The organism is Staphylococcus sp. HL28, from assembly GCF_021117155.1.
In the GTDB taxonomy this organism is placed as follows: domain Bacteria; phylum Bacillota; class Bacilli; order Staphylococcales; family Staphylococcaceae; genus Staphylococcus; species Staphylococcus warneri.
The window spans coordinates 288358-346028 of the sequence record NZ_CP088218.1 but is presented as its reverse complement, the minus strand read 5'-3'; the positions used below and the strand labels follow the sequence as shown (position 1 = coordinate 346028).

The 57671-nt window shown below is 33.8% G+C and carries 46 protein-coding genes and 1 pseudogene (2 of these 47 only partly in view); 7 read left to right on the top strand and 40 right to left on the bottom strand.

Annotated elements, in window-relative coordinates; translation table 11 throughout:
* From alsS to LPC11_RS01515, 4 genes are all read right to left on the bottom strand, one after another.
* Nucleotides 1-1051, bottom strand: the 5' portion of a protein-coding gene (gene alsS / locus LPC11_RS01530) for an acetolactate synthase AlsS (protein WP_104681519.1). Its footprint begins 614 nt before the window's first position; 1051 of the gene's 1665 nt are visible here — the first part of the coding sequence; it begins with the start codon at nucleotides 1049-1051; its stop codon lies off the left edge, out of view.
* Between the two features lie 109 nt (nucleotides 1052-1160).
* Nucleotides 1161-2117, bottom strand: coding sequence for an L-lactate dehydrogenase (locus LPC11_RS01525; protein ID WP_002465932.1), 957 nt, complete (start codon nucleotides 2115-2117; stop codon nucleotides 1161-1163).
* A 354-nt stretch (nucleotides 2118-2471) separates the two neighbouring features.
* Nucleotides 2472-3353 carry a cidABC operon transcriptional activator CidR gene (cidR, locus tag LPC11_RS01520; RefSeq protein ID WP_023374181.1) on the bottom strand — a complete coding sequence of 294 codons (882 nt, stop codon included), beginning with the start codon at nucleotides 3351-3353 and terminating at the stop codon, nucleotides 2472-2474.
* Between the two features lie 38 nt (nucleotides 3354-3391).
* The gene (locus LPC11_RS01515) at nucleotides 3392-4030 is read right to left on the bottom strand and encodes a YoaK family protein (protein WP_226956359.1); all 639 of its coding nucleotides are present in this window, start codon (nucleotides 4028-4030) and stop codon (nucleotides 3392-3394) included.
* Between the two features lie 511 nt (nucleotides 4031-4541).
* On the opposite strand from LPC11_RS01515, the gene LPC11_RS01510 reads away from it, so the two are divergent.
* Nucleotides 4542-5996, top strand: coding sequence for an APC family permease (locus LPC11_RS01510; protein WP_023374183.1), 1455 nt, complete (start codon nucleotides 4542-4544; stop codon nucleotides 5994-5996).
* A gap of 76 nt (nucleotides 5997-6072) precedes the next feature.
* Here LPC11_RS01510 and LPC11_RS01505 read toward each other — a convergent pair whose 3' ends face one another.
* A complete protein-coding gene (locus tag LPC11_RS01505; protein WP_023374184.1) occupies nucleotides 6073-7410 on the bottom strand; it encodes an aspartate aminotransferase family protein in 1338 nt (445 codons plus the stop codon).
* 238 nt (nucleotides 7411-7648) lie between these two features.
* Here LPC11_RS01505 and LPC11_RS01500 point away from each other — a divergent pair, with 238 nt between their 5' ends.
* A complete protein-coding gene (locus tag LPC11_RS01500) occupies nucleotides 7649-8077 on the top strand; it encodes a hypothetical protein (protein WP_081698185.1) in 429 nt (142 codons plus the stop codon).
* 238 nt (nucleotides 8078-8315) lie between these two features.
* Here LPC11_RS01500 and LPC11_RS01495 read toward each other — a convergent pair whose 3' ends face one another.
* Nucleotides 8316-9230: a hypothetical protein gene (locus LPC11_RS01495; RefSeq protein WP_023374186.1), complete on the bottom strand. Its 915-nt coding sequence runs from the start codon at nucleotides 9228-9230 to the stop codon at nucleotides 8316-8318.
* Nucleotides 9231-9536: 306 nt separating this feature from the next.
* Here LPC11_RS01495 and LPC11_RS01490 point away from each other — a divergent pair, with 306 nt between their 5' ends.
* Both LPC11_RS01490 and LPC11_RS01485 read left to right on the top strand, forming a co-directional pair.
* On the top strand, nucleotides 9537-10094 hold the full coding sequence (locus tag LPC11_RS01490; protein WP_023374187.1) for a hypothetical protein: 558 nt from the start codon (nucleotides 9537-9539) through the stop codon (nucleotides 10092-10094).
* 457 nt (nucleotides 10095-10551) lie between these two features.
* Nucleotides 10552-11913 (top strand): FAD-dependent oxidoreductase, encoded by a 1362-nt coding sequence (locus LPC11_RS01485; protein WP_023374188.1) that lies wholly within the window; start codon nucleotides 10552-10554, stop codon nucleotides 11911-11913.
* 59 nt (nucleotides 11914-11972) lie between these two features.
* Here the strand turns inward: LPC11_RS01485 and LPC11_RS01480 are convergent, their stop codons facing one another.
* On the bottom strand, nucleotides 11973-13181 hold the full coding sequence (locus tag LPC11_RS01480) for a putative glycoside hydrolase (protein WP_231307316.1): 1209 nt from the start codon (nucleotides 13179-13181) through the stop codon (nucleotides 11973-11975).
* 143 nt (nucleotides 13182-13324) lie between these two features.
* A complete protein-coding gene (locus LPC11_RS01475) occupies nucleotides 13325-13783 on the bottom strand; it encodes a P-loop NTPase family protein (RefSeq protein WP_023374190.1) in 459 nt (152 codons plus the stop codon).
* A gap of 154 nt (nucleotides 13784-13937) precedes the next feature.
* Here LPC11_RS01475 and LPC11_RS01470 point away from each other — a divergent pair, with 154 nt between their 5' ends.
* Entirely contained in the window at nucleotides 13938-14828 is an 891-nt protein-coding gene (locus LPC11_RS01470; protein ID WP_002451238.1) for a fructose bisphosphate aldolase, read from the top strand.
* 203 nt (nucleotides 14829-15031) lie between these two features.
* Here LPC11_RS01470 and LPC11_RS01465 read toward each other — a convergent pair whose 3' ends face one another.
* The 4 genes and pseudogenes from LPC11_RS01465 to LPC11_RS01450 form a co-directional block, all read right to left on the bottom strand.
* Nucleotides 15032-15610: a PadR family transcriptional regulator gene (locus tag LPC11_RS01465; RefSeq protein WP_002465926.1), complete on the bottom strand. Its 579-nt coding sequence runs from the start codon at nucleotides 15608-15610 to the stop codon at nucleotides 15032-15034.
* 136 nt (nucleotides 15611-15746) lie between these two features.
* A pseudogene (locus LPC11_RS01460) lies at nucleotides 15747-15938 on the bottom strand (YciI family protein); the annotation flags it as partial.
* A gap of 165 nt (nucleotides 15939-16103) precedes the next feature.
* Nucleotides 16104-17543: a 6-phospho-beta-glucosidase gene (locus tag LPC11_RS01455; RefSeq protein ID WP_023374191.1), complete on the bottom strand. Its 1440-nt coding sequence runs from the start codon at nucleotides 17541-17543 to the stop codon at nucleotides 16104-16106.
* A gap of 14 nt (nucleotides 17544-17557) precedes the next feature.
* A complete protein-coding gene (locus LPC11_RS01450) occupies nucleotides 17558-19444 on the bottom strand; it encodes a beta-glucoside-specific PTS transporter subunit IIABC (RefSeq protein WP_443028894.1) in 1887 nt (628 codons plus the stop codon).
* 155 nt (nucleotides 19445-19599) lie between these two features.
* On the opposite strand from LPC11_RS01450, the gene LPC11_RS01445 reads away from it, so the two are divergent.
* On the top strand, nucleotides 19600-20301 hold the full coding sequence (locus tag LPC11_RS01445) for a GntR family transcriptional regulator (RefSeq protein ID WP_023374193.1): 702 nt from the start codon (nucleotides 19600-19602) through the stop codon (nucleotides 20299-20301).
* 72 nt (nucleotides 20302-20373) lie between these two features.
* Here LPC11_RS01445 and lqo read toward each other — a convergent pair whose 3' ends face one another.
* From lqo to betB, 10 genes are all read right to left on the bottom strand, one after another.
* The gene (gene lqo, locus LPC11_RS01440) at nucleotides 20374-21873 is read right to left on the bottom strand and encodes an L-lactate dehydrogenase (quinone) (protein WP_023374194.1); all 1500 of its coding nucleotides are present in this window, start codon (nucleotides 21871-21873) and stop codon (nucleotides 20374-20376) included.
* Between the two features lie 272 nt (nucleotides 21874-22145).
* A complete protein-coding gene (locus LPC11_RS01435; protein ID WP_041613754.1) occupies nucleotides 22146-22970 on the bottom strand; it encodes a pyruvate, water dikinase regulatory protein in 825 nt (274 codons plus the stop codon).
* 1 nt (nucleotide 22971) lies between these two features.
* Nucleotides 22972-25602, bottom strand: a complete 2631-nt coding sequence (ppdK, locus tag LPC11_RS01430) for a pyruvate, phosphate dikinase (RefSeq protein ID WP_231307314.1) — start codon at nucleotides 25600-25602, stop codon at nucleotides 22972-22974.
* A 238-nt stretch (nucleotides 25603-25840) separates the two neighbouring features.
* Nucleotides 25841-27430, bottom strand: a complete 1590-nt coding sequence (gene mbcS / locus LPC11_RS01425) for an acyl-CoA synthetase MbcS (protein WP_023374197.1) — start codon at nucleotides 27428-27430, stop codon at nucleotides 25841-25843.
* 158 nt (nucleotides 27431-27588) lie between these two features.
* Nucleotides 27589-28062: an antibiotic biosynthesis monooxygenase family protein gene (locus LPC11_RS01420; RefSeq protein ID WP_023374198.1), complete on the bottom strand. Its 474-nt coding sequence runs from the start codon at nucleotides 28060-28062 to the stop codon at nucleotides 27589-27591.
* Between the two features lie 35 nt (nucleotides 28063-28097).
* Entirely contained in the window at nucleotides 28098-28307 is a 210-nt protein-coding gene (locus LPC11_RS01415) for a sterile alpha motif-like domain-containing protein (RefSeq protein WP_023374199.1), read from the bottom strand.
* Nucleotides 28308-28447: 140 nt separating this feature from the next.
* The gene (locus tag LPC11_RS01410) at nucleotides 28448-29836 is read right to left on the bottom strand and encodes an MFS transporter (RefSeq protein WP_023374200.1); all 1389 of its coding nucleotides are present in this window, start codon (nucleotides 29834-29836) and stop codon (nucleotides 28448-28450) included.
* A 17-nt stretch (nucleotides 29837-29853) separates the two neighbouring features.
* Entirely contained in the window at nucleotides 29854-31029 is a 1176-nt protein-coding gene (locus tag LPC11_RS01405; RefSeq protein ID WP_023374201.1) for a M20 family metallopeptidase, read from the bottom strand.
* A 146-nt stretch (nucleotides 31030-31175) separates the two neighbouring features.
* Nucleotides 31176-32885, bottom strand: a complete 1710-nt coding sequence (gene betA / locus LPC11_RS01400) for a choline dehydrogenase (RefSeq protein ID WP_023374202.1) — start codon at nucleotides 32883-32885, stop codon at nucleotides 31176-31178.
* A 135-nt stretch (nucleotides 32886-33020) separates the two neighbouring features.
* Nucleotides 33021-34511 carry a betaine-aldehyde dehydrogenase gene (gene betB, locus LPC11_RS01395; protein WP_104681516.1) on the bottom strand — a complete coding sequence of 497 codons (1491 nt, stop codon included), beginning with the start codon at nucleotides 34509-34511 and terminating at the stop codon, nucleotides 33021-33023.
* 352 nt (nucleotides 34512-34863) lie between these two features.
* Here betB and cudC point away from each other — a divergent pair, with 352 nt between their 5' ends.
* Complete coding sequence (cudC, locus tag LPC11_RS01390) at nucleotides 34864-35418, top strand: choline uptake/conversion transcriptional regulator CudC (RefSeq protein WP_023374204.1); 555 nt, start codon at nucleotides 34864-34866, stop codon at nucleotides 35416-35418.
* Nucleotides 35419-35457: 39 nt separating this feature from the next.
* On the opposite strand, the gene LPC11_RS01385 is transcribed toward cudC, so the two are convergent.
* The 18 genes from LPC11_RS01385 to LPC11_RS01300 form a co-directional block, all read right to left on the bottom strand.
* Nucleotides 35458-37080 (bottom strand): BCCT family transporter, encoded by a 1623-nt coding sequence (locus LPC11_RS01385; protein WP_041613756.1) that lies wholly within the window; start codon nucleotides 37078-37080, stop codon nucleotides 35458-35460.
* 373 nt (nucleotides 37081-37453) lie between these two features.
* The gene (locus tag LPC11_RS01380) at nucleotides 37454-38746 is read right to left on the bottom strand and encodes an anaerobic C4-dicarboxylate transporter family protein (protein ID WP_041613758.1); all 1293 of its coding nucleotides are present in this window, start codon (nucleotides 38744-38746) and stop codon (nucleotides 37454-37456) included.
* A 447-nt stretch (nucleotides 38747-39193) separates the two neighbouring features.
* Nucleotides 39194-39757 carry an anaerobic ribonucleoside-triphosphate reductase activating protein gene (gene nrdG, locus LPC11_RS01375; protein ID WP_023374207.1) on the bottom strand — a complete coding sequence of 188 codons (564 nt, stop codon included), beginning with the start codon at nucleotides 39755-39757 and terminating at the stop codon, nucleotides 39194-39196.
* A gap of 2 nt (nucleotides 39758-39759) precedes the next feature.
* Entirely contained in the window at nucleotides 39760-41604 is a 1845-nt protein-coding gene (gene nrdD / locus LPC11_RS01370; protein ID WP_231307313.1) for an anaerobic ribonucleoside-triphosphate reductase, read from the bottom strand.
* Between the two features lie 320 nt (nucleotides 41605-41924).
* Nucleotides 41925-42674 (bottom strand): CHAP domain-containing protein, encoded by a 750-nt coding sequence (locus LPC11_RS01365; protein ID WP_023374209.1) that lies wholly within the window; start codon nucleotides 42672-42674, stop codon nucleotides 41925-41927.
* A 359-nt stretch (nucleotides 42675-43033) separates the two neighbouring features.
* Nucleotides 43034-44254 carry an ArgE/DapE family deacylase gene (locus tag LPC11_RS01360; protein WP_023374210.1) on the bottom strand — a complete coding sequence of 407 codons (1221 nt, stop codon included), beginning with the start codon at nucleotides 44252-44254 and terminating at the stop codon, nucleotides 43034-43036.
* Nucleotides 44255-44431: 177 nt separating this feature from the next.
* Nucleotides 44432-45031 carry an adenylyl-sulfate kinase gene (gene cysC, locus LPC11_RS01355; RefSeq protein WP_023374211.1) on the bottom strand — a complete coding sequence of 200 codons (600 nt, stop codon included), beginning with the start codon at nucleotides 45029-45031 and terminating at the stop codon, nucleotides 44432-44434.
* 16 nt (nucleotides 45032-45047) lie between these two features.
* On the bottom strand, nucleotides 45048-46226 hold the full coding sequence (gene sat, locus LPC11_RS01350; protein ID WP_023374212.1) for a sulfate adenylyltransferase: 1179 nt from the start codon (nucleotides 46224-46226) through the stop codon (nucleotides 45048-45050).
* Between the two features lie 20 nt (nucleotides 46227-46246).
* Nucleotides 46247-47146 carry a sulfite exporter TauE/SafE family protein gene (locus LPC11_RS01345; protein ID WP_023374213.1) on the bottom strand — a complete coding sequence of 300 codons (900 nt, stop codon included), beginning with the start codon at nucleotides 47144-47146 and terminating at the stop codon, nucleotides 46247-46249.
* Nucleotides 47147-47161: 15 nt separating this feature from the next.
* Nucleotides 47162-47779 (bottom strand): NAD(P)-binding protein, encoded by a 618-nt coding sequence (locus LPC11_RS01340; protein ID WP_023374214.1) that lies wholly within the window; start codon nucleotides 47777-47779, stop codon nucleotides 47162-47164.
* A 61-nt stretch (nucleotides 47780-47840) separates the two neighbouring features.
* Nucleotides 47841-48608 (bottom strand): uroporphyrinogen-III C-methyltransferase, encoded by a 768-nt coding sequence (cobA, locus tag LPC11_RS01335; RefSeq protein WP_023374215.1) that lies wholly within the window; start codon nucleotides 48606-48608, stop codon nucleotides 47841-47843.
* A gap of 31 nt (nucleotides 48609-48639) precedes the next feature.
* On the bottom strand, nucleotides 48640-50358 hold the full coding sequence (locus LPC11_RS01330; RefSeq protein WP_023374216.1) for an NADPH-dependent assimilatory sulfite reductase hemoprotein subunit: 1719 nt from the start codon (nucleotides 50356-50358) through the stop codon (nucleotides 48640-48642).
* Between the two features lie 18 nt (nucleotides 50359-50376).
* Nucleotides 50377-52227 carry an assimilatory sulfite reductase (NADPH) flavoprotein subunit gene (locus LPC11_RS01325; RefSeq protein ID WP_041613763.1) on the bottom strand — a complete coding sequence of 617 codons (1851 nt, stop codon included), beginning with the start codon at nucleotides 52225-52227 and terminating at the stop codon, nucleotides 50377-50379.
* A 281-nt stretch (nucleotides 52228-52508) separates the two neighbouring features.
* A complete protein-coding gene (locus LPC11_RS01320; RefSeq protein WP_023374218.1) occupies nucleotides 52509-53240 on the bottom strand; it encodes a phosphoadenylyl-sulfate reductase in 732 nt (243 codons plus the stop codon).
* A gap of 235 nt (nucleotides 53241-53475) precedes the next feature.
* Nucleotides 53476-54270, bottom strand: a complete 795-nt coding sequence (locus tag LPC11_RS01315; protein ID WP_107566261.1) for a zinc ribbon domain-containing protein — start codon at nucleotides 54268-54270, stop codon at nucleotides 53476-53478.
* A 253-nt stretch (nucleotides 54271-54523) separates the two neighbouring features.
* Entirely contained in the window at nucleotides 54524-55639 is a 1116-nt protein-coding gene (locus LPC11_RS01310; RefSeq protein WP_023374220.1) for an MFS transporter, read from the bottom strand.
* Nucleotides 55639-56823, bottom strand: coding sequence for a 5,10-methylene-tetrahydrofolate dehydrogenase (locus tag LPC11_RS01305; protein WP_231307312.1), 1185 nt, complete (start codon nucleotides 56821-56823; stop codon nucleotides 55639-55641). Before LPC11_RS01305 ends, LPC11_RS01310 begins: the two co-directional genes overlap by 1 nt.
* 336 nt (nucleotides 56824-57159) lie before the next feature.
* Nucleotides 57160-57671, bottom strand: partial view of a DUF4064 domain-containing protein gene (locus LPC11_RS01300; protein WP_023374222.1) — the 3' portion only. The gene runs 331 nt beyond the window's last position; 512 of the gene's 843 nt are visible here — the last part of the coding sequence; its start codon lies beyond the right edge, outside the window; its stop codon occupies nucleotides 57160-57162.

Below are 57671 nucleotides of genomic sequence, written 5' to 3'. Positions count from 1 at the left end.
TATGTGCTCTTAACTGCTCTAATTCATCTAAATGTTGTTGGTTAATAAATGGTTCATCTACTTTGTCAGATATCATTTCAATAGTTCCTGCAATATTACCAATTAATTCTTTAGTAGGTTGCATATAATTTGTTATTTCTGCTGGAACTTCATCAATATTGATCACTTTCGTGTCTAATTCCTTATTCCAATTGCTTGCTTCATACTCAATTGGATCATAACCAATTGTGACAACTAAATCACTTTTACGAAGTAATTCGTCACCAACTTGGTTACGGAACAATCCTACACGGCCAAAGAAGTGATTTTCTAATTCGCGACTAATGACACCAGCACCTTGGAATGTTTCAACTACTGGTAAGTTTGTTCTTTCAACTAATTTACGAATAGCATTTGTTTCATTCGCGCTTGAACTTCTCATACCAGCAAGTAAAACAGGGAATGCTGCGTTTTTAATTGCATCAATCACATCATTAATATCTTGCCCACTAGGAACACCTAAATTAGGCTTTTGACATAGTGCTATAGCTTTTGATTCTACTGGTGCTGAAATCACATCTTGTGGAATACTAATAAAGCTTGCACCATTTTTACCTGATGTTGCTGTTCTCATAGCATTTGTCATTACTTCTGATAAAGATTCAGGATCTTGTACTTCTTCACTGTATTTTGTTGAGTATTTTAATAAAGCCGCGTTATCTATACTTTGATGTGTTAAACGTAATAAATCATTACGCTTAACTTGTCCTCCTAAAGCTAATACGGGATCTCCTTCAGATGTTGCTGTTAATAGTCCAGTCGTTAAGTTACTTACACCTGGGCCACTCGTTACAAGTGCGACACCAGGTTTACCAGTTAGTCGTCCTATACCTTGGGCCATCATTGCTGCGTTTTGCTCGTGACGCGTAACAATAAGTTCAGGTCCATCGTCTTCAAGTGCGTTAAATAAATAGTCAATTTTTGCACCTGGAATACCAAATACGTACTCTACACCATTATTTTTTAACGTGTCTATGACCATGTCGGCTGCAGTATATTTTTTGTCTGCCATTATATTCATTTCCTTCCAATGCTCACATTTTATTTTATCTTGACGATAACATCAGTGTGAAAACAATTCCCCGTTGCTCATTTAAACATTAAAGATTATTATTCATGTTCTATTGATCTAAAAGATGTTTAACGGAATCATATGAAGCTTCTAATGCCTCAACAGATTGTTTAAACAATTCTTTTTCGTGATCGCTTAATGGTGTTTCATAAATTTTACTTGCACCATTTTCGTTAATTAATGTTGGTACACCAATGTATACATCTTTAAATCCATATTCTCCATTTAATTGTGAAGAAACTGTTAAAATTGTGTTTTCGTTGTTTAATAAAGCTTTTGAAATTCTTAATAAGGCTAATGCAATACCGTAGTATGTTGAACCTTTAGCTTGAATAATTTCATAAGCAGCGTCTCTAGTTTTTTCATAAATTTCTTGTGCTTTTGCTTCACTACCTGTTTGCTCTTTAAGCGTATCGAATACTGAAATACCAGCGATATTTGCTTTAGACCATACTGCTAATTCTGAGTCACCGTGTTCACCAATGATTGCAGCATGCACACTTGCAGGAGCTACATTTAACTCATTACTGATTAAATATCTAAGTCTTGCAGAGTCTAATACTGTACCTGAACCGATAACACGTTCAGCTGGTAAACCAGTTAATTCTTTAACATAACGTGTTAAGATATCTACTGGATTTGCCGCAATTAGGAAGTAACCATCAAAACCACTATCCATAATACTTGTCACAATGCTATGCATAATTTTTGTATTTTTCTCTACTAATTGTAAACGTGTTTCACCTGGTTTTTGTGGTGCTCCAGCAGTAATAACTACTAAATCAGCATCTTTACAATCGCTATATTCTCCAGCTTTGACAACAACTGGTGAATCGCTGTGAAGTGCACCGTGGTTTAAATCTTGAACGTCTGCATTCACTTTATCTTTAGCAATATCAATAATTACAAATTCATCTGCAATACCTTGTGTTACCATTGCAAAAGCATAACTAGAACCTACTGAGCCGTCCCCAACTAAAACAACTTTTTTACCAAATTTTTTCATATTGAAAAACTCCTTCACTTTGAAGAGATAAAGATTAAAGTTTACGTTTTTATCTCATTCATTTATAATAAATTACAATTAAATACGACTTCATTTTAAATATACTTTATTAAATTTTATGTGTAAACATACAAGGGGTTAAATGATGTTAACGTCACCAATTTGTTGGTTTTTAAGTGCCTTACAACACTCATTATAGTCTCTCTTAATGTATTAATAAAATACATATTTTCGATTAATAACATTCCTAAAAGGAATACATTATATATAGAAAAACGTAATGAAAATACTTTGATGCACTATGACACCAAAGTATTTATAAATTCAAATATTCATTTTGATATTAAAGGATTATTACTTCTCTCTTAAGTCCCTTATAAATTGTATCCATTCCCGCGTTACAAAATTAAGATATGCATCTCTTCTCCAGATTAAACCTAAATGCCATGATAACTCTGCATTTTCTAGTTTCAATGCTTTCACATTATCTCCCATTAAATGTACTAAACTTTCTGGTACGACACTAATACCAATGCCTTGACTAATCATATTCGCGATAAAACTAATTTGAGATATATTCGCTACAGTTTTCGGATAAAACCCTAATCGTTTACAGTTCTCGATAATTTGATCTTTCAAGTAATAATCATCGTGAAATAGCACAAACTCTTCTTGTTTTAGTTCAGCTAAATCTACTTTTTCTTGTTGTGCCAATGCATGGTCTTTACTCACAACAAGTAATAGCTCTTCATTATACAATGGTACCGAATGAAATAAAGTCGCATCAACTGGTAACGTCGTGATACCTATATCTACTTCATCTGTTTCTGTGAGGTTTTCTACTATTTTACCTCCACCCTCCATTACCTCATACGTGACTTTCGGATAGAGTTGATGAAATTGATTTAAACTATCTGTAAATAATTGAACATTCATCATCGGCGATAGGGCTATTCTAATGTGACCTTTTTGTACATTCATCACATCATTCATTTCTAATGATAGTTTCTCGAACAATGCTAAAAATTCTAAGCTATTATCATAAAATGTCTGACCAATGTCTGTTAGTTTAATTTGCTTTTGTGAACGGTCAAATAATGTAATATCATATTCGTTTTCTATACTTTTGATTGCTTTACTGATTGTTGACTGTGCAATATATAAATGTTCAGAAGCCTGTGTCATACCACCACGTCGAACAGTTTCAACAAAATATTTTATCTGTTTTATTTCCATAGTGTTAACCTCTTAATTTTTAATTTGAATTTTGAAAGTTATTCCACCGTATGCTCTCTTCTATAGATTAATATACTATAAAAGATAAATATCAATACTAGGATGATTGCTGCAACTAATATGGCATAAGTACCTATATATTTTTGAACTTCTGCTGAAATAATAGCTCCAATAATAAAACTTAATACTATTCTAATGTAAAGTTTAGCCTTTCTCAATTGAGCAGTATCGCCATTTAATATATATTCACTCAGTGCTATCACACCATTTTTAAGGTTTCCCGTTGAAAAGGTATTATTATAACCTTCACCTTCTATTTTACTGAATGAGGTTGTTAGCATTGCCATACCGAAGGCTAATGGTGGTAAGATATACAAATTAGGTATACTCATTGGTAAAAATCCTACAACAAGACAACTTAATGTAATAGGTAATAATGAGACTAATCTCCAATACCGTGTTGCCATTTGATGATGAATTAAAGATACAAACATTACGCCAATCATAAAAGATACAACCGAAGCGATCTTCAACATACCACCAGTTAAATCTCTATGTGATACTTCTGAAGCAAGAAATATAATATTTCCTGTTTGACCTGCTGCTAGTGTACCTCCCCGACTTAAAAAGGTGTAAGCATCAATATATCCACCAACAAAGGTTAAGAGTATAGCCATTTCCTTACTCTGATATATATTTCTTCTCTTAAATTTTTCTAAAGCCATCATTATCGCCTCAATGCTTTTTTATTTATATTAACATGGAACATAAAGTCCCTTGATAAGTTTCATATATCTTTATTTTATAGAATATGTTGTAAAAAGCTAAAATATCGTTCACATTTATAAAAAAGTACTTCTTATAACGATATTTTCTGTTATAATCAAGTTTATCCTTTTAAATTTGAGCGTGAAACAGAAATAACTACTAACTTTATTTATTTCATCAAGTCACCTCGGCAAGGATAGCTCTAATTGTAATACTTCATTTCATGGTATATACGATTTAGAAAGCTACTGCCATTTTGTAGACATATTATATAATGCTAATTTATGTCACGTATAACAGAATTGAACAAGAAAGTTTTGATTTTTCAGAATTTTTAGACAAAACATGCGTTTTTTATGCTATGATATAAATTATTAAAATGACAGTTAAATATAACTCATTGATATACGGAGGTTTATTATGTCTAGTTTTTTTAAACGATTAACACAAAAAGAAGATCCGTCCATCTATCAAAGTAAAGATGGACATTTAAAAAGAACTTTACGTGTTCGCGATTTTCTTGCATTAGGTGTAGGTACTATTGTTTCTACGTCTATATTTACTTTACCTGGTGTTGTAGCAGCTCAGCATGCTGGACCAGCGGTTGCATTATCATTCTTACTTGCAGCCATTGTAGCAGGATTAGTTGCCTTTACATATGCTGAAATGGCTTCGACTATGCCATTTGCAGGTTCTGCTTATTCTTGGATTAACGTATTATTTGGTGAATTTTTTGGTTGGGTTGCCGGTTGGGCACTATTAGCCGAATACTTCATTGCCGTCGCCTTTGTGGCCTCTGGTTTTTCCGCTAACTTACGAGGTTTAGTCAAACCCTTGGGCATTGAATTACCAAAAGCATTATCTAATCCATTTGGTAGTGATGGTGGCGTGATTGATATTGTTGCAGCCATTGTTATTATCTTAACTGCTTTACTATTATCTCGTGGTATGAGTGAAGCTGCACGAATGGAAAATATTTTAGTTATATTAAAAGTATTAGCAATTATCTTATTCGTCATCGTAGGACTAACAGCTATCAACTTTAGTAACTATGTACCATTTATTCCAGAACACAAAGTTACAGATGCAGGTGACTTTGGTGGCTGGCAAGGTATTTATGCTGGTGTATCTATGATTTTCTTAGCATATATCGGATTTGACTCTATCGCTGCCAACTCTGCTGAAGCGATTAATCCTCAAAAAACAATGCCAAGAGGAATTTTAGGATCATTATTAGTCGCTATTGTCTTATTTGTTGCAGTTGCTTTAGTGTTAGTAGGTATGTTCCATTATAGTCAATATGCTGATAACGCTGAACCAGTAGGTTGGGCATTACGTGAAAGTGGTCACGGTATTGTTGCCGCAGTGGTGCAAGCTATCTCAGTAATCGGTATGTTCACAGCCTTAATTGGTATGATGCTTGCTGGATCAAGACTGTTATACTCATTCGGTCGTGACGGTTTATTACCATCATGGTTAGGTAAATTAAATAATAAACATTTACCTAATAGAGCATTAATTATTTTAACAGTAATTGGTGTTTTAATCGGATCAATGTTCCCATTTGCTTTCTTAGCACAATTAATTTCAGCAGGAACATTAGTGGCATTTATGTTTGTTTCATTAGCAATGTATCAACTTAGAAAACGTGAAGGTAAGGACTTACCTATACCATCTTTCAAACTGCCATTATACCCAGTATTACCTGCAGTCACTTTCATACTAGTTCTATTAGTATTCTGGGGATTAAGTTTTGAAGCCAAATTATATACACTCATTTGGTTCATTGTAGGTATATTTATCTATTTACTATACGGCATGAGACATTCTAAAAAAGATCGTAATGATGCCTACAAATCTCCAAAAAAATCTTAATATAAACATAAATAGAGCCGTTCCACAATAATTATCGCTTGTGGAACGGCTCTTTTATTTATAGTTTACAATCTATTTACCAACCTTGACCTTCTATTTCATATTGATCTAAATCCCCTTGATTTAAAGCTTGTATCGCATTCTCAAGCGTCGATAATGCATAATCTAATTGTTCGTAAGAGATTACAAGTGGTGGTTGAAATCTTAAAACATTCCCTGCTACTGCTATGATAACAACGCCTTTATCAAAGCAATAGTTACATATTTTTAATGCTGCTTCAGGATCACGAGTCTTTTGAATTGGGTCAGATACTACATCGATACCAATTGATAATCCTTTACCACGGACATCACCAATACATTCATAATCAATGACCCATCTATCCATCGTTTGACGTACATACTCACCTTTTTCTAGACTTGCTTCGAGTAACTGTTCTTCTTCGATCATCTCAAGTGTAGCTAAAGCCGCTTCACAACTAACTGGATTCGCACCAGTAGTAAATAGATGTGCCGGTGCTTCTAATGTCTCCATGATTTCTTTACGTCCGACGATAGCTGACATAGGCAATCCTCCGGCAAGTGACTTACCAAAAGTAATTAAATCAGGTGTAAAGTTGAAGTGCTCTACTGAACTCCATTTTCCAGTACGTCCTAATCCTTGTTGAATATCATCAACAGCAATTAAGATACCGTGTTCTCTACAAATACTTTCTAAAGCTTCAAAGTAGCCTGACACAGGTTCTAATAGACCACCATCCCCTTGTATCGTTTCTAATACAATACATGCAACTTCATCAGCAGGAACATATTTATCAAACATTTCTTTAAGTGGTGCTAAATATTCATCTACAGTATTCGCATTAGGCTGTTCAAATAGACCTCTATAATTGTCAGGAAACGGTATATGATAAAAGCCGTTCAAAAGTGGACCGTATTTTTTTCTCATATTCAAACTTATTGCGGACATAGAAAGTGAACCAAATGTTGAACCATGATACGCATTTGTAAAACTGATGATATAAGGTCGTCCTGTATATGCACGAGCAAACTTTATAATACCATCATTGGCATCTGAACCGCTCAATCCATATGTCACTCTTTTTTCATAGTCACCGGGTGAAATATCGCATAACTTTTTAGATAAGCGAATTAATGGCTCGTGATACATATACGCTGGCGTATAGTGGACAAACTTGTCAACTTGCTTTTTAATCGCTTCGGTTACTTTTTTAGGCGCATGACCCACGTTTTGTGAACTTGCACTGGCTAATAAGTCGATGTACTCTTTTCCATCAACATCTACTAGCGTTGCACCGTAGCCATGATCGATGGCTAAAGGATAATATTTGATTCTTCCAGATTTAGCAAAATATTGCTCATCTTCTTTTATTAAGTCTTGTGCTTTACTCATGCTCAAATCATCCTTTCCTAATTAAACTTCACTTCATTACTGACGATTAAAAAGATGATTCATATGCTTCAGTTATAAAATGATTTCGATTTGATGATAGTACCCAATATACTAATAATTTTCAGATTTGTAAATATTTTCCGAAAATTCTAACTAAATAAAATAGATATCTTTTTTGTATGTATATTTTATCCGTATTAGGGAATAAAAAATTAATAAACCGCGGACTGGGAGTGATATTATTCTAAGACTGACTTACCACTTTTTAAGTGCTATTATTTCGTCCTTTGTATTATTACTCAGTACTATAATTATAGATGTTCTCTTACAGCATACTCATCTAACACAGCTATTATTAAATATAGATTTTCTAGTTAACCCTAAACTTGTACCAACATGGATGGAAGTCATTATACATCTTTCTATAGGTTTGATGATTTATCTCATCTTCATGGTACTTTACAATATATCAAAACTACTCTACCACTTAGCCTATCTATCTTTACTAGTGACCTTTATCGGTATGTATCCTTTTCTCATTGCCATCGCTCAAAGATCATTCTTTGTATTTAATGCGACGGAATGGATTTGGTGGCTCATTGCACATATGATATTTGTGGTATTCATGTATTTCTGTATCCTAGTTATTTCAAAATTACATTTATAAAATAAAGGAGTGGGACAGAAATAATAAAGAACCACTAATCATTTATGATCTAGTGGTTCTTACGCATTAGCCACAGCTAATGTGTACTTTAAAATAGGAATACATGAGTGAAACTCATGCATAAGAAATACTAATTTCTATAAGAAAAAGAATGACTTTACAGTCAACGACTACCTAAATATCAATGTAACTTGAGGTATTATATTTATGTCCTAGCTTGTTGTTAATTGAATGATGATTATTCTTCGTCACCATTTTCATCGTATTTCGTTACATTTCCATCTTCATCAATAATATAAGAGCCAGCTAAATTACCATCTTTATCTGTGAATGAGAATCCCCATTCTCCGTCGCTATTTTTCTCAGGTTCTTTATACGTATATGTTGATGTATCCAATTTATGACCTTCATAGTCTTCAACTTTATCAATAACATTATCACGTGTCACTGTTGTATCACTAGAATCTGAAGACGTGTCATCATCTGAATCGTCAGATGAATCGCTTGATACATCATCATCAGTCGCGGGCACTGAATCCGATTCATTAAAGTATCCTTTAACTTTATCAATTTCATCTTGACTCGCATCATATAACTTAATTGTATTAGCATTATCTAAAATACGTTTTGTTTCAGATTTTGAATAATCATCTTCCATCCAACGACGGTCTTGGAAATGAGATGGCGTGCCATAAGTCGTTATTGTACCATCGCCATTATTTTTATATATAACATGTCCAGCAGCGGTCGGTGTACCACTTATAATTTGAACGCCATCCGGATATTTTTCTGATGCCTCTTTATTATATGGGTTAATCGCTTCACCACCAACATCAGTATGGGACATAGCTGATATATGATTCTCTACTTCACCACTTCCACGGTAGTCTTTAAAAACTGTAAGCCAAACTTTAGCATAATAGTCTTGAGTATTGGTATTTTCTTGTTGTGCTTTTGAACTCTTTGAAGATGATTGACTTGAACTTTGATTCGATTGTGATGATTGATTATCTTTATTATCACTGCTTTGATGACTCTTACTTGTTGAATCATCAGATACTTTAGAACTTCCTTTGTCATTGTCATTATTCCCTAACCCACAACCTGCTAATACTATCGATGCTGTTAGTAATGTGCCAGCTAATTTTTTCATTGAAGAATCCCCTTTATTTATATTTTGTATATACATTACATTATAAATTTATTATAAACTATCTTATTTCAAAAACATATATCTAATTACACATTAATTGTAAATTAGTAAATTGTTTATCTTCTAATCTATTTGGTTTATTTATAACATTTAATCTCCATTTCTAAATCATTTATTAAGTTCTTTAAATTAGCTTTAAGTTTGAGTATTGATTCATTTAAAAAGGCTTATTCAGAAAAAAATGGTGGTACACTATTAATGTAAAAGGAATTAAATCATTCTCTAATTGGAAATGGGGTTTTCATTGTGAAGAAACGCTCTATAATTGCAACAACTGTTTTAGCAAGTACTGTTTTATTTTCAGCATGTTTCGTAAGTGAGGCCAAAGCTGAAGAAGTCACTGCAGATAATGCCATCAATGTTGCACAACAAGCTATGAAAAATAGCGGCGGTAATCCCGACTTACAAAATTTCAACGACGTCAAAGATAAGGGATCATATTTTATCATTAATATTAATAATAAGTCTGGTGCCGGCGTTGGTGCATATAAAGTTTATAAAAATGGAGAAGTTCAATATAAAAGTGGTAATTTCGGAGATTATAGTTCTTTAAATTCATCAGATAACTATACAGGCCAAGGTATTAGCGCCAAAACCTATGAAGAAAATCACGAAAGCCAACAAGAGAATGCATCAGTAGATAGTACTAAAGAGTTAAATGCGTATTATGTTGGTAAAGTGAAATCTAACGAACTACCAGAGTCAGGTAAGAATGACTCAATACCTACTAATGCATTAGCAGTGTTATCCCTAGTAGCAGGCACAGCTTTCATTAGCCAAAGACCATTAAGAAAAATTTCATAATTCATATATTTAAAAAAGAGGTTGAGATATAAAGTTTTTGTGCTATGGGAAACCGATTAGCGGCGTCCCAAAAGCAGGAATATCGGCAGAAGAGACCCAACATAGAGAAATTGGTATTCCAATTTCTGCAAACAATGCAAGTTGGGCATACGCTCACGATTCGCCAAAATTTGGAAAACAATTCAAATGAACAAACTCAACTATTGAGTTTGTAAGAACTACTAACCTATGAATAAGGAAGTAGTTCTTTATCATCGTTCGGTTCTGCTCAAATCCTAAACACTTTTGTCTCGACCTCTTTTTTATGTTTTCAAAACCGTTAATTATGACAAATTTTTGAACATTATTTCTAATTGCCGATTGTGTGAATAAAAAATAAATATAGTGGTAAACCTAATTTGTAGACGGAATGAAATTATTTTCAAATGTATAAACTATTCTAATAGGAGGTAATGGAATGAAATATATTATTGTTGGTACATCTCATGCTGGTTATGAGGTCATCCAAACATTACTTAAAGAAGATAAAGACGCTGATATCCATGTATATGAAAGTGGTGATAAACCTTCTTTCCTATCTTGTGGTATACAAAGTTACTTAGAAGATGTATCACCATCTCTAGATTCATTACACTATGCGAATGAACAATCATATAAAGATCAAGGCGTTAATATTCATGTTAATAGCACCGTTACTGATATAGATACTGAACAAAAAGTCATTACAGTTAATCAAAATGGTAACACTGAACAAGCAAGTTACGACAAACTCTTCTTAAGTCCAGGAGGCAAACCGGTCACACCTCCAGTTGAAGGTATCGATCAATACAATCATGTTTTATTCATGCGTGGCAGAGATTGGGCTGATCAAGTAAAATCACGCATGCCAAACGCCAAAAAAGCAGTTGTCGTTGGTGGTGGCTATATCGGTATCGAAGCAGCCGAAGCCTTTGCTAAAGCCGGTATTCAAACGAAAGTTATTGATGTCGCGGATCGTATTTTAAGTACGTATCTAGACCAAGAATTTACTGATATTCTTGAGGATAACGCTAAAGAACACGGCTTAGAATTTATAGGTGGCGAAACCGTTCAATCCTTAAATGGTGATGAACAAGGAAATGTAACTAAAGTCATCACAGATAAAAATGAGTACGAAGCAGATACAGTACTATTTGCCGTGGGTGTCCAACCTGCAACAGATTGGTTAGAAGGTAAAATAGACTTAGGTAAAAAAGGCGTCATTAATATTAATCATCAACAACAAACATCTGCAAAAGATGTCTATGCTGGTGGCGATGCAACACTTGTACCATTTGCACCAGTTGAAGAAGATCGATATATTGCTTTAGCAACCAATTCACGTCGACAAGGTGTAACAGCAGCTAAAAATATGTTAGGTCATGATATGACAATGCCTCGCGTTTCTGGTACATCTGGTTTACAATTGTTTGATTATAAATTTGGTCAAACAGGTGTTCATGGTACAGAACAAGATCATTATGATGGAAATTTAGGACAAAAATATGTCAAAGAACTTATTCGTCCAAAATTCATGCAAGATGAAATCCCTGTGCATATGAAAATTATCTATGATGAAGATAGTCATAAAATTTTAGGTGCACAACTAATGTCTAAAGATAATATCACTGAATCAATCAATACAATGTCCATTGCCATTTCAGCTGGTTATACTTTAGAACAACTCGCAGTGCAAGACTTCTTCTTCCAACCTGACTACGACAGACCTTGGAATTACTTAAACGTACTTGCTCAACAAGCATTAAATGACACATTTGGTAGCGATCAAATGCTATTTTAAATTACATTGAAAGAAACACCTCTAGTGCATTGTATGCATTAGAGGTGTTTTTTAATTAACTATTTATCTCTTTTCTCTTTTTGGTAATCTTTATCTTGATTCTTTCCTTTTTCAGGATTGAAGTTGGCACCTTTAGTATAGTCATTGCCAGCATTCCATAATAAGAATTCGTTAACGCCATTATCTTTTAAAGCCTGTACTTGATCTGATAATGCTTTTGCATCATATTCTTTATATTTACCTTCACCAAGATATGAAGCGGTAAAGTCTTGAATCCACGGACGGGAAATTGGTTTTTGTTTACCTAATGAATCTAAAATACTATTTTCTTTTTGGATATATCTATTAACTGTTTTATATGGTTCAGTATCAGGTGCTTCTAATCCAAAATCTCCTGGACTCCAATGTGATGGATAAATCATAGAAGAAATGGCATCTACGTTTTTAGAGATTTTAGGGAAGCTTTGACCAATACCTGGTGCATTTTTCACTAGTGCAGAATACCCAAAGACATCCGCTGATATTTTGACATTGTATGGTTTTAATTCTTTACGTGCATATTCTAAATAACTTGTAACTGCATCTACACGCTGATCGCCTTTACTTAATTTACTATTTTTATAATCACCTTTATCGTAATCTAATTGATCAGCTTCATTTTCAAATCCTTCTGGAAATCTAACATAGTCATACTGAATATCTTGGAAACCAGCTTTAGCTGCTTCTTTAGAAATACTTACGTTATATTTCCAAACATCTTTAACAAATGGATTTACAAAACTATCCCCTTTACCATTTTGCCAAACAGAACCATCTTTCTCTTTATATGACCATTCAGGATGTTCTTTAGCTAACTTAGTATCTTTAAATGTAACGATTCTTGCGATAGGATAAATGTCATTATCTTTTAACTTCTTCAATAATGGTTTTGCATCTGCAATATCCATAGAATTTTTATCGATTAATTTATTACCAGTATTAAATTTCATAGTGACGTTACCTTCGTCATCTTTGACATCGATAACCATTGCATTTAATTTGGCATCTTTCACGTATTTAATTAATTGGTCAATTTTATCCCCTTGTATTGAATTACTTGTAACGTAGATACCTTTCACACCATCTTTAGGATAAGCGACTTTATTTCTTTGGTTAGCCGTTTGTTCTGCTTTATTATCTTTCGATTTATCATTCTCATGACCCGAACTACAACCAGTAATTATTAATGCACTTGCTGCTAATGTAATCCAAATTTTTTTTTGCTTCATCCTTAATCCCCTTTTATGTATTGAGAAATGATTTTCACAAACAATTTATATCGTGGTGCAAAATATTAAAAATCATCAATCTTTTCTTATATTATATATTATCATATTTCATACATAGCATGTACATTACATATATTTATTTTTTATTTGATAATCCATAATTTCTCAGGGTATTTACGTTGTAACTTCTTTATTTTTTCGTTATTAATCTTTGGAAAATCCCAAATAAATTTTAAAAATGCTAGACTCATTGTTTTAGGATTCTTTCCAATTGTTCGATTACAAATGACATGTAGAAAATATCGTTTTAGCACTCTCCATATACACGTCATTCTTTTTTCTTGTAACCAGATCACAACTTCAGCATGACTCACTCTTAGTTCTAATGTGTCTATATAATTCCCATCAATGATCCAATAATGTTGTACTAAGATATCTTTGATTTCGTTAATCAATTCATCTTGTTCTATGGTCCGATTATCATCTTTCCAATTGATTTGATCCAAATGATAAAGAGGCAAGCTCATATATTTAGACAAATAATTACTTAATGCAGATTTACCACTTCCTGGACTACCTATAACTAGAACTTTGTTATACATTGTTATCCTCCTTCAAATCATCACATTATAAGGCGATTTTTTGACTTTATACTATTATAGTGTAATTTTCTTGGTAATTATAAGTTGAATCGCTTGAGAATAACAATATTTTTTATCATACTGTAGATGAAAGTTAAGTTAAGGAGTGGAAAGTATGAATAAAGAACAATTAGAAAAAATGAAGAATGGTAAAGGATTTATCGCTGCATTAGACCAAAGTGGCGGTAGTACCCCTAAAGCACTTAAAGAATATGGTGTTAACGAAGATGAATATAGCAATGACGATGAAATGTTCAAACTTGTACATGACATGCGTACTCGCGTGGTAACTTCACCATCATTCTCAGCTGATAAAATCCTAGGTGCAATTCTTTTCGAACAAACAATGGATCGTGAAGTTGAAGGTAAATATACTGGAGACTATTTAGCTGATAAAGGCGTTGTTCCTTTCTTAAAAGTGGATAAAGGTTTAGCTGAAGAACAAAACGGTGTTCAATTAATGAAACCAATCGATGATTTAGACGAAACATTAGATCGTGCTAATGAACGTCACATTTTTGGTACTAAAATGCGTTCTAACATTTTAGAATTAAACGAACAAGGTATCAAAGATGTTGTTGAACAACAATTTGAATTCGCTAAAAAAATTATTGCTAAAGGTTTAGTACCAATTATCGAACCTGAAGTAAATATCAATGCTAAAGATAAAGCTGAAATTGAAAATGTCTTAAAAGATGAACTTAAAAAAGGTTTAGATAGCTTAGACAGTGATCAATTAGTAATGCTTAAATTAACTATCCCAACTCAACCTAACTTATATAAAGAATTAGCTCAACATCCAAATGTTGTACGTGTTGTAGTACTTTCTGGTGGTTACAGCAGAGATGAAGCTAACAAATTATTAAAAGATAACGATGAACTTATCGCAAGCTTCTCACGTGCATTAGCTAGTGACTTAAGAGCTAGCCAATCACAAGAAGAATTCGATAAAGCATTAGGTGACGCTGTAGATTCAATCTACGATGCATCAGTTAATAAAAACTAATTTTCATATTTAAAAAAGGTCGTGCAGGAAAACTGCACGACCTTTCTTTATATTATCCTTTATGTTTCATCAAAAGTTTGGTTGAAAAAATCACAAAATTTTTGTGTACTATTTTGACTAAACATTAATTCTCCTGGACCTGCACCGATAATTCCTATTCTTTCTTTTTTATTGAATAGACCTTCTCCAGTACAACTATATCTCTATTTAGATAATTGTTCTAATTTCTCTTTTGTCTCTTTTATAATCTTATCTAACTGTTCTTTTTTATCATTGTCTTGCATAGATTCTTTTGATGCTTTCATAAATAAATGGAATAAATCGTGTAACTTTTCGCGTGATTGTTTCATTTCTTCAAAGTCTACATTTTCAAATTGCGCCATGCGTTCTGAAAAATCACTATTTTCTTTGTTTTCATCAACAAATTGTTGACCTTCTTCTGTAATTGAATACACTTTTTTATTGCCATCTTTAGTGATTGTGACAAAGTCTCTATCTTCTAACATTTGTAAAATAGGATACACTGAACCTGGACTTGGAGAATAAAAACCTTTAAATTTTTCTTCTAAATCTTTAATAATTTGGTAACCATGTCTTGGTTCCTCTTTTAACATTTCTAAAATTACAAATTGTAAATTTCCTTTTTTGAAGAATCTATCTCTACCATTCATTTGTCTAAAGTCTCCAAACTGACCTGGCCCTCTACCTTGGCCTCTGTTCATATCAAATCCTTCAAAATGTCTCATACCTCTATTTATACGATTATTATTTCTATTAAACATGTTAATCACCTTTCTTTTTTTCGATATATCGATATATTAAACGATATATCGAAACTTGTCAACGATATATCGTTAATTATTTTAAAATAAAAAAATGGCACTATGATTTTTCCTTTCATAGCACCATTTTTATTGATTAATCTTCTTCTATGGGACTAGTTATCTCGATATTTTCTGGCTTACCAAACATAGGTGTCCATTGTTCTATCGAATAATCCGCTACTAATCCTTCTTTCCAAAACGGATCAGCTTTGAGTAATGACATTAATTGGTCTTCATTATTTGCTTTGAGTACTAAATATGCCTCCAATTTACTTTTATCTTCATTTTCAACTGGACCTGATACTAATCAATCACCAGATTCAACGAGTTGATATAAATACATAGCATGATCACGTATGTGCTGTTGCCAACCTTTCATGTCTGTATGAACAAATTTCACTAAATAATAAGACAAAGTATACTCCTTTTTAATATTACGTTATTGATATTCTTATAACCGTTCTCCATTAGATTCAATCACATTTCTATACCATTCAAAAGAATCTTTTTTCGTGCGTTCGAGTGTACCTTGTCCTTTATTATCTCTATCAACATGGATTAAACCGTAACGTTTTTTCATTTCTCCAGTAGTGAAAGATACAATATCTATAATACCCCAAGGTGTATAACCCATTAAGTCAACACCATCCTGGTCGACTGCATCAATTGCGGCTTCAATATGTTCTTTTAAATATTGAATACGATAGTCATCATGTATATTTCCCTTTTCATCTATTTCATCAACTGCACCAAAGCCATTTTCGACTATAAACAATGGAATTTGATAGCGATTATATAATACATTTAATGTGAATCTTAAACCTACCGGATCAATTGCCCAACCCCAATCACTAGTTTGAATATAAGGATTTTCAACTGAATTAGGTAAACCACCGTTCACTACGTTATCTTCTACACTACTATTACTATCATGTTTAACTACTGTAGACATATAATAGCTAAATCCAATGTAATCGACTGTACCTTCTTGTAAAATTTGGTCGTCTCCTTCAAGCCACCCTATGTTAATATTTTCTCTTTCAAACATTTTCGTAGCATAACCTGGGTAATATCCTCTAACTTGCACATCTGGGAAGAAGAAGCGCATTCTACCTGCAATTTCCGCTTCCATCATATCTTTAGGATTACAACTATATGGATAAATAGGTACATGTGAAATCATTGCGCCTATTTCAAATTCAGGATTAATGTCTTTACCAATTTTGACAGCTTTGGCACTTGCGATAAGTTCATTATGTGCGACTTGATATAATACCTCTTCTTTATTATCTTCTTCGGATAATAACACGCCAGAGTTTGTCCATAAAAAGATAGGATTATTCAAATCCATCTGGTTATTAATTTCATTGAATGTCATCCAATATTTTACTTTATCTTTATAACGTTTAAATACTGTTTCAGCAAAATGTGCAAAGAAATCTGCTACTTGTCTATTTTTAAATCCACCATACTCTCTAGCGAGATGTAATGGCATTTCAAAATGTGATAACGTAATGACCGGTTGAATATCATATTTTAATAGTTCATCAAATAAGTCATCATAAAATTTTAGTCCTTCTTCGTTAGGGTCTTCTTCATCTCCATTAGGGAAAATACGTGTCCAAGCAATAGAAGTACGTAGACATTTTAATCCCATTTCACTAAATAATTTCACATCTTCTTTATAACGATGATAGAAGTCAATACCTTCGTGATTAGGATAATATTTATCTGCTTCTACTTCTTGAGTGATTTCACGTGCTTTTCCATGTTCACCTGCTGTCATCACATCAATCACACTTAGTCCTTTTCCACCTTGATCATAGCCACCTTCAAATTGGTTAGCTGCTAATGCGCCACCCCATAAAAAATCATTAGGTAATTTAGACATTATATATCTCTCCTTTATTTTTTAATAATTGTCATTATATTATCTTTATCTGTAACTTCATTTTTATCTTCGATTATTATTTCTTCAAACTCATCACTATTAGTTATAATAATCGGTGTAATAGTGTTATATCCTTGTTTTTCAATATAGCTTTGATTAAATCTAAGTAATGTTTTACCAATTTCTACATTGTCATTTTCTTTTGTTAATACTTCGAATCCATTGCCCTTTAAATTCACTGTATCTAAACCAACATGGATTAATATTTCTATACCATTATTAGAAGTAATACCTATAGCATGTTTACTCGCGGCAATCATACTTACTTTACCGACAACAGGAGATTTAATTTCATTCTCAATCGGTTGAATTGCTATCCCTTTCCCCATCATTCCTTCAGAGAAAATTGGATCTTTGACATCTTTCAAAGGTACTATTGAACCAGTTGTCGGTGATAAAATATATTCCTCTAATGAATCATTATTAATTTCAGTGCTATTGTTATTTATATCTGCATCTTGAACTTTATCTGTTGTGTCTTCTCCATAACCAAATATTTGTATTAAAATAATAGGTAAAACAATTGCGATAATTGAACCAATCACTATTCCCCAAATTGATGTTGGATTATCGCCACTATATCCATTAACAATTGTTATTGGCCCAGGTAATCCTGCATAAGCATAGTATTTAGGATTGAAGAAACTCGCAACTAAAGCACCAATCCCACCACTAATACATGCAATAATAAATGGCTTTTTAAATCTTAAGTTAATTCCATACATAGCGGGTTCTGTTATTCCAAATATACCTGTTATACCAGCAGATAAGGAAACTTTTTTAATTTCTGCATTTTTTGATTTGAAAAACACTCCCAATACAGCACCAAATTGAGCAATAACTGCAATTGTTTGAAATGCTTGAAATGCATCACTTTTATATTCTTCAAAGTTTGCAAGAACCATCGGTGTAACACCCCAATGCACACCAAAAATAACAAATACTTGCCAAAATGTACCAATTAATATTCCAGCTAACCATGGAGCAACATCTACTAACGTGTTAAAACCACTTGCAATACCATGTGCTGCACCAGAAGCTAATGGCCCAATTATGATAAGTGTTAGTGGTACCATAATGACAATGCTGAAAAATGGTACAAATAATTGTCGAACCACTTCAGGTATATATTTGTTCAAATACTTTTCAACATATGATAAAGCCCAAACTAATAATAGTGGTGGCAAAACAGATGAAACATAACTTGTTTCTGATAAGGGTAAACCTAAGAAATGAAAACTTTCACCTTTACCTATTCTCTCTATTATTCCCGCTAAATCTGGACTAACCAAAGCCGCACAACAGGCAACTGCAATATAAGTATTAACATTAAAATGTTTTGACGCAGTTAAAGCTATAAAAATAGGTAAAAAAGTAAATGGTGCCCAGGAAATAAAGTTAAAAACTTCGAAAGTCCCCGTTTCTTTAAAGCTAGGTATTATCAAATTGATGATGATTAATAACCCCTGCAATATTCCTGCCGCTGCAAGAACATAGATAAAAGGGGCAAATACAGCAGACATCGTAGCAATAACTCTATTCACTATAGATTCTTTTTGGCCTTGGCTATCATAATTAGAGTTATCATTTTGATCAATTAATTTTTCAAATTCTTGGAATACAGAACCTACTGCGTTACCAATGACAACTTGGAATTGACCATTATTTTCAACCACAGTTACAACGCCATCTAAATTCGATACTTGTTTCTTAGCATTAGGTATCGATCTTTTTAATACAATTCTTAGCCTTGTAGCACAATGTGATGCTTTAACAACATTTTCATTCCCACCGATAATATCTAGAATATCCTTAGCCAATTCTTTATTTTTGACGCTCAATGTCATTACCTCCTAATGGCAAAGATTATGTAAGCCTTTTCATCATCATTATAATTGTACCGGTACAATTTGTAAATGAATTCTCTGATATTATATCGGTACAATTTCGTTTTGTTATAATATATATATAATTCTAGATTGGAGAATAATAAATTATGTTGAAATATGAACATATTGCTAATGATATTGAAAGGTTTATTGATAACGGTCATTATCAAGCTGGTGATAAATTACCCAGCGTAGAAGAATTAAAAATAAAATATAATGTAAGCAAAAGTACTATTATTAAAGCACTTGCTATTTTAGAAAAAGAAGGAACTATTTTCCAAGCTCGTGGAAGTGGTATATATGTTAGAAATAAAAGAATTGATGGTTACGTCAATTTATTAAAAACAAAAGGATTTTCTGATAATCTACAAGATCATAATATAAGTAGTTTAGTCATTGAATTTGATGAATTTATTCCAGAGGAATCAGTAAGAAAACATCTGAGATTAAATAAAAATGAAAAAGTAATTTATATTAAAAGATTACGCTTTTTAGACAATCGAATATTATGTATAGAAACATCGTACTTTAATAAAAACATTGTTCCTACACTTGATAAACAAATAGCTACTCAATCCATTTTCAGTCATATTCAAAAACAATTAAACATCAATATAGGATTTTCTGACATATATTTTTATGTGGATTTTCTTAACAAAAATGAGTCACAACAATTAGAATTAAATGAAGGCGATCCTTGTATGAGACATGAACTCATATTCCACACTAATAAAGGTATACCTTTTGACTATTCTAATATTGTGTATCACTTTAAAAATGCAAAATTTTTCGTGCCTATTCAAAGTTAACAAGACACTATTTTATAACAAAACAAAAAACTCAACCAAGGCTCATTTACGCTTTGGTTGAGTTAATTTTAATTATTTTTCTCCATAGAAACCTAATTTAAGGTCTTTTGAAGTTTGTTTACGGATTTTTCTCATTAATTGTTCATCTTCAATTAATGATTCTCCATATGATGGAATCATTTTCTTAATTAATGGTTTCCATTCATCAGCATATTCAGCGAAGTTTTTCTCAAGAACTTCTAATGCTACAGATACTGAAGTTGAAGCCCCTGGTGATTCACCTAATAATGCAATCACTGAGTGGTCTTGTGAATTCACTACTTCAGTACCGAACTGAATATAACCTTTACCATGTTCTTCTGTATCTTTAATAACTTGTACACGTTTACCTGCTGTATAAACTTGCCAATCTTCATCACGTGCTTCTGGATAGAATGTACGTAAATGATTCATACAACCTTCTTTAGTCATAATCACTTGGTCGAATGAATATTTGATTAATGGTAAGTTTTTAACTGCAGATGCTAGTAAAGTTGTAATATTGTATGGTTTTACAGATTTGAATAAATCTAAGTTTGAACCATTTTTAAGGAATTTAGGACCTACGTTCGCAAATGGTCCGAATAATAATGTTCTTTCACCATCAATATAACGTGTATCTAAATGAGGTACAGTCATTGGTGGTGTACCAGGTGGTTCTTTACCATACACTTTGGCATCGTGTTGTTTGATCACTTCTGGGTTTGTACATGCAATGAATTGTCCACTGATTGGGAATCCACCTAAATGTTTACTTTCAGGGATACCTGTTTTTTGTAATAGTGGAATTGCGCCACCACCAGCACCAATAAATACATAGTCCGTTTCTTGTTCAAACACATCACCTGTGTTACGGTTTTTAATTTTGACTAACCATTTACCATTTGATAAACGTGTAAAATCAACCACTTCATGATTGTATTTTACTTCTACATTATCAGTTTCTTGAAGGTGTTGTGCCATCTTACGTGTTAATTCACCGTAGTTTACATCTGTACCTTCATCAATTTTACTTGCTGCCATGTAGCCACCATCATTTTGGCGACCTTTCATCATTAATGGAATCCACTTTCTCATTACTTCGATATCTTCAGTGTATTCGATATTATCGAACATTGGGAAAGCTTTCATTTTTTCATAACGATCTTTTAAGAATTTAACGTTATTTTTACCTCTTACAAAACTAATATGAGGTAATGGATTAATAAATGCGCGTGGGTCTTCAATATTTCCTGATTTAACTAAATGACCCCAAAATTGTTTAGAAATCTCAAACTGTTCGTTGATTTCTTTCGCTTTTTCGATATCAATTGAACCATCAGGTTGTTGAACAGTATAGTTCAATTCACAAAGCGCAGCATGACCTGTACCTGCATTGTTACGTTCGTTAGAACTTTCAATACCAGGACGGTCTAAGCGTTCATACAAATGAATATTCCAGTCTGGCGCAATTTCTTTTAACATTGATCCGAAAGTTGTACTAAGTACACCGGCACCAATTAAAATTACGTCTTTTTTGTCAGACTTTGCCATGTTGTTCACCTCTCCAAAATAAATACTTACACCAGTCCACTAAAATTGCATTTTATTGACTAAATCAGGATTTAATACAATTTTTCTAACATTTCATCTCGTAAACTAGTCTTCTATTCTTATGTTAAATCAACCATTGATAAAAGTAAATTATTATTCTTTATAATAATAGAAATTGATTTAGAAGGTGATTATATTTTATCCATAAATACATGAAATTATATATATGTCACATTAAGTCACTACGGAATAATATTTATTTTAACTAAATTTTAATTATTTTGTTGTAAAAACTTTTCAATATAAAATGCTGATTCTTCTATTGATTTATATTCTGTGTTAATCACGGTCGCATTTAATTTATTGAATATTTCCTCAGCATAGGATAATTCTTTCTTAATTCTATCTAAACTATTGTAGGTTGATGTTTTGGAAATACCTAATGCTTCAGCACGATTTTTTCTAATATTAGCGATATAATTAGGACTTGCTGTTAAACCGAATACCTTTAACCCTTTATGTTGGAAGACACTTTCAGGAATCGTCACTTCTGGCACTAATGGGATATTCGCTATTTTATAACCTTTATTGGCTAAATACATACTCAATGGTGTTTTAGACGTTCGAGATACGCCAACAATTAAAGCATCCGCTTCTCCAATATCCGTGAAGTGTTTACCGTCATCATATTTAACCGAATATTCTATAGCTTCAATACGTTTGAAATATTCAGTGTTCATTTTTCGTAATGCACCACTTTCCATCAGTGGTGTAGATTGCGTATGTTGTTCAATCATCGTGATTAATTCCGACATATAATCTATATATGATATTTGATGTTCCTGTGCATATTGATGACCAAGTGCATTGAAAGATTCACTAACCAGTGTTGTAACCACTATCGCGTTTTTTTCATGCGCTAATTCTAATACATTAAGAAATTCATTTTCATCCTTAATATATGGGAACTTCTTAATTTCTATTTGTGTTAAATCTGGAAATTGGGTCAGTGTCGCATGTATCATCCGTTGTGCCGTTTCTCCAATAGAGTCAGAAACGATGTAAATCGTTAATTGTTGTGCTTGTTGTTCTTTCACATTATCTCTCACTTTCTTCAGCTTGACTCTGAGCTGTAGCTAGGATTGCTCCAGGTACTCGGAATGGTGAACATGAAACATAATCAATGTCCAATTGGTTAAATCTACGTATTGATTTAGCATCTCCACCTAATTCTCCACAAACACCTATTTTAATAAACGAATTAACGTGTTTAGCATTTGTGACCGCTATCTCTATCAGTTGACCTACGCCATCATGATCTAACGTTTGGAAAGGATCAAGCTGTAATATATTACTTTCAGTATACACATTTATAAATTTGCCTGCATCATCTCTTGAGAATCCATATGTTAATTGCGTTAAATCATTCGTTCCAAAACTAAAGAAGTCACAATGTTGTGCCAATTGATCCGCAATCAAACATGCTCTTGGTGTTTCAATCATAGTGCCAATCAAATAATGTACTTTATTTTTCATATCATTCTCTAAATCCTGAATCGTTGATACTAATTGTGATTTTAATGTTGTAAACTCTTCAACTGTAGATACAAGTGGAATCATGATTTCTGGTTGAGATGTAATACCTTCTTTTTTAAGGTTAAACACGCTAGTCATGATTGCCTCAACTTGCATTTCATAAAGTTCAGGGTAAGTAATAGCTAGACGACATCCTCTATGTCCTAACATTGGGTTAACCTCATTCAAATCATTGATTCTTCGTTTTAGATGTGCTGTAGAAACGTTTAATTGGTCTGCCACCATAGCAATATCTTCTTCCGTTGATGGTAAGAACTCATGTAACGGTGGATCTAATAATCGAACAATTGTTGGTCGCCCAGCTGATAATTTAAATATGGCCTCAAAGTCTTCAATTTGATATGTCTTGATTTTATTTAATGCTTCTACACGTTCATCATAATTAGAAGCTAATATAAATCGACGCATTTCCACAAGGCGTTCCGCACCGAAAAACATATGCTCTGTTCGCACTAAGCCAATGCCTTTAGCATTAAACTGATAACCTGCTTGTATATCTTGTGGTGTTTCTGCGTTCATTCGTACCTGTAATCGTGCAATCTCCTCTGACCATTGCATAAATTGTTCGAACTCATCGCTATGTTCAGCGCTAACTGTTTCAATTTCTCCAAGATATAAATCTCCAGCACTACCATCGACTGAAATGATATCCCCTTCATGTAACATATCACCATTAGGGTAATGTACTGTTTTGTTTACTGTATCAATTTCGACATCGGAACAACCAGTCACACAGCATTTCCCCATTCCTCTAGCGACAACTGCAGCATGTGATGTCATTCCACCGTGTGTAGTGACAATAGCTTCACTCGCCACCATACCTTCGATATCTTCTGGAGATGTTTCAGGTCTCATTAAAATAACATTGTCACCATTCTCTGCTTGAACTTTAGCTTCTTCAGCTGAAAACACAACTTTTCCTGTCGCTGCACCTGGACTTGCTGGTAGCCCCATTTTCGAAATAACGGTCGCTTGTTTTAATGCTTCCTCTTTAAAATTAGGATGTAATAATGTCTCGATTGATTTTACATCAACTTGTGTCACAGCTTCTTCTTTAGTAATGAGCCCTTCATTAACCAAATCAACAGCCACTTTAATAGCTGCTCGAGCCGTACGCTTACCATTACGTGTTTGTAATAAATACAGTTTTCCATTTTCAATCGTAAATTCAATGTCTTGTAAATCTTTATAATGCGTTTCTAATTGTTTTGTTACATTGACAAATTGTTGATGCACGTCTGGCATTTGTTCCTTCAATGTATCGATATCTTTTGGTGTACGAATACCTGCTACAACATCTTCACCTTGAGCATTTAACAAGTATTCTCCAAATAATTGATTCTCTCCTGTCACAGGGTTTCTAGTAAATGCCACTCCTGTACCACTTCGTTCACCACTATTACCAAATACCATTTCCTGAATGTTTACAGCAGTACCAATATCATGTGGAATATCATTTAAATCTCTATAGACACGCGCACGATCATTATCCCAAGACTTAAATACAGCTTCAATTGATTCTTCTAATTGTTGAAGCGGATCTTGAGGGAATGGTTTATGCCCATGTTCTAAATAAATCCTTTTATATTGTTCACAAATTTCTTTTAATCCTTCAGCAGTAATATCAGCATCAGAATCATATTGATGTTCTTTTTTATATTGTTCAAAATATGTATCAAAATGAGTCATTGGTACGCCATAAACAACGTCGCCAAACATTTGTAATAGGCGTCGATAGCAATCATACGCAAATCGAGCATCATCTGTTTTTGTGGCAAGTTTTTCTACATTCTCATCATTTAAACCTAAATTTAATATGGTATCCATCATACCTGGCATAGATATTTTCGCACCACTTCGTACTGACACAAGTAATAAATGATCCTGAGATGAAAAAGATTTGCCTGTTCTATTTGAAAAGGCAGTTAAGTGGTCATGTAATTGTGATTTTACATCGTCTGATAAACGTTCACCTTGCTTTAAGTAATCTATACAAGCTTCTGTCGTAATCGTAAAACCGTCTGGAACAGGCAAACCCAATCGTTTCATTTCCGATAAATTGGCACCCTTTCCGCCTAGTAAGTCTTTCATAGATTTTTGTCCTTCATCAAATGCATAAATCAATTTTGTCATGAGTAAGCACCTCTTTTATTATGTCATACTAATTAATTTTGAGTATGTCATAATAAAAAGAAAAATACAAGCATGATATGAAAACGATTACGCATATTTTTTATTATTGTCACAATTTATCTAATATTTGGACTAAAAATCTATAGTTATTTTAGCCATCTAATCACAAACAATGTGTCATACTAATAAAAATAACCTGAGCATGGATCCAATGCTCAGGTTATTCTCACTTTATATTTTATTCATGTTCTTGGTTATATTTTTCTACTTCTGCATCTCTTAATTCCACACGTCTAATTTTACCTGAATTTGTTTTTGGTAAATCTTCTACAAATTCAATTGCACGTGGATATTTATATGGTGCAACTTCATTTTTGGTAAAGGTTTGAAGTTCTTTAATTAGCTCGTCATCACCTGTGTATCCATTTTGAAGAATTATAAATGCTTTAACAATATTACCTCTTAATTCATGTGGACTTGCAACCACTGCACATTCTTTAACCGCAGGATGATTTGTCAATGCATCTTCTACTTCAAATGGCCCAATCGTATAGCCTGAACTAATAATGATGTCATCTTTACGACCTTCAAACCAGAAATAACCATCTTCGTCTTGGTGAGCTAAATCACCTGTGACATAATAATCACCTAATCTTGCAGCTGCAGTTCGTTCAGGTTCTTTGAAATATCCTTTAAATAATGCAGGTAAGTCTAACGGCACAGCAATATTACCTTTGACGTTAGGTTCCACTTCATTTCCATCGTCATCAATAATAGTTGTATAACTACCTGGAATAGATTTACCCATCGCACCTGGACGAGATGCTGTATCTTTTAAGAAACCAATTAGTAATGTACTTTCTGTTTGACCATAGCCATCTCTCACTGTGATATTAAAATACTTCTTAAATTGTTCAACGACTTCTCTATTTAATGGCTCGCCCGCTGACACTGCACTATGCAGATGTTCTAAATGATAATCATCTAGATTTTGTAATTTTGCCATCATACGGTATTCTGTCGGCGTACAACATAATACATTGATTTGATATTCTTGTAATAATTCTAAATATGTTTCTGGTTTAAAACGGCCGTTATATACAAACGCTGTTGCTCCCGAACCTAAACTTGATAAAAATGGACTCCATACCCATTTTTGCCAACCTGGCGCTGCTGTCGCCCAAACAAGGTCATCTTCTTTAATACATAGCCAGTGTTTAGGTGCCATTTGTAAATGGGCATAACCCCAACCATGTGTATGGGTAACAGCTTTTGGATTACCAGTAGTGCCAGACGTGTATGATAAAATCGCAACATCTTCTCGAGAAGTATCAGCCGCTTCTAGTTCATCACTTGCATTGGACTTCTCTTCTTCAATTGAAATCCAATCTGGATGTGTATCACCAACAATAAATTTAGTAAGGTTTTGATATTCTTTTAACCCTTCAAATTCCTTAATAAATTTCCCAAATGAAATAACTGCATCGATTTCACCGTGGCTTACTCGATATTGTAAGTCTTTGGTACGTAACATTTCAGAACTTGGAATGATGGCAATCCCTAATTTTAATGCTGCAATATATAATTCATATGTAGCTATAGCTCTTGGCATCATAATTAATACTTTATCACCGTATTTCAAGCCATGCTTCTTGAAAACATTACCTACTTTATTCGCATTTTTTATCAAGTCTTGATAAGTCACTTCAATATGATCATGTTCTGAATCTCTGTAAATAATTGCTTTTTTAGTTGCATCTGAAGCATATTGTTCTATCGCTGATGTAATATTATATTTTTCAGGTGCAAGTAAATCGGTTTTTTGCATATTTTTACTCCCTTTCCATGTCATTCATTTCAATTTTATCAAATGTATTATTACATTGATATATTTTACTCCTTATTGACAGACGACCAAACTAATATGACTTTCTTTTTCATCAAAAAAACGATACAGAAATAGTTTCTGCATCGTTCCTTTATATATTAGAATATATCTTCGTAATTTAGAAATTGCTTGGCCATATCTTCAAGTTCTATTCTAATATTATATGACAAATCACGATTTACGATTAGGTTATCAACACCACGTTTTGTTCCACGTTTACGATGTGTTTGCGCGTATGCTGATGACTTTTGCCAATCATAAAAGGCTTGTCTCGATTGCCATAAAGTCACTATAATATAATGTTTATGTTTAGTTTGAGGTCTAAGAAAACGTAACGCTTTAAATCCTGGTACATCTTGCAAATGCTTCTGACGTCCTAAAAATTTATCTTCAAATTGAGTTTCTTTATCTTCATTGACATATAAATGATTGAGCACACAAAATGTATCATTTGATAGCTCATTAATCGATTCTAAGATGTCATAATATTGAGCATCATTATTTTTTTCGATCATAAATGTATCGTCTGATTCATTCATTTTATATGTTTTATAGTAATCATTTAATAACATGTTATTCCTTCATCCTAATTCATTTTTACATTTCTTTATACAGTTTGCTCGTATAATGAGAGTGATCTTTTAACTATTTCTAATATTTCATCGTCTAAATTAGTCACTTGCTTAAAATATAATAATATATTATCAGCTAGTTTTTCTTCTTTTGGAAATTGTATATCCTTATCTACCCATGCCGCAAGTTCGCCTAGAGGTGTCTTGTCCCCTGTAAAACTTTGTATAAATTCATAAAACGTCACGCTATCACCTCATCTTACTTATTGCTACTATACTATCACGAAACGCGCAATAAAACATCACTATTAATCAAATAGCATTAAACTTTTTTCGTTTTCAAAATTATATCAACTCACATGTAAGTCCTTTTACATCATTGATATTATTTTGAGCGACGTGATAATTTTGGCAAAGCTACACAAACAACTAAAAATGAACTTAATGCCATCAAAGCATTAAACCAGAAACTTATCATTGCACCAGTAGCAATAGAAGATGTACTTGCCGTTACACTATAAATGGTACCGGCTAAAGTAATACCAAATGCACCACCTAAAGATGAGGCCATTTTATAGATACCTGCTGCCACACCAACTTCTGATTCGGAACAATTTGAAATGGCAGTATCTGTGGATGGCGTTGCAAACAAACCTAATCCTAATCCAAATAACAAATAACCTAATACACAGGCTACAATGTAACTTGTAACTGAGAGCATAGTCATCGACATGAATAACACGCCTAACATGGTTGAAAAAGTACCAAGTAACATTGGTTGTCTGGGCCCTATTTTTCTTAAAAGTATTTCTCCAACTCTTATCATTGAAAGCACAGCAACTAAATATGTGATTGATAACATACCTGCTTTAAAAGCGGAAAATCCTAAACCTTGTTGTACAAATGTATTCGCAACAATGAGTGTACCTGCCACTGTATTTAGTAAAAAGTTAGCTAATGTTGCAACCGAATATAGTCTATTATTAAAAAGATTAAAATCTATTAATGGATACGAGGATTTTCTTTCAAAGTAATAAAACATGATAGCCATCATAATGCAAAAACATATCAAACATATGATAAGTATAGAAAGCCATCCCATCTTTGACCCTTGTGTAATGACAATATTGATACTGAGCATAATTAAAACTAGCAACCCTACACCTATAACATCAAAGCGTTTCTTCTCTTTGCCTTGATATGCAGTTGTTTCTGGTGTGCCTTTAATAAGCAACAACGCAATAAGCGACACGATAATAGAAAATATAAATATATATTTCCATCCTAAAAATGTAGTCATTACACCACCAAATATAGATGCTAAACCTGAGCCACCCCAAGAGCCTATGGACCAAAAACTCAATGCACGTTGTCTATCTTTACCGTGATAGTATGTTTTAACTATTGCTAAAGTTGCTGGCATAATGGCTGCTGCTGACAAACCTTGAATCGCTCTTCCTATTAATAATAACGGAACAAAAGACGTCGCTATCACAAGTAATGACCCTACGATATTCAGCCATAAACCAATATTCGTTAATTTGACGCGCCCATATGTATCAGCAAGACCGCCAGCACCTACAACAAACATTCCACAAAAGAGTGCTGTTAGACTGACGGCTATACTGATTGTCTCTAAACGACTATGAAATGCTTGCGTCAATGTTGGAATCACGTTAACTAATGACGTCGCAAATAGCCAAAATGTTAACACCGATAAAACAATACCAATTAATAATCTATTATTACCTTTAAATTCTTGTTGTTGATTCATAGTTGTATTAATCTCCTTTAGTTCAAGTAATCTAGCACAACAGTACCTACTGCTTCAGCTGCAACTAACATAGAAGATTCACTAATATTAAATTTAGGGTGATGATGTGGATAAATCTCACCATCTTCAGGTGCAGCACCTGAGTAAATAAATGTACTTGGTAATTCTACTGCATAAAATGCAAAGTCTTCAGATGGTGGTTGTGGTTCACATTCTTCGACACCTTTAATATCATTGTCTCCAGCATTTTTAATTGTGTCAGCAACGTAAGAAGTAAATTCTGGGTTGTTGTATAACGCAGGATAGTCTTTATTAAATTCAAAATCACATGTCACACCAAATGTACTTTCTAATCCTTCAACGAGACGTGTTAATTCTTTTTCAATTGTATCTCTAGTATCATCTGTTAACGCGCGCACGTCACCTTCAATTTCAATACTATCTTTAATAACATTAAATTGGCCTTTACCGTCAAATGAACCAATGGTTACAACACCTGTTTCAAACGGACTTAAACGTCTAGAGACCACAGTTTGTGCTGTTGTCACAAAGTTAGCCCCCGCAACGATTGCATCGTTTGCCATGTGAGGTGATGATCCATGACCACCTTTACCATGTACAGTAAGTTTGAAATACGCACGTCCTGTTTGAACAAATCCTTCTTTATAAAAGACTTTTCCGGCTTCCATTGTACTCATTACGTGTGCGCCTAGTACGTGATCAACACCGTCTAAGACACCGTCTTTAATCATACCTTGCGCACCGCCAGGAGGCATTTCTTCAGCTGGTTGATGAATAACAATAACTTTACCTTTAAATTGGTCTTTCATTTCGATAAGCGTTTCAGCCAAAATTAACATATAAGCAGTATGTGCGTCGTGGCCACACGCATGCATAACGCCTTCGTTCTCAGAGGCGAATGGTAACCCAGTTTCTTCTTTAATTGGTAACGCATCAAAATCGGCACGAATCGCTAGTGTTTTACCAGGTTTACCACTATCAATCGTTACTTTTACACCATTTTGTCCTACATTCGTTTCTACTTTACAATCTTTATCTTTGTAAAAGTCTGCGATGTATTTAGGTGTTTCTACTTCTTTAAATGACAATTCTGGATGTTGATGAAGATATCTTCTTATCTCAATCATTCTATCTTCTTTTTCACGTAGACGTTCAACTAAAGTATTACTCATAAAATCCTCTCCTTTTATCTATATTATAATACGTTATTCCCTTTTATTGTTGTGTCACACTTTACATTGTTAAAGACATGATTATTAAAATATAAAAAATCACTTCGATATGAATATGTCATACCGAAGTGATTGATTGAAAATATTTAATGTTTATAAAATGGGTCGTTTTCTTTAGCGCCTGCCATTTCGTCATGAACACCATGTTTATAATAATCTACATATTGAGGTTCTAACGGTTTTCTACCACGAATAATATCAGCAGCTTTTTCTGCTAACATTAGAACTGGTGCATGAATATTTCCGTTTGTTGTTCTAGGCATTGCTGAGGCATCAACAACACGTAAATTTTCCATACCATGTACTTTCATTGTAAGTGGATCTACAACTGCCATTGGATCTGATGCAGGTCCCATTTTCGCACTGCATGATGGATGTAACGCTGTTTCACCGTCTTTACGTACCCAATCTAAAATTTCTTCATCTGTTTGAACAGATGGTCCTGGTGAAATTTCGCCAGCATTAAATGGATCCATAGCTTTTTGAGATAAAATGTTTCTTGCAACTCGAATAGCTTCTACCCATTCACGCTCATCTTCTTTGGTTGATAAATAGTTAAAGACGATACTTGGTTTTTCAAAAGGATCTTTAGATTTAATTTTCAAGCTACCGCGTGAATTAGAATACATTGGTCCTACGTGAACTTGGTAACCATGTGCGACAGGTGCTTTTTGACCATCGTAACGTACTGCAATTGGTAAGAAGTGGAACATTAAGTTAGGATAATCTACTTCATTATTTGAACGAACGAAACCGCCACCCTCGAAGTGGTTAGAAGCTGCAGCACCTTTACGTGCAAAAATCCATTGCAAACCGATAAATGGCATGCGTTTAACATCTAAACTTGGTTGTAATGACACAGGTTCTTTACATTCGTGTTGAATATAGACTTCTAAGTGGTCTTCAAAGTTTTCACCAACACCTGGTAAATGAACACGAGGTTCAATACCTTTAGATTTTAAGAATTCTGAATCACCAATACCTGACAGTTGTAATAATTGTGGTGTATTGAAAGCACCACCTGATAAAATAACTTCTTTGGCATTAATTGTTCTTTCTTTACCATTTTTCTTGTAAGTGACACCCGTTGCTCTTCTACCATCAAAATTTATTTTAGTTACAAATGCTCTTGTTTCTACATCTAAATTTTTACGTTTCATAGCTGGTCGTAGATAAGCTCTTGAAGCTGACATACGGCGTCCACGGTGTACTTGACTATCGAATGGGCCGAAACCTTCTTGACGGAAACCATTCACGTCAGGCGTTTTATGATATCCTGCTTCAACACCTGCATCAAAGAATGATTTGAACAATGGATTGGTTGCTGGACCACGTTTTAGTTTGATTGGGCCATCATGTCCTCTATATTTATCATATGGCGCTGAACCGTAAGTTGTTTCTAATTTTTTAAAGTATGGTAAACAATGTGCAAAGTCCCAAGTTTCCATACCTTCAGGTTCTGCCCAACCTTCATAGTCCATTGGGTTACCTCTTTGATAAATCATACCGTTAATTGAACTTGAACCACCTAATACTTTACCTCTTGCATGGTCTACTTTACGTCCCATATGTGGTTCTTCTTCTGTTTGATAAATCCAATCATATAATGGATTACCAGATGGGAACATTAGCGCAGCCGGCATTTGAATAAATAAATCCCAGAAATAGTCACTACGTCCTGCCTCTAATACTAATACATTTTTATCTTTATCTTCACTCAGTCTTGCACCTAATACTGATCCTGCACTACCGCCACCAATAATGATGTAATCATATGAATCATGTTTTCTACTCATCACGTATAACCTCCGAAATCAATTTTTATTTGTATTCATCTCTTTCATTGTTATCTTGAATCGTACTGAAATATGTAAGAGGTCGAGTAACTCATGTCACTTGCGTCACTCTAACCTCTGTTTCATTGCTATGTTTTATTTACTGAAAAAGTTAACTGGTTCTGGATTAGTATTTGTTAAAATATGTTTTGATGTTAAATACTCTTCTAATCCTTCTTTACCAAGTTCTCTACCGATACCTGATTGTTTATATCCACCCCATGGTGCTTGTGCGAAATATGGATGGAAATCATTAATCCAAACAGTACCTAGTTTTAATTTGTTAGCAACACGTTGTGCTTTTCCGATATCTTTACTAAATACCGCACCTGCTAATCCATAAATAGAATCGTTAGCTAAGCGAATGGCTTCTGCTTCATCTGAAAATCCTTCTACTGTGACAACTGGTCCAAATACCTCTTCTTGTACAATACGCATGGATGTATCACAATTCGTAATAACAGTTGGTTCGAAGAATAATCCGGCTTGTAAATCTTCTCTTTCAGGACGTTTACCGCCAATAGCTATTGTAGCGCCTTCTTCTTTGGCAACTTCCATATATTTCTCAATTTTATCTCTATGTTCTTGTGAAATGACTGGGCCCATTTCTGTAGCTTCATCAAATCCATTACCTAGTTTAATTTTGCTAACACGGTCGATAAGTGCCTTTTCAAAGTCTTCTTTAATATCGTTATGCACTAATATTCTTGAACCTGCTGAGCATACTTGTCCAGCGTGGAAGTATCCACCATTCAATGCTTGGTCAACTGCTAATTCAAAATCTGCGTCATCAAAGATAATGTTTGGATTCTTACCGCCAAGCTCTAAAGCCACATTAGTCACATGATCTGCTGCTTGTTTCATGATGTGTTTACCAGTCTTAATACCACCTGTAAATGAAACAAGATCCACTTCTTCGTGACCTGACATAACATCACCAATTTCTGAACCGGCACCTAAAACTAAGTTAATTGTACCTTTAGGGAAACCTACTTCTTCCATCAATTCGAATACTCGAATAGTTGTTAGAGGCGTAATTTCACTAGGCTTCATAACCAATGAACATCCAGTTGCTAATGCTGGTGCGATTTTCCAAGACGCTTGTAATAAAGGATAGTTCCAAGGTGTAATTTGTGTCACCACGCCGACTGGTTCTTTAACGACTTTACTTTCTGAATTAGGAATTGGTGTATTAATTATTTCGCCACCGTCTTTATCAGCTAATCCTGCAAAATACATAAATACATTGTGAATGTCATCCATATCTGCATAAGATTCTTCTAATGTTTTACCAGTATCTAATGTTTCTAATTTCGCTAATTCTTCTCGATGTTCTTTGATTTTATCTGCAATGGCTCTTACTTTTTGACCTCTGACTTCACTTGTTTCTGAGGACAACTCACCATCTTCAAATGATCGTCTAGCCGCTAAAATAGCGCGTTCTACATCTTCTTTTGTACCTTCAGCTACAGTGAAAATAACTTCTTGATTATAAGGATTGATTATATCTCTCGTATTTTTATTTGAGCTATCTACCCATTCACCATCAATGAATTGGCGATTTGACAAGCGCTTTACAAGTTCCATCAAAATACCTCCGTTAAGTTTGTTAAATTTTTATTTAACGAATTTTACAGAAATATGTTAGCATATAAAATGAAAACATGTCAAAAGGTCTGGAAAATAAAGAATCACTCTTTATTTATTAAGCTAGTGATTCTTACGCACTAGCTTTAGCTAGGGTGTTCCTTTTGAGCTGAATCGAACGGCTCTAGCACAACGAGATAAAGCAAAATATTTCACTTAATATTTTTCTAAAACCTTGCTTTTCATCTTTTTGAATAAAATTATATAATTGATTAGCATATAAAAGATGAAATCATGTTAACTTTATGTTGAGACGTGGTAAAATGAAATAATTCTTTTTGGAGGTACAGTCATGACACGTTCAGAAAACTACACATCTCAAGTCGAAGAAGCCAAAGACTTGGTAATTAATTCCATTGGCGAAACAATGGATTTGTATGGCATTAATCGTAGTGTTGGTAACTTATACGGCATCATGGTGTTTGAGGGAAGCATGACACTAGATGAAATGAGACAGCAACTGCAAATGAGTAAACCGAGCATGAGCGCCGGTGTAAAGAAACTACAAGAATATGACATCGTTAAACAACAATTTACAAGAGGTAGCAGAAAACAACATTTCGTTGCTGAAAAAGACTTCTTTACTTTCTTCCGCAATTTTTTCACTAAGAAATGGGAACGAGAAATCGATACAAATATGGAAGCAGTCAAAGATGCTGAAGCTATTATTAACCCTATCTTAAACAACAATGATTTAACTGATGAAGAACGACAAGATATTGATAAAGTGAAAGCACAACTCGATCATTCAAAGGTGTACTACGAATGGTTAGCACAACTTAGCGAAGCTTTAGAAACAGGAGAAATCTTTAAATACTTCCCTATTCCAGAACACGAAGATAAGTAAAAGGCTAAAGGATATCAATCCTTTAGCCTTTTTAATATGTTATAAATTATCGTCTTGTTCTTCTTCTTTCACTTGAACAATTCGAAGTGAACGTCTCTCAACCTCTTTTAATTTCTCAGCACGTGTTTCCAGTTTGATTCGATCTCGTCCTAAGGTAATCAAGAATGAGACCATCATAAATATGAATATGACGATTAATGGAACACTCGCAAGTATCGATGCAGTCTTAAGTACATCTAGTGCACGTTCTCCACCTACTAACATGAGTGAGAATGGTAGTAAACATAAGGCAAATGCCCAGAATAATCTGTTCGCTCTTAATGGCTCCCCAATGACTTTCTTTTGAGAAGCAGCCGCTAAAATATAAGAACCAGAATCAAATGTTGTCGCTAAGAATAAGAATGCTGAAATTAAGAATAGAACAATCGTTATAGTTGGGAATGGTAAATGATGCATTACCTCAATAATAGTAGCCTCTGTACTGTGATGATTTAAGAAATCAACCACATTAAATTGACCAGAAATTTGTAAATAAACGGCATAGTTACCGAATATACCAAAGAATAATGCACAACCTAACGTACCATATATCATCGTACCAAGAACGACTTCTTTTAAAGTTCTACCTTTTGAAATTCGAGCAATAAATAAGCCGATAAATGGTGCATAAACTAGCCACCATGACCAATAGAATATCGTCCAATCTTGTGGAAAATGAGTCTCTTTACGATGACCTATACCACCAAATGGCTCAACCCAAGTTGCCATATGGAAGAAATCTCGCATCATGTTCCCTAAACCGGTCACTGTAGTTTCCATAATAAATACAGTTGGTCCAATAATAAAGACAAAGGCTAATAAGATGAATGATAGCCATACATTGACGTCACTCAACTTTTGAATACCTTTTTTCAATCCTGTATATGAACTAATGGCGAATATAACTGTAATAGTTAACAAAATGATTGAACGCATAACCATGTTCTCACCATTTAAACCTGTAAGTCTTTCAATACCTGCTGATATTAAAGGTACACCTAAGGCAAGTGATGTTGCTGCACCACCTAATAATCCAAAGATAAATAAGATATCAACAAGTTTACCTACAAGCTTATCTGTTTGTCCTTTTAATATAGGTCTACACGCTTGGCTAATTTTATATATAGGTTGTTTTTTAACGAACACTAAATAACCAATTGGTAATGCTGGCAATACATAAATCGCCCAAGCAATCGGACCCCAGTGGAACATTCCGTATTGCGTCGCATACTGTAGTGCTTCATCAGACATACTTTTAGCGCCATTAGGTGGCACTTGATAATAGAATGCCCACTCAATGACACCCCAATATAGAATATCTGAGCCAATACCTGCACAGAATAACATGGCTGCCCAAGTAAATGTGTTAAATTCCGGTTTGTCACTCGCTCTACCTAGAGTAACATTACCGTATTTACCAAATGCTATGTATAAAACGAAACAAAAAATTGCTAATCCTAAGAATAAATAAACAGAACCAATCGAGTTTGAAATCGCACTATTGATATCTGTAATAATTGTCTCACTTGCTTTCGGGAAAACCATCATAGGTATAACAGCTAAAAGTAACACTATGACTACACCTATAAAGGTCGTCCAGTCCATAACTTTTTCTTTTCTCAATCGTGATCCCCCTAATACTAAATGATTTATGAATCTTGATGTTCTTAAGTTCCACGTTCAAATATAATTGATTCACAAAATTGACAATAACGAACATTTAATAATAATGCAAATTACATACAAAGAAATACAACCCCATTATTGAATAATTATATAATTTCTGACGATTATTCTTTCACAATTGATTGTTGTGACAACAGTGTTAAATTTAGATTTAACGAATTGAACAAACTTAACCTCATTAAATATATGAATTTTTATGCACAAAAACAGAATTTTTATTTATTTCACTTTCTTTCATTAATTTTGCTTTATTACAACAAAAAAACTATCTCCCACTTAATTCGTGAAAGATAGTTTATTTCATTACTTGTTAGTATCCTAAGAATAATTTTAATGTAAAACCAATCACAACTGAGGTGATTATGACAAAGAATCCCGGAATTATAAAACTCGTGGGCCTTGTTCTGCCTGTTTCGTCCAATTCAACTGCAAATAATAAAGTAGGTTGTGCTGGAATCACAAAGTTAACGTTAAGCGTCTGAACCATGGCGACAAAATATATGGGCGGAATGCCTAAGCTCATGACAATTGGCACCATTATTGATGCAGTCGCTGTTTGAGAAATCACAATCATCGCTACTACTGACACGAGAACGATGACTAGCCAAGGTACACTACTAATAGCTTGGCCAATATCATTCTTTAATATTTTCAAATTATTAGGTGCATTAAAAATAGTAGCGCCTAACCAACCAGGCCCCAATACTGCAAACAATGCGCCAAATGCTGATTGTGATATATGTGATGTTAGAATATCTGACGTATTAATTTTTGATAATAATAGATTAATTGCGGCACTTAAATACATAAAGAATTGTACAATATCGGTCATTTCAACATTAACAGTTTTACCATTCACATTAAATGATGGCATTAATTGAGGGAATATCCCAAATGTTAATATACCTAATACACATATTAAGAATGCTAGTACACCGAATTTTACATTTTTAGAAAATTCACTAGGTAATGTTTCTTCTGGTAGTTCGACTAACTTTTGTGATGGTATGGAATCATTTTTCCCAACAAATGTGCAAAATACACTTAATAAAAGCATACTCATCAACGCAGTTGGTAATACGATACTTAAATATTTTCCCATAGAAATATCGTAACCAGCTAACACAGATATGATATAAGCTGTCGCAGATGCAGCTGGACTACATAAAAGTGCTAAATTCGCAGTAAGTACTGATGCAGTAAGTGCTTTTTTAGGTTGTATGTTTGCTTTTTGAGCTGTCTTAGCAATAATAGGTTCTAATGATAAAGCAATATTAGCAGTACCAATGCCAAAGACAAATACAAACACGATCATTGGTGCAATAAAAATAATTGATTTTGGGAATCTCTCGATGATTTTAGATGCAATATATACAAGGTAGTCTATACCGCCAGTAGCTTGCAACGTACCACCTGCGATACCTATTGATAGAATAATTAATACAGCTGTGACAGGTGCCGAACCTGGAGGTAATTGAAAGCCAAAAATCATAATGAGTTGCGCTACAATAGCAAATATACCGCAACCCAGTGCACCGGCTGTCCTTAAACCGAGTAACACAGCTAAAATCATAATCATAATTTCTATTATAAACACTAGCAATTTAGGAACTCCTAACTCTCTTGTGATGTCAATTTTTAGTAACATTGATATTTTATCATTTAAACATGTGATAAGTATATATTTTCATATTTGATTACAAAATCAAATGTATTATTTTATCAATATAAACGAGTGTTCAATACTGATATATCTAGTATTTAAACAATGTCAAAAAATGTTAACATTTACAAATCAGATTAACATTAAAATAAATGAGCAACACTACACTTGGTAGTTATTGCTCATTTGATTCATCGTCTAATTATTGTTGTGTTTTACGTGCTTGACGTCGTTTTTTATAAATCGTTTCTTCAATAATGGAACCTACGATAAGACCAATGGCAATCACCCATTTACCTATTAATAACCACATACCGTCTCACCTTCTCTATATTGAATCTTTACTCTTATAATTACATTTCCCTATTATAACGAGTTATAACATGATTAAAAGCTGTTACTAGTAGACGGGCCACTACAAATGAATTCACTCAATTGTTGTCGTTCTAATGATGTGGTTACATCAATCACTCTTTGATTTAATGACCCTTTGTAAGGTAGATTAGGACGATATAACTGCGTTATAAACATACCATCAACTAACACATCCACAGATTCTAATAATTCAAAGCGTAATCCCTTATCTTTTGAAAGATATTCATATTGGAATCCAGTCCACACCCATATTGTTTTGGTATGTCCAAATCTTTGTCGAAATGCTTGTACGAGTTTCAATGTGACGTCTAAGTTACAAAAGGGCTCGCCTCCTAAAATACTCAAACCACTAATATAACTCTGTTCACAATATGAAATAATCTCTTGTAATATTTTCTCTGTAAATGGTTCACCATACTTAAAATGTTGCGCTGCTTTGTTATAACAATCTAGACATTGGAATGGACATCCTGAAACATACACACTACACCGCACACCCTCACCGTCTACAAAACTATGCGTTTCAATCTTGGCTATATACCCCTGTCCATGTTCTATTTCTAATATAGGATTCATTGTCAAGATTCCTTCATATGTTTCACACGCGCACACATTTCTTTATGACGGCCTTCAATAACTGGACGTTGAACTGGATTACCTAAATAACCGCATGTTCGTTTAACAACATCAACCGTTTCAGGGTTATCATTACCACATTGTGGACATTGATAGCCGTGTGGTGTTGATTTAAAATCTCCATCAAATCCACATTCATAACAATGATCTATTGGAATATTGGTACCTAAATATCCCACCTTATCATAAGCATAATCCCATACCGCTTCTAGCGCTTTAATATTATGATTCAATTTTGGATACTCGCAATAATGGATAAATCCCCCACTCGCATAATAGGGATAATCTTTTTCAAAATCTAATTTTTCAAACGGCGTAATATCTTTTCTCACATCATAATGAAATGAATTTTGGTAATAACCTTTACTTGTAATATCTTGAATATCTCCAAATCGTTCTTGATCTAACCGACAAAAACGATCGGTCAATGATTCACTAGGCGTACTGTATATACTAAACCAAATGTCATATTGTTTTGTCCATTGTTTTTGTAGACGCTGCATTTCTTTTAATATTTCAATTGTAAATGCTTTGGCTTTGTCATTATGTTCCCAATTAGGTCCATAAAATACTGTAGCAGTTTCATATAATCCGATATATCCCATGGAAATCGTAGCTCTTTTATTCTTAAATAGCGCCATTACATCTTCGCGATCATCGAGTTTATATTTAAATGCACCGCTTTTATATAAGATTGGTGCATTATTTACTGTCACTTCTTTTAATCGCTCTATTCTATATACTAAAGCATCGTGCATTAATGCCATTTTGTTATAAAAAATTTCCCAAAATGTTGTCATGTCACCTTTTGATTCAAGTGCAATTCTTGGTAAATTTAAAGTTACAACACCTAAATTACAACGTCCATTATTCTCAAATTCACCTTGCTCATTACGCCAACTTGGTAAAAATGATCGACATCCCATCGGCGCTTTAAAATCGCCTAATAATTCAACGATCTTATCGTAATTTAATATATCAGGATACATACGTTTTGTTGAACATTCTAATGCAAGTTGCTTGATATCATAATTCGGATCTTCTTTTTTCAAATTAATTCCATCTTTAATAGAAAATACTAATTTAGGAAAAATGGCTGTGACACGATCTTTTCCCAATCCTTTAATTCTCGTTTTCAATATCGCCTGTTGTATTTTACGACTTAATGTATCTGTTCCTAAGCCAAATCCCAATGTAACAAATGGTGTTTGACCATTAGAGGTATACAGTGTATTAATCTCATATTCCAAACTTTCAATGGCGTCATTAATATCTTTAGTAACTTGTTGTGCTACATATGTTTCAATCTGTTCATCTTTAACATAAACTTGTGCTATTTCACGATGATGTCGTTCATTATATTGTGCATACTCACTCAATAATTCATCTACACGATCCACTGTACATCCACCGTATTGACTACTAGAGACGTTCGCAATAATTTGTACAAGTTGTGCTGACGCTGTCTGAATCGATTTTGGGGATGTAACATTGGCATTACCTATTTCAAAGCCATTTTTTAACATACTTTTTGCATCAATTAAACAACAATTTGTTAATGGTTGAAATGGGTGATAATCTAAATCATGAAAGTGAATGTCACCATTTTGATGCGCCTTAGCAATATGTTTAGGTAATAAATAATTTAAAGCATATGATTTCGAAACAATACCTGCCGTTAAATCACGCATAGTCGAAAAGGTATTGCTATCTTTATTAGCATTCTCATTTACGATAGTTGGATCTTTCTCAATCAAACCAGTCAATGATTGTTCTAGTTGATTCATCTTACCACTCTTTTCTATATATAGTGTTTATTTAAAATTTAAAACACAATATATAGTATTACAATGTGTAATCGATGACTTAACTAAACTGTCATAAGTTTATTACTAATTCATGAACAACTATAAAAATAATCATTCAATTTTTAAAATCATTGTTTTGAAAATTGAAGTATGTCAAATAATAATAAAGCCCCATGGGTGCACAAATTTAATCATAACTCTGGCAAATATGTCATACACATTAAACATTTAATCCAAAACAAAAAAGAACTCGAAATAATATTTAATATTATTTCGAGTTCGTATTTTAATATAGATTATTATGAAATGTAGTTGTATGAACCAGCTTGGCTAGCTGAAATAGTACGTGTTGAAACGTTACCTGGTCCACCATTATAGTTCATTTCTGAAACTTTGATTGAACCATCATTATTTACATTTTCTACATATGCAACGTGACCAAATGCGCCTTGTGATGTTTGCATAATTGCACCTTGTTTAGGTGAATTGCTTACATTATAACCATCTTGTGCTGCTGCGTTTGCCCAGTTACTTGCGTTACCCCAATTAGAACCGATTTTACCGCCAACTTTGTCATATACATAATAAGTACATTGACCAGCAGTATACGCATTTGAACCAGAGCTTGATTGTCCAGAAAATGCAGTTGAATTATTTGAAGATGGCGCGTTTTGCGTAGTCACTTTGATATTTTTATCTGATGTTGAATAATCAGCACCTAATCCGCCACCTTGGTTATTTGTATTATTAGCAGTGTAAGATTGTGTATTTTGATTATTGTTTGTAGCATTATTTGAATTGTAGTTTTGAGTAGCTTGGTTACCATATGAATAACTATTGTTATTGCCCTGTTGTTGGTTAGGGCTCCAATTACCTTTCCAATCATAGTGGTAGTTACCTTGTTGATCAATTGTATATGTGTATTCATATGAATAAGGATCATTAGGATTATATCCGTTATTGTTTTCTGCTGCATCTGCATCATGTTGCATTAAACCAAATGTTGCGAAACCTGCTGTTGCGATTGTAGCTGTAGCGATTTTTTTCATTTTAAATATCCTCCTAAGAATGATAAAGCTTTTTTTATTTACTATCTCGTGGCTACCTTCAATTTTCTATAAACATATAAGTTTTTTCTTCGTTAATTAACGACAAGACACACTCTAACAAACAAACAAGCTTTTGTGGGCGATGTTAAGATTTTGTAAATGAATCATAATAATCCAACATTTTTTGTAAAATTGTTGGATTATAGTTGTAATGGCTTTCAAAAGGATAGCTACGCAACTTAATCATTTTGTTAATATCAATTATTACTATGTATGTAATTTATCTGACAATTTTCTACATCAAAAAACTAAGATTATTGCATTATCCACGCAATAATCTTAGTTCATTTCAATTTGTTTTATTTGGTTTGGTTTAAATAATTCAACATTACTTGTTGATACATATCTGTATATTCTAAATATCTTGATTTATAAATATATTCATCTGTTTTATGTGCCATAGTCATATGACCTGGGCCAATAATAGCTAAATCAAAGTCTTCATCTTTATCTACTAATAATTCTGCTGCATCAGTCGCCCCAACTAAACCAGATACTTTAAATTCATTATTATAATCTAAAAAGCTTTGTACTAACGTGTTATCTTTTTGAGAATATACTGTTTGATGATCGACAGTTACTTCTAAAGAAAGTCTGTCACTATCAACTTCTTCTATCGTATCTTTAAATAATTTTTCAATCGCTCGATTGTCATATTCTGGTACGGTTCTCACATTAAATTCAGCATACGCTTCTTCCGGTACAGTATTAAATTGTTCTCCACCTCGTATAATCGAATTCACAATAACAAGTCCTGCAGCTACGTCTTCAACTTTTTCTTCTGTCTTATCGTCAACTTGGTCGCCAAAGAATTCGTCAATAAATGGGTGCACATCAAGTGCATGTGTACCTTCGTTTTTCTTGATGTCATCATACTTTTCTTTAATTTTTTGAATAAATTCAATGAGCGTATTAATCGCATTATGTCCCAATGATGGTAATGAACTATGTGCTGGCACGCCTTTAGAAGTTACTTTTAATCCCATCGAGCCTTTTGAGGCGTAAAATACAAAGCCATCTGATGGCTCGGCAATAATTAAACCATCTAAATCATCAACATAGCCTTGTTCTTTAAGTTTCTCTGCTCCTGACATTTCTCTTTCTTCTGCTGTAGTAGCCATTAATCTAATTGAGCCTTGTTGTAGATGACCTGACGCTTTAATTTCAATCATGGCAATAACTAATGCTGCTAAACCGCCCTTCATATCAGTCGTACCTCGACCGTACAATTTATCATCTTCTTCTGTTAATTTAAATGGATCATGCTTCCATTCATTATAATCCCCAGCATCAACAACATCCATATGGCCTGAGATACCTAGTTTCGGAGACCCTTCACCAATTTCAGCAATTAAATTCGCTCGATTATCGTCAACTTCCTGAATCTTAGCATCTATATCATATTTGCCCAATAATGATTTAAGATATTTACATACTTCAAGCTCATTATCATTTTCAGTATTTATCTCAACTATATCTGACAATACTTGAATTTTATCCTTTTTAGAAAAGACACTCATGTTATCACCTTCATTTTATGTGTATAATTACTTATTTCTTATTTATTATTTCACAATCAGTAGATGTTTAAACATTAATTTAATTTTTAATTCATATTGACAACTATCTTATTTTTCCAAAAAAAATAAAGCGTGTATGAAAATAAAACAGTTCCATTACACGCTTACCTAGTATTTTTAAATATAACGATGTTCTTTTAAATAGTTTAATATTTGATTAACCGATGACTCAACACTATTTTCTTCAGTATTAATAATAATTTCTGGTTCTTCTGGTGGTTCATATGGCGCACTAATACCTGTGAATTCAGGTATTTCACCTGTACGTGCCTTCTTATATAAGCCTTTAGGATCACGTTGCTCACAAGTTTCAATACTGCATTGTGTATAAACTTCGATAAATTCTTGATCCTCAAATAATTGTCTGACATTATCCCTATCTTGTTTGTAGGGTGAAATAAATGCTGTAACTGTAATTGCTCCTGAATCTACCATTAGCTTACCGACTTCACCGATGCGTCGAATATTCTCTTGTCTATCTTCAGGAGAAAAGCCCAAATTTTTATTTAAACCGTGTCTGACATTATCTCCATCTAAACGATACGTTTGTTTACCTTCTTCAAACAATCCCTTTTCTAAAGCAACCGATACCGTAGATTTACCTGACCCTGATAAACCAGTAAACCAAATTAATACACTTTGATGACCATTACGTGCTTGCCTTTGTGATTTTGTGACTTCAGATTCGTGCCATGAAATATGTTTTGTTTCACTCATTTAACTTCACCCTTTGTCATTTTTCTTTTAATCCTTTGATGAGCACATTTGCCACTTCTGGTCTTGAAAATTTTTCTGGCAATGATTCTCCGTTGCGTAATTTCTCTCTTACTTTCGTACCACTTAAATGTAAATGATTTGAAGCATCGTGCGGGCAAGTTTTAGCTGTAGCCATATTGCCACATGCTTCACAGTAAAATGCATGTTCAAATTTTAATATTTGTATGTCTAGTTCATTTTCAAATTGAGAAATGAACTCCTGTGCTTCATAAGTGCCATAATAGTCACCAACACCTGCATGGTCTCTACCAACAATAAAGTGTGTGCAACCATAATTTTGTCTTACTAACGCATGTAAAATCGCTTCTCTTGGACCTGCGTATCTCATCGCAGCAGGATATATCACTAAACGTGCTCGATTTTCTGGGAAATAGTTATTAAGTATAGCTTGATAACTTTCCATTCTCACCTCTGCCGAAATATCATCAGATTTAGTTTCACCTACTAATGGATTTAATAGTAAACCATCTACAATTTCTAATGCTGATTTCTGAATATATTCATGGGCACGATGAACTGGGTTTCTAGTTTGAAATCCTACAACTGTCTTCCAATTCAATTCATTAAATAGCTGTCTCGTTTCTAATGGATCAAGATGATAATCTACAAATGCATCATGCTGTGGACGATTAATTAGTTTTATAGGCCCCGCTAAATAATACTCACCCTTTTCGTAAACCTTTTTCACACCTGGATGTGCATTATCTGTTGTACCATAAACATGTTGGGCTTCCTTTTGTTTATCATAAGTATATTTTTCTTCTAAATCTAACACACCATACAACGTACCATCTTCTCCATATAGTGCTACCTGTTCGCCAATTTCTAAATTATTAGCCTCTGTTTGACTGACTGGCAATGTAATTGGCACACTCCAAACATGCCCATTTTTCAGATGAACATTTTCAACGACACTTTCATAATCAGCTTGATTCATAAAACCAGTTAATGGACTGAAGCCACCAATTCCTATTAATTCTAGATCTGATAAGCTCCATTGATTTAATATAATTGAATGTAAAGACTTCGCATTTTCAATCAGTTGTTCTCTTTCTGTACCTTCTACAATACGATTGACCAATGTTCCGCCATGTGGGCGAATAGTATCATTTGTATACGTTTTATGCTCTGACATATTCAAATCTCCTTTTCCAATTAATTATATTTGTTTACTCGGCTTTTCTTGTAAGAAAAACTTAGCATTCTATTTCTAATGACCTGGATAACAAGTAGACTTAAAACAACAACGATAATGATAACTCTCACAATGTTAGATAGCACCTCGTCCTTAACAAAGTAACTAAGCAATGCATTACTATTAGTGAAAATAATTAGTCCTCCAACACATATTGCTAAAATATTAATCGGTAAGATTTTAACTAGATATGCGGAAATAGGTGCTGCAATCAGTCCGCCTGCACTAAGTGCTATAACAGCTAACCAATTGATATGCGTCATACCTAAGAAGATGATAAAACTTAACGACGCTGATAGTGTAACGAAAAACTCGCTTGCTGAGACTGTACCAATCACGTATCGTGGTTCCATCTTTTTACTAGATAAAAGTAATGGTGTATTAACTGGCCCCCATCCGCCACCGCCTATAGCATCTAAAAACCCTGCGATAGCACCTTGTGACACCATTCTGATCCGGCCAAAATGACCAGAATAATAATGTTCATCGTTCATATGCTTAAATATAAATTGATATAATATATAAACGCCCATCGACAATAAAAATAAAGCAATCAATGGTTTAATCGCATTAGCATTAATGCTTGTTAGTACTGCTGCACCTAAAAATGCACTGATAGCACCTGGAATAGCTAATTTCAACATCGTTGGATAATGGACATTTTCAAACTTCCAATGTGAGGTCCCTGATGCTGCGGTAGTTGCTATTTCTGAAAAATGCACTGTAGCTGAAACAATAGCGGGTGCCACTCCAAAAGTTAATAGAATGGATGATGATGATGCACCAAATCCCATTCCAAGTGATCCATCTACTAATTGTGCTAAAAAGCCTGCTAGCGCAAAAATAAATAATTTCCGCATATTTTATCTTGCCCCCTATCTGGATGAATCCAGCGTTTTCAACCAACTTATAAAAGATTGCTGTGCGTTCGTATGTTTATATTTTTCAGTTAAAATATCTTGAAGTAAGCGTTGCTTTTCAGATGATGTGAGTGCCTTTCCTTTAATAAGTTGTCTAGACTCATATAAAAATTCAATGTAGTCTTCATAAGATTCATCATAAGTTTGTGATAAATCTTGTATGATTTGTTTAGCTAGTTTAGGACTTGCTCCATCTGTTGATACACTTATTGTGAGTTTGCCTCTTCTAAGTTGATTAGGAAATGTGATATTACCTTCTTTTGCATTACCTACATGATTAAATAATGTATGCGACCCTAGGTGATGTTTGATCTCATCATTCACTTGATCATCATTTGTAGCAGCAATGACTAAGTCTGCATTTGCCACATCTGAGGCTTCAAATTCTTTTTGTTGCCATGTTACCTGTTGTTGTTGGATAAGCTCATTTAAATATTCAGTTATATGAGGGCTCACTACATGAATGTGCTTAGCATACTCAAGTAGCAATGCGACGCGTCGTGTTGCTATTCGACCACCCCCGATAACCACAACATTCATTTGTGATAAATTAATCATGATTGGCATTTGCATGTGCCTCGTCACCTTTCCTATCCAAAATAATTATTTTAATATTCTAACAATTAAGTGTAACTTACTTAGCCAAGTTGACATTTTCTTTAAATGCTTGTTCTTCAAACCAACTGATTTTTTCTCTCATATTCACAACGTCTCCAACTATTATCATCGCCGGATTAGTAATTTCCTTTGCCTTTTTTGTGATATCTTGCAATGTACCCGTTACTGTATGTTGTGATGTAGCTGTACCCATATGTACAAGTGCCACTGGTGTTTGAGGAGTCTTACCAAATTTCACTAGTAATTCACAAATCTCCGGTAATCGTTTGACACCCATATAAATACATAAGGTTTCAGGGCCTTGCGCTAAATGTTGCCAATACACTTCCTTATCCATACCAGGTTTATTTACAGCAGTGATAAACGCTACAGATGAACTATAATCTCGATGTGTTACTGGGATACCAGCATATGCTGGTGCTGCAATGCCTGAAGTAATTCCCGGAACAATTTCAAATGGAATATGATGTGTCGCTAATTGCTCCGCTTCTTCTCCGCCACGACCAAAAACAAATGGATCGCCGCCTTTTAAACGTGTGACTGTATGTCCTTTTTTAGCCAACTGTATCATCATACGATTTGTTTCTTCTTGAGGTAACGAATGTCTATATGGGTCCTTGCCACAATAGAAAAACTTGGTGTTTGGCTTAGCATAGTCTAATATGTCTTTATTAATTAACCTGTCATACAAAATGACATCTGCTTCCTCAATTGCTCTTAGCCCTTTGATCGTTAACAATTCTGGATCTCCAGGTCCTGCACCTACTAAATAAACTTTGCCCATAGATACTCAACCCCTAACGCCTTTTTATCTTTTAACTATGGAAATCTCTGCCATCATGCACTTTTGCTACCACCCCAGTGCGTATCACAAAATCACCAAAATGTTCATCCGGTAATTTTTCTTTTCCGTACTGTATGAGTAGTGGTCTTAACGTTTGTAAAATTTCGTTTTCATCAATATTTTCTTTATATAATTTATTGAGTCTTTCTCCTTTAAATCCACCACCTAAATACATATTGTATTTTCCTGGCGCTTTACCGATAAATGCGATTTCTGCTAAAGCTGGGCGAGCACACCCATTGGGACATCCTGTCATTCGAATCGTAATGTCTTCTTCTTGAACCCCCGCTTCATCAAGTAAATTTTCAATTTTTGAAATGAGTGAAGGTAAATAACGTTCTGATTCTGCCATAGCAAGGCCACATGTTGGAAATGCTACACAAGCCATTGAATTACGTCTTAATCCAGTATAATAAGTACCATCTGTGAGTTGATATTTATCTATAATTTGTTGTATATCGTTTTTCTTTTCTGGAGAAATATTAGCAATGACCAAATTTTGATTAGGTGACAATCTGAAATCTCCAGTATGTGTCTCTGCAATTTCACGAAGTGCTGTTTTAAGTTGATAATCTTCTGTATCTTTTACACGTCCATTTTGAATAAACAGTGTATAGTTCCAATTATTCTCACCCTCTATCCATCCAAGACGATCGCCATTGTGGTCAAATTCATAATCTTTTGCAGATTCGATCTCCCAACCTAAGCGTCGATTTAACTCTTCAGTCACCCAAGCTTCACCTAAACGATCAACAGTATATTTGAAGCGTGCATTTTTGCGATTTTCTCTATTACCATAATCTCGTTGAATTGTTAATAATTTTTCACACACATCAACCGCTTTGTCTTTAGGAATGAAACCAATTAATCGACCTAATTGCGGGTATGTCTCTTTATTACCGTGTGTCATACCCATCCCACCACCGATAGTGATATTAAAGCCAATTAATTCACCTTGCTCAATGATAGCAATAAGACCAATGTCTTGAGAATAAACGTCAATATCATTAGACGGTGGTACGGCAATACCAATTTTAAACTTACGAGGTAAATAGGTACTTCCGTAAATGGGCTCTGATTCTTCACTTGAATCTAATACCTTCTCACCGTCTAACCATATTTCGTGATATGCCCCTGTACTAGGAAGTAAATGATTACTAATCGCTGTAGCATAATCATTTACTTCGGCATGTACTTTAGATTGATATGGATTGGGGTTACACATTGTATTTCGGTTAACGTCACCACAGGCCGCAATCGAATCAAGTACAGATTGATTAATATCTTTCATAGATTGTTTTAAATTTCGTTTTAAAATACCATGAAATTGGAATGCTTGACGCGTTGTCAATTTGATGGTGTGGTTAGCATATTGATTCGAAATATCATCCATGGCAATCCATTGTTCCGGTGTAGCTTTGCCACCTGGTACACGTACACGAATCATAAAACTATAAGCAGGTTCTAATTTCTGTTTACGTCGTTCATCTCTTAAATCTCTATCATCTTGCATATAACTACCATGAAACTTTAATAACTTCGCATCATCTTGAGAAATCGCACCAGTAATAGGATTAGCCAATCCTTGTTCAATGGTACCTCTCAAATACTGGCTATCTGCCTTCAAATATTCCATTTGATCTAAATGATCATCTAATTCATCTGACAGTTTTTGATTTGATTTAACCATGTTTGACACCCTTTCCCGTTAATAGACGTCTCTTTGATATCTTTTTTCTCTCTTCATTTGTTTAAGATAAGCTTCAGCATCTTCTTCGGATAAGCTTTGTTCATTCATCAATACTTCCTTAATTGTTTGGTGTACATCTTTAGCCATTTGCTTTTCGTCCCCACATACGAAAATAGCTGCTCCATTTTGTATCCATTCATTAAACTGTTTACTATTTTCTAATATACGGTGTTGCACATACACTTTATGTTCAGTATCTCTAGAAAATGCAACATCTAGTTTCGATAAATAACCATTATCTAACCATTCTTGCCAATCAGTTTGATAAAGAAAATCCGTTGTGAAATGTTGTTCACCGAAGAATAACCAAGTATTTCCTTTAAATCCTAATTCTTCTCTTTCTTGCATATAACTTCTGAACGGTGCCACGCCTGTACCAGGTCCAATCATGATGACAGGTACTTCGCTTTCTTGCGGAAATTTAAAGTTTGGATTACGTTTTAAATAAATCGGGACCGTATCGCCGGGTTGCACACGTTCTGCAAATTGAACTGAGCAGACACCTGTTCGATCTCGACCGTGCGAATGGTATCTTACCGCCCCCACTGTAATATGTACTTCATCAGGCGTCGCTTTATAACTACTTGAAATAGAGTATTCTCTAGGTGGTAACTTTCTCAATAGTTGATATAGATTATCGGGTTGAAGTTCAGTCGTATCAAAATCGTTTAATAAATCGATAAGGTCTCTCCCTTCGATATAATTTTGAATCCATTCTTTATCTTGAACTTTTCCTTTTAATTCATCGTTATCAAATAGTGCTGCTGCATTCTCTAATAATGGTTTAGTTAGTTTAGTAATTTCAAAATGCGATGTTAATGCCTCTTCCAGATTTAATGTATCGCCATCTTCATTGATAAGCACTTGTTCTTCATAATCCCATCCTAATGTACTGATTAATAATTCAACAATCGATGGGTCATTTTGTGGTAATACTACAATACAGTCACCCGGTTCGTATTCCTCTCCAAAATTATCTAATAGTAATTCGACATGTCTTGTTTCTTTATTAGATCCTCTACCATTTAAATTAATGTTTTCTAATACTTCTGCTTCATATGGATTGGATTTAGAATATTTACGCTCCTTTGCTGATTTAATCGATTCGCTTACAACTTGCTCACTATCAGTATCTTTGGGTTTGGAACCAATAGCATTGATAACGTTGGCCATCCATTTTTCAGCATCTTCTTCATAATCGATATCACAATCTACACGGTCATATAAGCGCTCAGCACCTAATTCAGCTAATTTAAAGTCAAAATCTTTACCTGCTTGGCAGAAATATTCGTACGATTGATCGCCTAAAGCAAGTACAGAAAATCTTACTCCTTCTAACTTCGGTGCTTTACGCCCATGTAGGTATTCATGTAATTCAATAGCATTATCAGGTGGATCACCTTCGCCATGTGTAGAAGTGATTATAAATAAATCTTCAACTTTTTTAATATCTTTAGGTTTAATGTCTTCCATAGATTTCAATGTCACGTTGTTGCCCATATCTACAAGACGTTCTTCAAAGATCTCTGCTAAACTTTGGGCATTTCCTGTCTCTGATCCATATAAAATTGTAATGGCACGAGATTCTGGTGTAACTTCAGGTTCTTTATCAGCAAGCATTGTTTCAGTTTGTTGATCTTGTTGTTCTATTTGATTCGACGTCACTGATTCATTGGTCTCAGCTTGTTGACTCGCTGTTAAATAACCACTCAACCAGAGCTTTTGTTCAGGTGTTAAAGTTGGGAGTAATTCATTAAGTTGTTTTGCTTGTTCCTCATTGAAAGGACTATTTGTGATGTTAATATTCACTAATTTCCACCTCTTGTCTTCCATCCTAGATTTTGAAAGTCTGGGTATCGTATGCTGTCACTATCCTAGATTTTGACCTCATCATACTTTTTCAATCCAGTCATCATTTTAACGATGCGCTATTTATATTCTATTAGTTTCATTCATGACGCTTGCACCCAGATCCGATTACTTTAATTATGTACCAAACTGTTAAATGAGTAAATGAAATATGATGTCATTAGCTTCTGTTTAATCCTTATCGGAATGCTAGGTTTTATATATAAAATTTTTAACCTTATTTAAGGTTTGTCAGGAACATGTAATCCACATTCAGTTTTGTCAAAATTTGACCATCGTCCTGCACGGGAGTCTTCAGAGTCTAATACTGATGATGTACATGGAATACAACCTATACTTGGATAATGATGATCATGCAATTCGTTATATGGTAATTGATGTTGTTTGATATACTGCCATACATCGTCTTCTGACCAGTATATAAGTGGGCAAACTTTGATTGAATGAAACCGTTCATCTTTATTAATAAAGTTAGTATGCGCTCTTGTTGGAGATTGTGCACGTCTCAGTCCTGATACCCAAGCTTTCGCCCCAGATAAGACCTCTTCCAGTGGTTTAATCTTTCTGATATAACAACATTGGTTAGGATTATTTTTCCATAACGCAGGATTATATTGGTCAGCTTGTTCTTCCAATGTTAAATCAGGTTTCTTCATTTCGATACGTAATTCAGGATATGTTGTTTTTACTTCATCAATTAAGTTATATGTTTCTTGAAAATGCAAGTCAGTATCCAAAAAGACAATTTTGGCATTCGGTTTGATTTGATAGATTAAATCAATCAGCACCATACTTTCTGCACCAAAACTACATGAATAAACTAACTCATCGTCATATTGATCATATGCCCATTTTAATATTTGATATGCGCCCTTAGTGTCGTTATCAGTGTTGAGGGAGTGTATAAAAGGGTCGCCCGTAAAATTATCGTATGTCATTGCTTTGACTGACATCTCTATCATCCCCCTATCGATTTTTATCCATTCTCTTTAAAACCTATCTGAATTGTCAGAATAATATGTTAATACATTAACTTTTTTTTATTTTGAAGTCAACCCATTTTTTAAAAGTTGTCAGAAAATTAATGTTTTAAATAAAATAAAAAAGGTTGAGACATAAAGTTTTGTGCTTTAGGAAACTGATTAACAGCCTCACAAAAGCAGAATTTGTCCCAACCTTTTCCTATTTTTATAATTGATCTATATTTTCAATTAAAGTAATCTTACCTTTTTTACTGTGAGCTATGACTGAGAAGTCGTTATCTTTGTTACTATCATAAATTAATTCATCACCTTTGCGTTCATCAGGTTCATAGTAATGATCTAAAAATTCATCTTCAGTCACATTAGAAGGCGCTACACCCACACGATCTACTTTATCTCCAGAATAAAGTACCGCTAAATCACCATATTTTTCATAATATGTTTGACCACCATCAACTTTGCCTGAGGATTTACCAAATTTAGCTTCGACTTCTTTTCTTGTCATATCCTTATAAATACCTTTATAGCCTTCAGTTGATGCAGATTTCATATACCCTTGATCAAAGTTATTGCTAAACACATCGATTGTTGGTGCTTTCTCTGATGAGTTAGACTCACTAGATGATGACTCTTTTGACTGACTATCATCTTTAGATTTCTTTTGTGTTTCAGTAGTTTGGTTATCACTACCATTGTCTTTAATTACATTATTGTAATAGTAGTAAGCACCATAAAGTAATGCGCCAATTAATAAAATAAAGATAATTGAAAGTAATATAATCCAAATCGGCTTCTTATCTTGTTTCTCTTGTTGCGGGGTATATCGATTACTATCTGGATATGTTTGCTTTGATTGCATTGATTGCGTTGCTTGCGTCTCTTGTTTTCCTTGTGATGCTGATTCCGCTTGTTTGTTTTCTTTTTTTAATGTATTACCACACTTGTTACAAAATGCTTGCCCTGGTTTTACTTCATTGCCACAATTGGGACAATATTTCATTTTCCACCATTCCCTTCATAATGATTGTTTTATATTTTTCATATTCTAAAAATATTGTTAATCAATATTTTAAATTACTTTTTCTAAAAAGACTATCTTTTCTAAACAATTTCTAAAATTGATTATTTTAATATTTAAAGAAATAAATAGGAACTGGCTCAGAATAATTGCATATGACTTACTAGATGATTCTTTTCAATACAAAAATAACCTAGGACGTACCCATTGTCCCAGGTTGATATATCATTAAAGATTATTGATTTTGATGTGTATCTTCATATCGAATTCGTTGTCGATATCCATACGTACTTTCTTTGATTAGTTCTTCATCAAGTAAACCTGCACCAATGGCACCTGCTACAGTTGAAATTGATGCTGCAAACCAAGGAATACTTAAATATAAGTCAGGGCCGGCTGGTCCTTTAAGACTAATTTGTTGGCCTAAGAAGTCGGCCGGTAAAAGCACTAACTCTGCAAATAAAAACATTAAGTACAGAATAATATAATAAATGATAACTGCAATAAATAACGTCATCACTGTGGTTAAATTATATAAAAGTGTAATCCTCTTATTACTACTTTGCTTCGTGGATTCCCATAAATCATGTGACATCATAATCCATAGCAACATACCTAGTATCGCAATAATAGATATGCCGAATAACCGCCACATCGAGAAATTATTAGCCATTTGCCACATGGTTGTAAATATTAAACCAAATGCACCAGTAGTAAAAGCAATGGCAACAATGTTACTTAAACTCGCCATCATATTTAATGGATTATTGGCAAATGTCATCCCACTGACTAATCTAAACATGCCTCTTGATCTAGAACTAGATAGATATCGTATATGTTTTGAATCTGTGTCATCTAAATACACATGTGTCTTGTCTATTTTAGAAAGAGGGAACTGTTGTTTAACACTTTGTTCGACATGATTATTATCATCATAATTACGGTGGTCTTGCTCTGCATGATGGACTTCATTAATGATTGTCACAATCGCGTTTTTAAATCGTTTTTTAACCGGTCTCCAACCAAACGCAGGGTATGAAAAGATAGCTGCACCATTTCTCATATTGATATCCAGTGCCATCACGCGTCTGTGGTGAAATATCGGTAAGTCTGTAATAGCTAATACATAATCCCATTCACGTTCATCATGATACTCTTGCACCTTTGCAAATATTTCTTCTACTTTTTCCGCATAACCAGTTAGAGGGTCAACAACTAAATCAATTTCCCATTCAATTTGATTGTTATGTTGTTCTGATAAAATGTCAGGTATATCTTCCATTAAATTCTCTGCTAACTTTTCAGTAACACCAGGGGCTACAACTAATCCTATGACTTTTCTTTCAGACATCAATGACCCTCCTCTCTATGATCTTGTTTTTTCTCTTCGTATACATCATCGTCACTATCATCGCTGGTAGATTGTCTTTCAACTTCTTGTTGTGATGGCTTATGTTGTTGTTCTTGTTCTTCTTTTTCTTCTTGCGCTTCCTTGTAACGATGGTATTGACGATATGAATACGTAATCTTTCTTATTTTCTCTTCATCTTCTACTGTAGACCCCATTGCACCAGCCAATAAGCCTAGCGATGATACAAACCAAATTAATTTGACGTAATTCATAAAAGTAAATTCTGCTTGTGCACTGGTCCAACTATTAAATAAACTTACTGGCACAAACAATGTAATACTCACAATTAATAATAGATATAATATGAAATAATTGATTAGCGTAATCACTATCAGTGTCAACATCGTTGTGGCATTGTATATCCATCTATACGTTCTTTGTGATTTGGCTGTTTTTCTTTCGATTAATTTATGTGCATATAACAACCAACACGCCATACCTACAATAGAAATAATCATTAATATAATAAATCTGAGTGGTGAGTAAATGACACTAAGCTCCCACGGCATAGAAAAAATAGACACATATGTCCCTGTAGCAAAGGCCACAGAAATAATTTTTTTGAAGTTAAAAATATTTTTCCATGGTTTATTAGCACGTGTTAAACCACAAATTAACTGAATCCATCCTATGATCATGAATGGATTAATATATCGCCTTTTAGGGGATTCGTCTTCTTCAGGTTCTACCGATTTTAAATGGATGAATGGATGGGTGCTTGTCTTTGATAGTGGTTCGTTATAATAAAGTTGCTCAATCATCGTTGTAATACTGCTAATTAACTTTCTTTTTAAATTAATCGCACCCAAGGATGGTAATGATAACATTGCGACTTGCTTTTCATTATTGAAATCACTAACGACAACCTTTTTGCCAGAAATACTGGGAAGGTCTGTGACACATATTGCGAAATCCCAATGTTTTTCATTTTTGATTTGTTCTGCTTTATCAACACTCTCATGTACATCTTCGGCAGAACCAATAATTAAATCCTCTTTAACATCAAAGTTCCATTGACTATCATCGTTAATCCTTTGTGTCAGTAATTGTTTGATTTTGGGAATAATCTTCGTCACATGTTCATGTGCAACGCCAGGCGATGGCACTAATCCTACTGTATACATCGGTGAAACCTCCTTTCTATAAAATAATTAAAATAACAATACAATACTCTATTTTTACAATGGATCAAATCTTGTCATTTATCTTCAATATATTCACAATAATTCGCACGCAAATTATATTATAGACTCATAGAGAAATTTCAAACCTTTTCAATCAAAAAATCAATATCAATCCATAATAACGATATTAATTACATTTGACAAATAACATGTATTCATAATTACTTTTCAAAAATAATTAATTGCATATATAGATATTGCATATCAAATAAAAAACCTTGAAAGGAATAGATCATTCTTCCTTTCAAGGTAAAACATCAATTTTATTTTATATCTTTATTTCTTATCTTCATTATTGAATCGACGTGTTACTTTATCCACAAAATTATCTTTGTTATGTTCATCATTTTCAAAATGGTCTTGAGAATGGTCTGCATCACGACGGTCATCTTCTTTACGATCCGCATCGAATTCGTTACGTGCGTCTCTTCCTTCTACGTCACGGTCATGTCTTCTATCTGTACTTTCGAATCGACGGTCTGTGTCTTGTTGATTGGCATCTCGACGGTCTACATCATGGTGGTCTGCTCTATGTTGGTCGTCTTCTCTACGATCTCCATCGAATTCATCACGTGGGTCTCTTCCTTCTACGTCACGGTCATGTCTCTCTTCAACATCGTGATGATGTTTACTGTTTTCATCATGTAAATGATTTGCATCATCATAATGCTTATCCTTTGAATGTTTGTTGTGGACATCATCTCTGTCATCTACATCATGTTTATCTTTGTTCTTTCTAACTAATAACATAATACCTGCAATAATCCAGAATAAAGCAGCAATCCAGT

Excerpts from the sequence above, each read along its gene's own strand:
- LPC11_RS01525 (WP_002465932.1), bottom strand. The coding sequence starts at position 2,117 with ATGAAAAAATTTGGTAAAAAAGTTGTTTTAGTTGGGGACGGCTCAGTA.
- cidR (WP_023374181.1), bottom strand. The coding sequence starts at position 3,353 with ATGGAAATAAAACAGATAAAATATTTTGTTGAAACTGTTCGACGTGGT.
- LPC11_RS01515 (WP_226956359.1), bottom strand. The coding sequence starts at position 4,030 with ATGGCTATACTCTTAACCTTTGTTGGTGGATATATTGATGCTTACACC.
- LPC11_RS01510 (WP_023374183.1), top strand. The coding sequence starts at position 4,542 with ATGTCTAGTTTTTTTAAACGATTAACACAAAAAGAAGATCCGTCCATC.
- LPC11_RS01505 (WP_023374184.1), bottom strand. The coding sequence starts at position 7,410 with ATGAGTAAAGCACAAGACTTAATAAAAGAAGATGAGCAATATTTTGCT.
- LPC11_RS01495 (WP_023374186.1), bottom strand. The coding sequence starts at position 9,230 with ATGAAAAAATTAGCTGGCACATTACTAACAGCATCGATAGTATTAGCA.
- LPC11_RS01485 (WP_023374188.1), top strand. The coding sequence starts at position 10,552 with ATGAAATATATTATTGTTGGTACATCTCATGCTGGTTATGAGGTCATC.
- LPC11_RS01480 (WP_231307316.1), bottom strand. The coding sequence starts at position 13,181 with ATGAAGCAAAAAAAAATTTGGATTACATTAGCAGCAAGTGCATTAATA.
- LPC11_RS01475 (WP_023374190.1), bottom strand. The coding sequence starts at position 13,783 with ATGTATAACAAAGTTCTAGTTATAGGTAGTCCAGGAAGTGGTAAATCT.
- LPC11_RS01470 (WP_002451238.1), top strand. The coding sequence starts at position 13,938 with ATGAATAAAGAACAATTAGAAAAAATGAAGAATGGTAAAGGATTTATC.
- LPC11_RS01465 (WP_002465926.1), bottom strand. The coding sequence starts at position 15,610 with ATGTTTAATAGAAATAATAATCGTATAAATAGAGGTATGAGACATTTT.
- LPC11_RS01455 (WP_023374191.1), bottom strand. The coding sequence starts at position 17,543 with ATGTCTAAATTACCTAATGATTTTTTATGGGGTGGCGCATTAGCAGCT.
- LPC11_RS01445 (WP_023374193.1), top strand. The coding sequence starts at position 19,600 with ATGTTGAAATATGAACATATTGCTAATGATATTGAAAGGTTTATTGAT.
- lqo (WP_023374194.1), bottom strand. The coding sequence starts at position 21,873 with ATGGCAAAGTCTGACAAAAAAGACGTAATTTTAATTGGTGCCGGTGTA.
- ppdK (WP_231307314.1), bottom strand. The coding sequence starts at position 25,602 with ATGACAAAATTGATTTATGCATTTGATGAAGGACAAAAATCTATGAAA.
- mbcS (WP_023374197.1), bottom strand. The coding sequence starts at position 27,430 with ATGCAAAAAACCGATTTACTTGCACCTGAAAAATATAATATTACATCA.
- LPC11_RS01420 (WP_023374198.1), bottom strand. The coding sequence starts at position 28,062 with ATGTTATTAAATGATTACTATAAAACATATAAAATGAATGAATCAGAC.
- LPC11_RS01410 (WP_023374200.1), bottom strand. The coding sequence starts at position 29,836 with ATGAATCAACAACAAGAATTTAAAGGTAATAATAGATTATTAATTGGT.
- LPC11_RS01405 (WP_023374201.1), bottom strand. The coding sequence starts at position 31,029 with ATGAGTAATACTTTAGTTGAACGTCTACGTGAAAAAGAAGATAGAATG.
- betA (WP_023374202.1), bottom strand. The coding sequence starts at position 32,885 with ATGAGTAGAAAACATGATTCATATGATTACATCATTATTGGTGGCGGT.
- betB (WP_104681516.1), bottom strand. The coding sequence starts at position 34,511 with ATGGAACTTGTAAAGCGCTTGTCAAATCGCCAATTCATTGATGGTGAA.
- cudC (WP_023374204.1), top strand. The coding sequence starts at position 34,864 with ATGACACGTTCAGAAAACTACACATCTCAAGTCGAAGAAGCCAAAGAC.
- nrdG (WP_023374207.1), bottom strand. The coding sequence starts at position 39,757 with ATGAATCCTATATTAGAAATAGAACATGGACAGGGGTATATAGCCAAG.
- nrdD (WP_231307313.1), bottom strand. The coding sequence starts at position 41,604 with ATGAATCAACTAGAACAATCATTGACTGGTTTGATTGAGAAAGATCCA.
- LPC11_RS01365 (WP_023374209.1), bottom strand. The coding sequence starts at position 42,674 with ATGAAAAAAATCGCTACAGCTACAATCGCAACAGCAGGTTTCGCAACA.
- LPC11_RS01360 (WP_023374210.1), bottom strand. The coding sequence starts at position 44,254 with ATGAGTGTCTTTTCTAAAAAGGATAAAATTCAAGTATTGTCAGATATA.
- cysC (WP_023374211.1), bottom strand. The coding sequence starts at position 45,031 with ATGAGTGAAACAAAACATATTTCATGGCACGAATCTGAAGTCACAAAA.
- sat (WP_023374212.1), bottom strand. The coding sequence starts at position 46,226 with ATGTCAGAGCATAAAACGTATACAAATGATACTATTCGCCCACATGGC.
- LPC11_RS01345 (WP_023374213.1), bottom strand. The coding sequence starts at position 47,146 with ATGCGGAAATTATTTATTTTTGCGCTAGCAGGCTTTTTAGCACAATTA.
- LPC11_RS01340 (WP_023374214.1), bottom strand. The coding sequence starts at position 47,779 with ATGCAAATGCCAATCATGATTAATTTATCACAAATGAATGTTGTGGTT.
- cobA (WP_023374215.1), bottom strand. The coding sequence starts at position 48,608 with ATGGGCAAAGTTTATTTAGTAGGTGCAGGACCTGGAGATCCAGAATTG.
- LPC11_RS01330 (WP_023374216.1), bottom strand. The coding sequence starts at position 50,358 with ATGGTTAAATCAAATCAAAAACTGTCAGATGAATTAGATGATCATTTA.
- LPC11_RS01320 (WP_023374218.1), bottom strand. The coding sequence starts at position 53,240 with ATGTCAGTCAAAGCAATGACATACGATAATTTTACGGGCGACCCTTTT.
- LPC11_RS01315 (WP_107566261.1), bottom strand. The coding sequence starts at position 54,270 with ATGAAATATTGTCCCAATTGTGGCAATGAAGTAAAACCAGGGCAAGCA.
- LPC11_RS01310 (WP_023374220.1), bottom strand. The coding sequence starts at position 55,639 with ATGTCTGAAAGAAAAGTCATAGGATTAGTTGTAGCCCCTGGTGTTACT.
- LPC11_RS01305 (WP_231307312.1), bottom strand. The coding sequence starts at position 56,823 with ATGTATACAGTAGGATTAGTGCCATCGCCTGGCGTTGCACATGAACAT.